The following is a 53,964-nucleotide window of genomic DNA, read 5'->3' as shown; positions in this document are numbered from 1 at the left end:
GTCCACCACGATGACCCGTTCGATCTTGCGGGTCTTCAGCAGGTCGCGCGCCTCTTCACGGCTCGCGCCCTCGCGCACCGTGATCAGGTCGCCGGTCGTCATCAGCGAGGCGGCCGTCAGGTTCAGGTCGTTCTCGAACCGCATGTCGCGGTGGGTCAGCATGCCGACCAGCTTGCCCGTGGCCGGATCGACCACCGGGAAGCCGGTGATCTTCTTGCGGGCCACGATCTCACGCACTTCGCCCAGGGTCGTCTGCGGGCCGACGGTGACCGGATTGACCACCATGCCGCTCTCATAACGCTTGACGGCGCGGACCTGATCGGCCTGCTCCTCGATGGTCATGTTGCGGTGAAGCACGCCCAGGCCGCCGGACTGGGCCATGGCGATGGCCAGGCGGCTTTCCGTCACCGTGTCCATGGCGGACGACAGCAGCGGGATGTTCAGTTTGATGTCGCGTGTCAGCTGGGTCGAGACATCGACCATCGCCGGCATGAACTCGGACGGGCCGGGTTCGAGCAAAACATCGTCGAAGGTCAGTCCTTCGCGTATCTCCATAGGGAGTCTCCGTTTTGCGGGCCGCGTATAACGGTGCGGAGGGGGCCACGGCAAGGGTCTTGCGGCTTATGGACCCGATAGATTTTATTGGTTTGCAACCGAGGGGGCCAATGACCATTCTTGCAACATGGTCGGCGTCCTCCTCAGCACCGCGCGCAAACTGGCTCTGAAGATCGCCAGCTACGGCGTCATGCACCTTGTGGTGGCCATTCTGGTGGCCTTCGCCATCACGCGCGACTGGCGTATCGCCCTGGCCGTCGGCATGGTCGAACCCTTCTTCCAGACCATCGCCTATTCGATCCACGACCGGGTCTGGCACCGGGTCGAACGCCGCCGCATGGCCTCCAACATCGAAGAGGCGGCCGAGGCCTTCACCGCCCGGCTCGACATCATGTCGCCGGACGAACAGACCCGCGTCCACGACCACCATGGCCACAGCCACGCCCTGCCCCGCTCGTTCAAACAGGTGGCGGTCAAGACCGTGACCTATGGCGTCATGCATTTCGCTGTCGCGGTGGCCGTGGCCTACGCCCTGACCCAGGACATCCGCACAGCCCTGGCCATCGGCACCATCGAACCCCTGGTCCAGACGGTCTTCTTCACCGTCCACGACCGCATCTGGTCGCGCATCGAACAGCGCCGCGCCGGCCGGCAGCCGGCGACGGCCTGAGCCTCGGCGGCGCCGATTCCGCCGCCTACCGCTTGTTCAACGCCACCAGAAACACCTCGGCGCTGTCTTTCCGGCTCGACGCAGGCTTGACGTATTTGACCGTCTCGAACTCCTCGCGCAGTCGCGCCAGAACCCCTCCGGCGTCGCCGCCCTGGAAATTCTTGGACACGAAATTCCCGCCCGGCCGAAGGGTGCGGATGGCGAAGTCGGCGGCGATCTCGATCAGGGCGATGATCTTCAGGTGGTCGGTCTGGCGGTGGCCGACCGTATTGTGCGCCATATCCGACAGCACCAGGTCGGGCGCCCCGCCGATGGCGTCGATCAGTTGCTGGTCCACGCCCGGATGGGTGAAGTCGGCCTGCAACAGGGTCGAACCCGGGATCGGCTCGATCATCAGCAGGTCCACGCCCGCCACCGCGCCGGCCCCGCGATTGACCGCCACCTGGATCCAGCCGCCCGGCGCCGCACCCAGGTCGATGACCTTCGAGCCGCGCTTGATCAGGTGGAATTTGTCGTCGATCTCGATCAGCTTGAAGGCCGCGCGCGAACGCCAGCCCTCGGCCCGCGCCTTCTCGGACCATTTGTCGGCCAGCTGGCGTTTGATCCATTGCTGGCTCGACATCGACTTGGTGTCGGCCGTCTTCATTTTGGTGCCCATGCCGCGCCCGGCGGCGGTGCCGCCCGTGGGCGGTTTGACCATCCGGCGGCGTTCTTGGGGCTTTTCGTCTTCACTCATCGTTCCCACATAGCCCCGACCGGCGTTGCGGGCTATGTCCCGCCTCAAATCAACCCCAAGAGGACGACCGAAATGGCCGACACCCTGACCTTCACCCTGGACACCGGCGACGGCGAAGCCCGCGACGTGGTCATCAAGCTGCGCCCCGATCTGGCCCCCGGCCACGTCGAACGCATCACCGAACTGGCCTCGGAAGGCTTCTACGACGGCGTGGTCTTCCACCGCGTGATCGCCGGCTTCATGGCCCAGGGCGGCGACCCCACCGGCACCGGCACCTCCGGCTCCAAGAAGCCGAACCTGAAGGCCGAGTTCTCGGCCGAGCCGCACGTGCGCGGCGTCTGCTCGATGGCCCGCACCGCCGATCCCAACAGCGCCAATTCGCAGTTCTTCATCTGCCTGGACGACGCCACCTTCCTGGACCGCCAGTACACGGTCTGGGGTGAAGTCGAATCCGGCATGGAACACGTCGACGCCCTGCCCAAGGGCGAGCCGCCGCGCGCGCCGGGCAAGATCGTCAAAGCGACGGTCAACTAAGACTCGTCCCACCCTCGAAACCGTATCGGCTCGGCCGATGCGGTTTCGAGGCCTGCGGTCTAGGAGCGATCCTCGGCCGCGCCGTCGAACTGAACCGCCTGGCCGTCGCGCCAAGCGTCACGCAAGCCGTCCACCGGCAGGTTCGCGCCCAGCAGGGCCAGTTGATCGACCCACACCGTCGCCAGTTTGTCGACTGTGGACTGGCCCCAGCCCGGCGGCTGCTGACGCGCCCAGTTCTGCAAAGACTCCGCATTGAAGATCATCAGGAAGGCGCAGGCCACGAACAGGGTCTGGCTGGTCCATCGCCGCGCCCGCGACGCCTCGCCTTCTTCGTCCAGAGCCGGCGCCGGGGGAAAGGCGAACCGGCCCAGGGCGACCAGGGCGTTCTCGCGCGTCGGCAGGTCGTGGGCGTCGGCGGCGCCGATCCAGTCGCTGGACGGATCAGCCGCCACCGGTTCGTCCAGCGGCGGAAACGGCGACACCGGCGGGTGCGCCTGTGTCGGGAAGGGATCGACCGGGTCCGTGGGATCGCTCATCGTCGGTTCAACGCCTCAGAACTGGAAATAGATGAAGGGCGCCACGCCCTCGGGCCGCATCGCCTCGACCAGCAGGATGGCCGCCCCGATCAGCACCCCGAGCGTCGGCGACGGCGCCGTCTTCAGCCGCTCGGCCAGCCCCTCGACCGCGCGCGGCGGCAGCCCGTGCATCGCCAGCCCGCCGACGATCAGAACCAGCACGAAGGGCGTCACCAGGCTGAACGCCTCGAACCGTCCCAGCCCGGCCAGCATCTGCATCGCCAGGTCAAAGGTCTCGGCCCGGAACAGGATCCATCCCAGGCAGACGACATGGAAGGTGATCAGAATCCCCAGCCAGGTCGGGATGACCTTGCGGTCCTTCACCACTGCCCGGCCCAGCCGTTCCACCACCTGCGCCCCGCCGTGCAGCGCGCCCCAGGCCACGAAGGTCCAGGCCGCCCCGTGCCACAGCCCGCCCAGCAGCATGGTGATCATCACATTGAGGCATGACGACCACAGCCCTTTGCGCCCCCCGCCCAGCGGCACATACAGATAGTCGCGCAGCCAGCTGGACAGGCTAATATGCCACCGCCGCCAGAAGGCCTGCATCGAGGCGGCCCGATAAGGCTGGTCGAAGTTGCGCGGGAAGGAATAGCCCAGCAGGGCTGCGATCCCGATGGCCATGTCCGAATAGGCCGAGAAGTCGCAGTAGATCTGGACCGCATAGGCATAGACCGCCGCCGCTATGTCGATCGCCCCATAGGCCGACGGATCGAAGAAGACCGGATCGACCAGCCGCGTCGCCAGCTCGGACGCGATCACCGTCTTCTTGAACAGGCCCCAGACGATCAGCAGCAGCCCATGGGTCGCCATCTCGCGCGTCAGCCGGGGCACACGCGCGAACTGCGGCAACAGGTCCGACGCCCGCACGATGGGCCCCGCCACCAGATGGGGGAAGAAGCTCATCAGCAGCATGACGTCCAGCAGGCTCTCGGCCGGCGCCGTCTTGCCGCGATAGACGTCGACCACATAGCTGACGCCCTGGAAGGTGAAGAAGCTGATCCCCACCGGCAGCACCACCTGCAACAGGGGGAGGTCCCGTTCCCAACCGAATTGGGCAAGCAGATCAACAGCCTGTTCGACGAAGAAGCCGTAATACTTGAAGAAGCCCAGGATGGTCAGATTGGCGGCCACGCCCAGGCCGACCCACAGTTTGCGCCGACCCGCCTGGTCGCTGCGCACGATCAGGGCCGCCACGCCCCAGTTCAGCACGGCCGAGGCGATCAGCAGCCCCACGAACCGCCAGTCCCACTGGGCGTAGAAGAACCAGCTGGCCAGCAGCAGGAACAGTTTGCGCCGCCCGTTCTCCCGATCCAGGCTCCAGCTGACCAGATAGACGAACAGGAAGAAGACCGCGAAGGCCAGGGTCGGAAACAGCATCAGTCCGTCTCCCCCTTGGCCGCCGTCCAGCGGTCATAGGCCCCAATCAGATCCTCGCTCAGCACCCCGCCGATCCATTCCGTCCCGATGGAGGTGAAATGCACCCGGTCGGGCCGCATATAGGGTTCGGGCAGCGTCGCAAGCCGCTCCGCCGAACAGTCGCCCCCCATACGTCCGTACCAGTCCCAGAAGGCGACGCCCGTCTCGCCCGCGACTCGCCGCTGCACATCCCGGACCACCGCCAGCGACGCCGGGGCCGCCCGCGATCCGTCCGCCCCACAACCGCCCGCCATGCCTGACTTGAGCCCCTCCGGCGCCCCCAGGATCAGCAGCGACGCTCCCGGCGCCAGCCGCCGCAGCCGCTCGATCTGGCCCCGCAGCATGCCAGCGTAGGCCTCGGACTCCACCCCTTCAAATCCATCATTGACGCCAAAGGCCAGAATGATCAGCGACGGCCGCCACGCCTCCAGCTCCGCCGCGACCACGGCCTGATCCCGCGCCGCCAGATCCCGCAACTTCGCCCCGATCACACCCAGGTTCGACACCACCACGCCCGGCCCGCGCCGCTCGATCCAGACATCGTGCACGGTCACGGCCCCCGTCGGACTCAGCCTGACGGAAGTCGTCGCAGCGCCCAGCCGCAGGCTCCGACACAGGGGGGCCGCCTCGGTCGCGCGGAACTCCGCCTCGACCGTCTCTTCCGGCGTCGTCACCGTGATCCGTCCCGCCTGCGGCCCGCTGTCGCCGCACAGCCCCACAATGTCGAAGGCCGCGCCCGGCTCGGCGGTCAGGCTCAGCACCGCTCCCTCGACCGCCTCCGACCGCGCCCCGCTCAACCCCGCCCTCAGCGTCGCCGCCCCGTCCGGCCCGGTCAGGGGCGCGACCGATATGGGCCAGTTGTTGGCCGTCACCTCGACCTGCATCGGTCCATAGCCGGCATAGGGAACCCCTGGCGGCAACACCCCGCGCCCGCCCGCTCCGAACCGGGCCTGCAACCGTGCGCGCAGGGCGCCGGTGATCCGATCCCCGGCCGTATGGCTGTCGCCCATCTGAAGAATATGGACCGGCCGCTCGCCCTGGCCGATCTCCGCCGCCCGCAAGGCCTCGAATACCCCCTCCAGCGCCTCGACGCCGCAGATGCCTTCAGGACAGACCGACACCCCCGGCCCCGGCGCGGGCATGGGCGCATAGGGGACCTCGGTCCCGCTCTGCATCCCCAGCATCAGCACCGCCGCCCCCACGGCCCCCAGGCTCATGGTCAGCCGGTCGTCTGCAGCCGGGCCGCCGCCGCATCCAGGCCCGCGTCGCGCTTCAGCCGCTCCGCCACCGGCGCACCGATGCGGCGATAGCCGGCCATGGTCATGTGGATCCCGTCATTGGCCCGCATCAGCTGCGGCCGCCCGCTCGCGCCGGGCAGATAGGCCGCATATTCGCCCGCCGCATCGGCGGTGACGCCGGTCGTCTCGATCAGGGGCACGCCCAGGGCCGTCATCCGTTCACGCACCACGGCGTTGATCACCGCCATCTTCGCGTCGAACCCGGCCCGTTTCATCTTCGGCAGCCCAACCCAATAGACGGCCACGTCATTGGCCCGCAGCAGGCCGACCAGATCGTCGATCCGTTTCCCATAGGCCGCCTTCCAGCCGGGCGTGCCGAAGTCATGGATCACCCCGTCCAGGCTGATGCCCTGGGCGTCATTGGTCCCGAACATCACCACCGCCGCATCGACCGGCGTCTCGCTCAATTGCCGCGCCGTCTTGGCCTGGATGTCCACATAGTCATAGCGGGACAGGCCGGTGGAGACCGCGCTGAACTGGGTCACAGTGACCCCCTTCTCGCCATGCAGATCACGGTACAGGGCGGCCCAGAGGCCGTCCGCCATCGAATCGCCGAACACGCCGATCCTCAGTTCGCCCTGCGCGAGCCGCGCCTTCAACGGCGTCGCTGCGGCCTTCGCGACCGGCGCCGGCGCCGGGCTCTCGACCGGACTGGCGACCGCCGGCGGACTGGCCGAGGCGTTGGCGGTTCCGCCCAGCATCAGGGTCGGATGGCGCAGCCAACCGCGCCCGTCCGGCGTCAGCATCAGGCCGATCACGACCCCGACGACCAGGGCCGCCGTCAATCCGTTGATGCCTGCGCGCAAGACCGCCCCCGTCGAAAACAGGGTTAGCTATAGCTTAACGACCCCGCCCTGCGCCATGCCGGTCCCGTGTCAGGCGAAACGACAGCGACCTCAGCCGAACCGCCCCTCGGCCCAGCGCGCGGCGAAATAGCCGCCGGTCGCCGAGATCGTGGTCAGAACCGTCCCCCAGATCAGGTCGATCACCGTCAGCTTGGTCTGCCAGATCTCCAGCGTCGCCTGATTGGTCAGGTCATAGGTGGCGTAGGCGACGAAGCCCAGCGCCGCCCCGTTGATCGCCGCCCGCGTCCAGCTTCCGTCCTTCAGGGCCGGGGCGATGGCCAGGAAGACCGTCCCGGCGATGGAGATCAGATAGAACAGCACCGCCGCCCTCATGTCCGGCTTGTCCGCCAGGATCGGCCCCAGCACCGGCTTGTAGAACCGGTCGGTCATGGTGGTCAGCCAGACGGCGTCGATCACCGCAAAGGTGATCCCGGCGCCCAGATAGGCGAAGACATATTTGATCACGACAAACTCCTCAGGTGGGTTTCAGGCGATAGTGGCTGACCGCCCAGGTGCGGCCCCGGTCGTTGCCGAACAGACCGGCGGTCGCCAGGTAGAAGCGCCGCCAGCGCCGGGTCCACAGCTTGGCGTCGTCGCCATAGGTCTCGCGCATCAGCACAGCGATCCGCACAGCGTTGCGATCCATATTGGCCAGCCAGTCATTGGCGGTGCGGGCGTAGTGGCCGCCGTTCCAGGTCCACTCCTGCTCGACCGCGAAAAGGTCAGGGAACTGCCGGATCAGACCGTGGCTGGGCATGATGCCGCCGGTGAAGAAATGCTGGGCGATGAAGTCGCCGCTGTCGGTGTGATCGAACCGATAGGGGGCGTCGCGGTGGGTGAAGACATGGATGAACATCCGCCCTTCCGGCTTCAGCCAGGACCGGGCCTTGGTCAGCAGGGCCCGCCAGTTGGCCATATGCTCGAACATCTCGACCGAGACGATCCGGTCGAACCTATGGTCGGTGTCGAACAGGTTCATATCCTGGGTCACGACCGTCAGATTGCTCAGCCCCCGCGCCCGGGCCTGGGCCTCGATATGGCCCCGCTGCCCGTGACTGTTCGACACGGCCGTGATCCGCGCCCGGGGATAGGTCTCGGCCATCCACAGCGACAGCGAACCCCAGCCGCAGCCCATTTCCAGAATGGCCTGACCGTCCGCCAGATCGGCGTGGGTGCAGGTCGCCAGCAGGGCCGCGACCTCGGCCTGGTCCAGCGTCTCCGTCCCCGTCGGATACAGGCAGCACGAATATTTCAGCCGCTCGCCCAGGCACAGGCGGAAGAACTCGGGCGGCAGTTCGTAATGCTGCCGGTTCGCCGCATCCGCATGTTCGGCGATGACCCGCTCGGCCATCTCGCGCGCGAACGCCGCCGGGTCATGCGGCCCGTCGCGATCCAGGCGCCGACGCGCCTCCGTGACCAGACTGTCGATCGCCGGGCGGGTGACGAAGTCCGGAAAGGGCGCGTCCTGCAGCTGGCGAATGGCGACATTGGTCAGGTTCATGCAGGCGCTCCCGTCAGATCACGAGGGATACGCTTTGGGGCGACATTCGGATGCGGCGCGATTGCCGCCGCGACCGCTTGCCCGCAAGATCGCTTCCGGACTATGAGCGGAAGACGCCGCGATATTCATCAGACGGTGAAAAGGGAGAGCGATGGAAAAGATCTATGCTGACGTCACGTCCGCGCTGGAGGGCCTGACCTTCGACGGCATGACGGTCATGTCCGGCGGCTTCGGCCTGTGCGGCATCCCCGAGAACCTGATCGCCGCCCTGCGCGACAGCGGCGTCAAGGGGCTGACGGTCATCTCCAACAACGCCGGGGTCGACGGCTTCGGCCTGGGCCAGCTGCTCGGCACCCGCCAGATCGCCAAGATGATCTCGTCCTACGTCGGCGAGAACAAGGAGTTCGAGCGCCAGTATCTGGCCGGCGAACTGGAGCTGGAGTTCAACCCGCAAGGGACCCTGGCCGAACGCATCCGTGCCGGCGGCGCCGGCATCCCCGCCTTCTTCACCGCCACCGGCGTCGGCACCCTCGTCGCCGAAGGCAAGGAGGTTCGCGAGTTCGACGGCCGCAAATACGTGATGGAGACCGGCCTGATCGCCGACCTGTCCATCGTCAAGGCGTGGAAGGCCGACGAGCGCGGCAACCTAGTGTTCCGCAAGACCGCCCGCAACTTCAACCCGATGATGGCCACCGCCGGCAAGGTCACCGTCGTCGAGGTCGAGGAGATCGTCCCCGTCGGCTCGCTCGATCCCGACCACATCCACACGCCGGGCGTCTATGTCGACCGCCTGATCCAGACCGTGTCCGAGAAGCGCATCGAACAGCGGACGGTGCGTCATAGGGAGCCGGGCTCAAGTAGCGAAGCGGTAGCCCAAGGAGGGCATGTCTGATGCCCCGTACCCGCGAACAACTGGCCGAACGCGCCGCCCAGGAGCTTCAGGACGGCTTCTACGTCAACCTGGGCATCGGCATCCCGACCCTGGTGGCCAACTACATCCCCGCCGGCATGACCGTGACCCTGCAATCCGAGAACGGCATGCTGGGCATGGGCCCCTTCCCCTATGAGGGCGACGAGGATCCCGACCTGATCAACGCCGGGAAACAGACGATCACCGAGATCCCCGAGTCGTCCTACTTCAGCAGCGCAGACAGCTTCGCCATGATCCGCGGCGGCCACATCAACCTGTCCATCCTGGGCGCCATGGAGGTGGCCCAGAACGGCGATATCGCCAACTGGATGATCCCCGGCAAGCTGGTGAAGGGCATGGGCGGGGCCATGGACCTAGTCGCCGGCGTCAAGCGCGTGGTCGTGGTGATGGAGCACGCCAACAAGCACGGCCAGTCCAAGGTGCTGAAGGCTTGCACCCTTCCCCTGACCGGCACGGGCGTGGTCAGCCGCATCATCACCGACCTGGCAACCTTCGACGTCAAGCCTGACGGCGCTGGCCTTGAACTGATCGAACTCGCCGACGGCGTCACCCTGGACGAGGTCGCCGCCAAGACCGAGGCCGCCTACACAGTGGCGGCCGGGTTGAAGGCGACCTGAAGCGCCCGTTCGGGGTCGCCTAATCGAACCTTGTTGGGTGATGACGCGCCCGCTAGTGTCGATGACCCGGAGGTCCTGCGTGACCTTCGGATGCGACCCCAGGGCGCCCGCTCCCCGGCATCCAACGCCTCTCAAGGCGAGAACAGGCGACCTCCGTCACATGGCGACTTCGCTCCAGGCGCGGCCCGCAGCCTCCGACGGCCCCGCCTTGCCGGAAGCGGCCGATCTCGGCGCCCGTCTGATGGCGCGCCAGGCGGGCGACCGCCGCTTCGGCGCCCCGATCCACGCCTGGTATCCGGTGCGCGCCGCTCGGACCCGCACCGCCACGCGGGCTCAGCTTCACGGCGAATGGATCGACCTGCCGGCCACGGTGGCCCCGGACGCCGTCCAGACGACGGCCTGCGGCGGTTGGCGACTGATCAACCGCCTGGGACTGATCTGGGCCTGCCCCGCCGGCTCCGTCGCCCCGCCCGACCTGCCTCCGACGCCCGAGGCGCCCCTCGCCCTGATCGCCTACTCCAAGGCTCCCGCGCGCGCCGACTACGACCAGGCAGTCCTGGGCCTGCTGGACCCGGCCCATGTGCCGATGATCCATAACGCCTGGTGGTGGCGCAGCCAGGCGCGACGCACCAAGACCAAGAGCTACAGCCCCTCGCCCTTCGGTTTCACCGCCATCGCGGCGGACGCCTTCGCCTCCACCCCCGCCTATGATCTGGTGTCCGAGGACCGCAAGGTCAGTATCGAGTTCCGCCTGCCGTCGATCCGTCTGGAACGCGTCACGGCCCGCGGGTTCGAGCTGATCAATCTGACCACCGTCACGCCCCAGGCGGAAGGCGACGTCGTGATCCGCAACCTGATCCTCTGCTCGGTCGCCGCCCTGCGGTTCGGCAGCCCGCTGCTGTCGGCCTGGGGCCGGACCTTCCTGCGTCAGGACGTGGCCATACTGGAGCGGCTCGAGGGCCGCAGCCCGCATCTGCCGCTGGTCTTCGCCGGCGACCCGGATCGCCCGTCCGCCTTCTATTTCGCGTCGAAGGCCGCCCTGCTCCGCGCCCAGCGCGACGACGCCCCCTACAGGAACCCGGTCGGCGCCGAGTCCCTCCAGTGGGTCACCTGAGCCGGGCCCCAGCCCTCACTTCGCCGACTGAATCGTCCAGTCGGCGATCTGGGTGTTGATGTCGCGCGTCGCCGTGTCGAAGGCGGCGACGATGGCCGAGATCCGGTTCTCGCCCGCCGGCTGGGTCACATTGAAGACCCGCTCCACCGATCGCCCCTGTTCAGGACGGATCGCCGCATCCCCGCCGGTGCGACGCTCGGGCGTCGAACGCAGCTGGGCGCGAGCGGTGATCACCACGTCCGGCGTCGCCCCCGGCGCGTCGTAGCGCGCTTCGAAGCGCGTCACCGTGACCTGCAGCACCAGCGGCGGCGTGCCGGGTTCGCGTCGGCCCAGAACGCGGATCTGGTCGGCCCGATTGGCGAAGGCCGCCTTCAGGCTGTCGTCGAACAGGGTCGCGGCGGGCGACACCCAGCGCGCGCCGCCGATATAGGCGGTTTCCGTCCCCGTGACGCCCAGGATCCGGTCGTCGCCGGTCGCTTCCGGAAACTCGATCCGGCGGATCGACACCGACAGGGGGGCGGGCGTGTCGCCCTCTGCCGAAGGAGCGTCCAGCGGCAGGCCGAACCGGTAGTTCTGCACCGGGTCCGGCGTGGACAGCAGAGAACAGCCGCCCAGCGAGACGACGACGCCGGCGACGGCGCCCAGTTGCACCAGGGAACGGATCACGGCTGCACCTCCAGCTCTTTCGATTGCGGTTTGCCGATGAAGTCGCGCGGGCTGGCGCGGACGTCGTCGATCAGGGCCTGCAGCGACCGGGTCGCCTCCTGCAGTTCCTCGATGGTTCCACTCAGTTGCGGCAGGCTGGACGTCGCGAAGTCGCCCAGCGGTCGTTCCAGCCCGGTGATCGAGCGGTTGGCCGAGGCGATGGCCGTGCGGGCCTCCGCCGTCGCCTGGTTGATGTTGGCGATGGCTTCGCGGCCGTCGGTATTGACGACGGCGCGCATGTCGGCCGCCAGCCCCTGATACTCAAGGATGGTGGCGTTGGCGTTCTTCACCGCCGCCTCCAGCTCGGCGAAGATGGCCTTGCGGGCCTCCAGCTCGGTCGTCAGGGCCTCGACGTTCTTCACACTGGTCGAGAAACTGCGGATATTGTCGTCGGACATGACGCGGTTGATGCGGTTCAGCGCATCAACCGTCTGGGCCAGCACCGTGCCCGAGCCGCTCAGAAGCTCGGCGATCGGCGACGGCTGGCTTTGCAGCACCGGCACCACATTGTCCGGATACTGGTCCTTCAACAGGGCGCTGTTGGGCGAGCCGGCGGTGATCTGGATATAGTTCAGGCCTGTGATGCCCTGCGGCTCCAGCTGGGCGCGGGAGGTCACGCGCACCGGTGTCGTACCGTCCACGCGAACCCGCGCGATGACCTGGTCGCCGCGCTTGGTGTCGATGTTCAGGTCGGTCACCTCGCCGACGCGGATGCCATTGAAATGCACCTCGCCGCCTTCCGACAGGCCATTGACCGGCCCATAGAAGACGATGTCGTAAATGTCGTAGTCGCTGTTGAACTGCAGTCGGGCCAGCCAGATGGTGAACACCGCCAGCGCCGCCATAAGGCAGACGGTGGCGATCCCGACGGCGGCGTAGTGTGCGTCTCGTTCCATACTCGGCTCTCCTCAGGCCGCGGTCTCGAGCGCGCAGCAGGCGAAAGTAGTCGCCGGTTTCGCCGCCCGCTGCGCGCTCATTTTGACATTTCCGGTTCCGACCGCGCCGAGGCGCGGTCGGAACCGTGGGCGGCGCGACCGCGCGGCCCCAGGAAGTATTCCTTGATCCACGGATGGTCGGAGCGTTCCAGCTCCTGCACCGTGGCCTTTTCGACGACCCGTTTGTCCGCCAGCACCGCCACCTCGTCGCAGATGGCGTACAGGCTATCGAGGTCGTGTGTAATCATGAAGACGGACAGGCCCAGATCGTCGGCCAACTGCCGGATCAATTCGTCGAAGGCCGCCGCCCCGATGGGGTCCAGGCCCGCCGTCGGTTCGTCCAGGAAGACCAGTTCGGGATCCAGCGCCAGGGCCCGCGCCAGACCGGCCCGCTTCTTCATCCCGCCCGACAGCTCCGCCGGCTTCAGATGATGATGCTCCGGTTTCAGACCGACCATGGCGATCTTCAGCTCGGCCAGTTCGTACATCACCGACTTGGGCAGTTTGGTATGTTCGACCAGGGGCGCCGCCACGTTCTCGAGAACGGTCAGGGATGAGAACAACGCCCCCTGCTGGAACAGGATGCCGGTGCGCTTCTCGATATCCGCCGCCTGATCGTCCGTCAGGGTGGCGCGGTCGTAGCCCAGCACCTTGACCGACCCGCCCTCGGGCTCCTTAAGGCCGATGATGGTGTTCAGCAGCACGGTCTTGCCCGCGCCCGATCCCCCGACCACCCCCAGGACCTCGCCCCGTTTCAGGTCCAGGTCCAGGTTCTCGTGAATGGTCCGGTCGCCGAACTGGCTCAGCAGGCCGCGCACCTCGATCAGGTTCTCGGTCTTGTCCTCCGGGGCGGCGGCCGACATCGTCGCATCGGTCATATGTCCAGCTCCAGGAACATCAGGGCGAAGACCGCGTCCAGCAGGATGATGGCGAAGATCGCCTGCACCACCGCCGCCGTCACCCGCCGGCCCAGGCTCTCGACATCCCCGGCCACCGACATCCCCTGACGACAGCCGATGGCGGCGATCACCAGGGCGAAGACCGGCGCCTTCACCAAGCCGACCATCATGTGCTGGGCCATGCTCCCGTCTTCGACCAACCGCTGGAAGAAGAAGGCCGGCCCCAGGTTCAGGGAGCTCCAGCACACGATCAGACCGCCCAGCAGGCCGCCGATCATGCCCATGAAGGTCAACAACGGCAGCATCAGCACCAGGGCCGCCAAGCGCGGCACCACCAGGGCCTGGAACGGATTGACGCCCATCACCTGCATGGCGTCGACCTCCTGGTTCATCCGCATGGACCCGATCTCGGCTGCAAAGGCCGAGGCCGACCGCCCCGCCAGCAGGACCGAGGCGATCACCACCGCGAACTCGCGGAACATGGCCACGCCGATCAGCTGGACCGCGAAGACCTGGGCGCCGAAGTCGGTCAGCAGGTCCACGCCGATGAAGGCCACGACCGCGCCGATGAAGAAGTTCGTCACCATCACGATGGGGATGGCGTCCAGACCCGCGCGCTCGGCCTGGCTGACCCAGGCGGGCCAGCGGATGCCGCCTGGATTTTTGGCGGCCTCGACCACGGCCTCCATCAGACGTCCCAGGAAGGCCAGGGACAGCATGGCCTCGGCCCCGAAATCATAGACGCCCCGCCCGATCTTGGCGAAGGCGCGGGTAAAGGCGCCTGGCTGCTTCGGCGGAGGCGAGCTCTTGCGCTCCAGGGCCTCGATCATCGTGTAGATGCGGCCCGCCTCAGGCCGCTCCGTCCACGCCGACTTGGGCACGCCGCAATGCGACGCCTGCACCAGGGCCAGGGCGCCGGCCGTGTCGAAACGGCCCAGGTCGCGGGTGTCCACGCTTTCGATCTTGCGGCCGTCAAGATCCTTGCCGAGCCGTTGCGGCAAACGGCCCAGGGCCGTCGTCGTCCAGTCGCCGACCAGGCGCAGCTTCGCCGTCCCGTCGCCGGCGTCCGTGATTTCGTAATCGGTCTGGCTCATCGCGCCCCGGAAGTCAGAACGGGCATCAAGCGACTTCCCAACCTATGAAGGGGACCGCCGAAAACCCGACACGCCTCATGGTCAAGCCCAAGAGGGAAGTCAACGCGCGATGACATTTGCACGGCGCTTTCCTTTCGCACTGTGTCGGACCTGCGTCCCCCATAGGATATTCCCCACCGCCACGCTGGCGCTACAACGGCAACGCCGCCAGAGCGGATTCGTTCGTTCTTCAACCGATAAGGCGTCGCGCGGCGGTCAGATCCTCGACGAAGGCCCGTTGCGTCTCGGCCTTGGCGGCCCTGTCCGGCAGTCGCAGCAAATAGGCCGGGTGGACCGTCAGCATTCCGACTGATCCTTCGTCCAGGCCAGGGCCGCCCCCTTTCCCTGGTCACCGCCGGCTCATGCAGAATGGAACGCCTCGGGAATCAGGGAGGCTGGAGCTCGGACTATCGCAGCAGATCCAGCAGCGACGTGCTGCGCAGCGAATTGATCACCTGCGCCGAGGCCTGGATCGCCACCTGCGCCATCTGCAGGTCGGTCACGGCCTGGGCCGGGTCATAGCCCGTCTTTTTCAGCATCATCTTGTCGAGCGCGATCTTCTGGGATTCGTGCGCTTCGAGGGCGGATTCGACGTGGTTCTGCACCAGACCATTCTTGGCGTTCTGGTTGGTCACGCCCTGATTGGCCTTGTCGAGCTGGGTCATCTGGGCGTTCAGGAAGGCCGTGACGCCCGCCCCCGGCTGGCCCGTCAGGGTGCCGACGCCCGTGGGCGTATAGGTCACGCCGTCGATGATCACCGGCGTGCCGTTCTGATAGGCCTGCATGTTGCGGAACACCTCGGTCAGGGGGCCGCCGATTTCGTCCGCGAGGAAGCCGGTCTCGACCATGGTGTTCTCGTCGATGCGCGACTTCTGCTTCAGGCTGTCGTTCGCAAAGGTCGAGGCGGTCGAGGGGGCGGCGGCCAGATCGGCCATGGTCTTGGCCGTCGCCGGCGCGACGTCGCCACGCCCGCCGGAGAACAGATAGGAGCCCTGATGCTCGGCGTTCAACCCGCCCTGGACGTTCTGGTAGTGCAGACCCAGTTCGGTCATCAGATTGGTGATGCTGCCGGCGGCCAGCCCATTGGCGATGGCCTCGCGGGCGCCCGTGCCGGCTTCGTAGATCCGGCCCATGGCCAGGTCCTGGGCGCTCAGTCGCGCCGCCGCGCTCTCGCCGGCGCCGATGAACCCTTCCAGCCGGGCCTGGGTCGAGGTCAGACTGGTCAGCTGTTCCGCGCCCCGGCCATAGCCGGCCATGTCGGTGGCGATCTTTTCGCTGCCCATTCGCTCCTGCGCCAATTCGGCGCGACTCTGGGCCGTCATCAGATTCAGGAGGGCGGACTGATAGTTTCCGGCGGTGGCGACACGCGTCATTTCAGCATCCCGATCAGGGTGTCGTACATGTCCTTGCTCGCCTGGATCAGGCGGGCAGAGGCGTTATAGGCTTGCTGGAAGGTGGTCATATTGACCAGTTCCTCGTCCATGTTGACGCCTTCGGCCGAGGCGCGACGACTGTCGGCCTCCTGCGATAGGGCCGTCGCCGTCTCGCTGCGCGTCTTGGCCGCCGAGGCCTTGCCGCCGATGTCGCCGGCGAAGTCCGCCGCATAGGACGACAGGGTCTTGCTCCCGCCGCTGTTGCCGCCGGCGGAGGCGAAATTGACGTTCTTCTTGCCCGCGTCCGCCAGCAGAAGTCCGCCGCGACCGTCGTTCTTGCTCAAGGCCGGCGTTCCGGCGGCGGCCGACAGGTTCAACTGGGCCAGCGCCAGCTTGGCCGGGTCCTGCTGGATGTCGCTGCGGACGCTGTAGCCCCCCGCCCGCGTCGCGCCCGTACCGCCCAGACCGAACAGCTGCGACATGGAAACGCCGGACGGATCCTGGGTCGTGCCGTCCTTGACCACGCTCATAGTGGTGGCGCTGGCGTCATAGGCCTTGAAACTCAATACGCCCGAGGCGTTCAGGCTGAAGGCGCCGAACCGCCCCACGCCCGCGACCGGATCGTTCAGCGCGGACAGCAGTTCGCCCATGGTCCCGGTCCCGGCGGGGACCGCCACCGTGACGTCCCGCAGTCTCGCGCCGGACTCGCTGCCGATGCGGAAGGTCAGACTCTCGCCCGCATCGAAGCCGTGCTGCGACGTCAGGCTCAGACCGGTTTCATAAAAGGTCGGCGTCTTGGTGCTGACCAGGTCGTTCAGCCCGAACCAGTGCGAGAAGCCTCGGCCGCCCTTGCTGCTCGGCGTCGCCGCATCGTCGGCGATGGCGATTCCGTTTCCGGCCTGGCCCTCGATCCGCAATTGTCCATCGGAGAAGCCGACCGTCGCCGTCCCCCCCAGTTGGGCGTTGACCGTCGCCAGGAAGGTCGTCGGATCGGCGGCCACCCCGTTGACCGTCATGGTCGCGCCGGAGAAGACGATCTCGGCCGAACCCTGGATCACGCCGGCGCTGTTCACCGTCGTGATCGTGGTCTTGCCGGTAAAGCCGGTCAGGGCGTTCGTCAGTGACTGGCCGGTGTTTCGTCCGGTCAGACTGGTCGGCGCGGGCACGGCGCTGTTGGCGTTGTGGGCCCGGTTCAGTTCGTCGGCCATCTTGGCCGTCAGTTCGCCCAGACGGGCGGCGGCGGCCGGGGCGTCGATGTCGCGCAGTTCGACCAGCCCGCGGATCTCGCCCGACGAGACCCCGTCCAGCAGCGGCCAGCGCGTGCCGTTCGGTTCGGTGATCATGATGTCGGAGAAGGCCGTCGTCGCGTCCACCGTCCCCGCCGCCTTGTAGGACAGGGTCGCATTCCCTTCGCCGACCAGGGTCGTGCCCGTCCCGGTCCGCAAGGTGACGCCCCCATTGGCCCGGGCCTCCACCTTGACGTCCATATATTTGGACAGTTGGTCGATCAGCGTCTGTTGGGCGTTCTGTGCGCCCGTCACGTCCTGATTGATGACCGTTCCGGCGGCGATCGTCTTGTTGAGCTTGGCGATCTGTTCCAGCAGCGGATTGATCGTCTCGACCGCGTTCTGAAGCCGCCCGTCGGCTTCCTGGCGCGCCGCCTGGATCTGGGTGGCGATGCCTGCGGCCTCATTGAACAAGGCCTGGGTCTTGTAGATCGTGTCCTGGCGCGCGGCGGAAGAGGTGGGGCTTTCGCCCAGGGTCGCATAGCTGGCGAACAGCTTGTCTATGTCCGCGAAGAAACCGCCGTCGCCGCTGGGATCGCCGAACCGGGTCTGGATCTGGTCGTACAGTTCATACCGCACGGTCTCGCGCGCCGCGTCCGCATTGGCGCTCATCCCCGCAGCCTGCAGGAACCGATCGGTCGCCAGCCGAACCCGCGCGATATCGACGCCGGCGCCATAGCCCTGGGTTACGGCCGCCGTCTGATCGACGGTCTTGCGCACATAGCCCGGCGTATGGACGTTGGCGATATTGTCCGACGTCACGCGCAACTGGGCCTGGGCCGTCTGGAGGCCCGAGGTCGCGATATTCATGATCGACGTCAGCGACATGGACCGGCTCCCCTCGCCCCACCCGGCAAGCCCTGCCCTGCCATGCGCAGATCTTGCCCGGCCACGCGCCGCCGCCGCTCAACCAGAGCGTTGTTTTTAAACGACATCGCGGATCGCGCAGTCTTCATGGTCCGCAAGGTGCGCAAGCGTCGGGCCAACATGTCCGTCGCGACATGACGAAGGCCTGAGGACTTCGATTTCGATCCAGACGCGACGCATTCCAAGCCGGGCAAAAAAGGGGCGAACGCACGGCAAGAAAGGCCCACGCCCGATGGCCGGCTTTTGGCAGAATCCTATTTTTCCCTTTTAAATCAATGAATATGCAACTGGCCCGCCCCTTGCGACGGGCTGTTGGAAGAACCAGGCGCAGCAGGCGCCGCCCACTCCTGAAGGTCGCCTGCCTCTCATGCCGTCCGCATTCGCCCTGTTCGCCTCCGCGCCTCCGGCCTCCGCCGGATCGGCCGCTGCTGCGCCGGGCGCCACAGACAGCGAGACCGCCAGCCTGTTCTCCTCGAACCTGGCCGACGCCATCCAGGGCGTAAAAGCAGACGCCGCAAAGGCCGAAACTGCACATCGGACGCCGGGCCGCCTCTCGCTCCCGGTGATCTCCAGCCCGGAGATGGAAGCGGCCGAGACGTCCGATGCTTCTCCCACCCTGGCGGAAGCGGTGGACGTCGCACCTGACGCCTTGATCGCCGTTGAAGCGCCGACCTCAGACGCCGCCCCCGACGCCGCGCCCGACACCGAACAGACGGATACGCCCGTCGCACCTTCCGACCTCGCGGCTGCGGCTCAACCTCCTCTCCCGCAGCCGGCTCCTGTGACCGCCCCCATTGTTGCGCCGACCACAGCGTCCGAACCCTCGCTTGAAACAGCGGCTGCCGAGGACGCAAGCTTTGGCCAGACGACAGCGGTCCTTGAACAGGGCGCCGCGGCAGGCGTGACCGTTGAGCCCTCCGCTCAGCAGAACGCGACGGCCGCGACCGAAACCGCGTTGGTCGAGGCAAGGCCTGCCCCATCGCCGATCCCGGACGCCCCCACGCAGACTCCGATCAACGGCTCGGCAGAGACCTCCCCGCACGAACAGAGCCTGGCCCAGAATCACGAAACGGCTGCGGCGGCGCCCGTCGCCCCTGATGTCGACCAGACACTCGCCGCTCTGGCCGTGCAGCAAGTCCACGCCGCCGAGTCATCTCCGCCCGTCGCCAAAGACGACGTGACGACAAAGGCGCCTTTGCCGGAATCGGGGATGACGGGACAGGCTTCGGCTGGCGTGAAGAACGCCCCACCCTCGGCCCCCGACAAATCAGCCGTGGCGGCCGACGCCTCTATCGTGAAGCCGGCCGAAAAGGCGGCGACAAAGCCGGTCTCGGAACCCGTTCAATCCGCCGGCGCCAGCGCCGTTTCTCCCAAAGGCGAGACCGCCGCGCCGAAGATGGACGTGAAGGTCTCGATCCAATCGGCCAACCTCGCGGCGCAGCCCGTCCAGACGGTCGCGGTAATCTCGAGCCTGGCGGTCGCCGAAGCGGTTCAGGCCATAGACGCCAAAGTCGAAGTCCCGACTGAACCGTCTGACGCAGAGCCCGCGCCGGTCATCGCGACATCGCAACCGGCTGAAAGCGCGCCTCCCAAGGCGGCGACGACGCCCATGACGAACGCCGCCCAACCCAACCCGGCCTCGACCAAGCCCGCGCCCGCCGAGGCGAGCCCAAGTCAGAACGTGGCGCAACCGGCGCTCGGCGACCACATCGCCATGGCGGACGCAACGCCGCTCCCGGCCCAGAACGCCGCCTCGACCGAAGCCGCGCCGACCGGGACCGTTCCGGTCCTCGATGCGGCCATGACGTCGCTTGACCCGGCCACGCCTGTCGATGGCGCCACGGAAGCCCGCGCGCTCGATGCGGCGACGACCACGACCCAAACGACCAGCGCCTCATCCCTGTCGCGCGCCACCATCGAAACGACGGCCCATCTCGCCGCCCAGATCGCCCGCAAGCTCGAGGGACGCTCCACCCGCTTCGACATGGTGCTGACGCCAGAGGATCTGGGTCGGGTGGACGTGAGCCTGGAGATCGGCGCCGACGGCCGGCTCGCCGCACGCCTAGCCTTCGACAATCCGGCCGCCGCCGCCGAATTGCGCGGCCGCGCCGACGAACTGCGTCGCCAGCTTCAGGACGCCGGTTTCCAACTCGCCAGCGACTCGCTCGACTTCACCCAACGCGACACCTCGTCCGGCGGCGGTTTCGACCGCCAGCAGCAGCAGCACCAGAGCCTGTTCGCACGCGGCGCGCGCCTGACCGCCCAAGCCGACCTTTCCATTGCGCCGCCCCAGGGCGCCTGGACCAACCATTCCCAGACGCGCGACCGCGTCGATGTGAGGGTCTGACCCCATGGCCACCGCCGTTTCCTCCGTCGACGCCTCCGGCCGCCTGAACAGCGGCACGACGATGCTGGCCTCGAACTTCGAGACCTTCCTGACCCTGCTGACCACGCAGATGAAGAACCAGGATCCGTTGTCGCCGCTCGATTCCAACGAGTTCACCGCCCAACTGACCCAGATGGCCGGTGTGGAGCAGCAACTGCTGACCAACGACCTGCTGACCAGCCTAGTCGCGGCTCAGTCGGGCAATCTGAACAACGCCGCCGCCTATATCGGCAAGGAAGTGACCGCGGCCTGGTCGGCCACGACACTGAAGGACGGCAAGGCGGACTGGAACTACGAACTGGCGTCCGACGCCGCCGCCGTCACGCTGAAGGTCCTGGACAGCAAGGGCAAGATCGTCTGGGAAGGTCCGGCGCCCGACAAGTCCCAAGGACTTCACTCCTTCACCTGGGACGGCAAGACGAGCGGCGGCGAAGTCCTGACGGAAGGCGTCTATACGCTGAAGGTCTCGGCGATGGACTCCAAGAACGCCAACGTCGCCAGCCAGGCGCTGACCCAGGGCCGGGTCAAGGGCGTCGAAATGTATAATGGCGAACCGTACCTAGTGGTCGGCGAGACCATACTCCCCCTCTCGACCGTGATCTCGCTGAACGAGATCGCCGACAAACCGAGCAACGACGATACGGAGAATCCGGACGTCCCGACCGAGGAGGCGGCCGCATGATGCGCTCCGCCGCCTTCCCGATGAATTCCATTCAAGGAGCGTCTTCATGAGCTTGAACAGCGCAATGCTGGCCGGCGTGTCCGGCCTGGCCGCCAACTCCGCCGCCCTGGCGGCGATCTCGCAGAACATCGCCAACGTCAACACCGTCGGCTACAAACGCTCGCAGGGCGAATTCCAGACCCTGGTCAACAGCCAGACCCGCGCCGGCGGTTCCTATTCGGCGGGCGGCGTGATGGCCAACACCCGGGCCTTCGTCAGCCAGGAAGGCCAGCTCCAGCGCACGACCGCCAGCACGGATCTCGCCGTGAGTGGACAGGGCTTTTTCGTCACCACGACCCAGGCCGAAAACGTCGGCGCCACGGACACCCGCCTGTTCACCCGCGCAGGCGCCTTCCGCGTCGACAACCTGGGCTATCTGAAGAACAGCGCCGGCCTTTACCTGCAGGGCTGGCCGGTGGATTCCAACGGGGAGATCGCGACCGACCCGTCCGACCTGTCGCGCTTGCGCTCGGTGAATATCGGCTCGGTCGGCGGCACGGCCGAGCCGACCACCCGCGTCCAGATCAACGCCAACCTGCGCTCGACCCAGGCCGTATCCAGCCCCGCTGCTCCCACCAGCTACAACGGCGTCGAAGACGCCGCTGTTCCGCCAGTCAAGCACGACGTCACCGTCGGCTATAAGCGAACCGGGGCCAATACGTTTGAAGTCACTTTGAAGTCAGGCATCACCAAGATCGTCGGCACGGCCACCTACGACGCGACCGGCGCCCTGACCGGCTTCGTCCCCAGCGCCGCTTCCAGCGCCAATGGATCGGCGACGGCGAACGCCACCACTCTGACCATCACCCCGACCAGCGGCACGCCGCCCGTCAACGGCACCCCCTATGAGATTGACTTCTCGGAAATCGGCATGGCGACGAACGGCGTCGCCCAGACGAAATACGATCCCTCCGTCAACTCCATGGCGATGTACAACGCAGACGACGACACGCCGGCGGGCGTCAAGCCGGACTTCAAGATGAACATCCCGGTGTCTGACTCCAAGGGCGGCCAGCGCAATCTTGAGATTCGTTTCCTGAAAAGCGCCGAACCGAACCAGTGGTATGCTGAAATCGTCTCGGCGCCGGCCGATGACGTCGTGACCGGCGCCCCCTACTCGAACGGCCAGATCAAGACCGGCCTGATCGCCTTCACACCCTCGGGCCGCCTCGATGTCGAGACCATGCAGAGCTGGCCCGCCGGCACGGGTCTGTTCGACGACCCGACCCAGGCGAGCCTCTCCTTCCTGGAGTCAGACCCCAATAACACGATCGATCCCGCCGACCCGTCGGACAACGGCAAGGTCAAATGGGCCGACGGCCTGGGCATCGCCGCCCAGACGGTGACGCTGGACCTCAACACCTCCGCCGGCGGCCTCAGCCAGTTGAACACCGCGTCCGTGGTGCAGTCGACCGTCACCAACGGCACGGCCTTCGGCAATCTGAGCGAGATCACCATTGATGAAAGCGGCTTCGTCACCGCGATCTTCGACAACGGCGTCATGCGCCGCATCGCCCAGGTCGCCATCGCCACCTTCCCGAGCCCCGACAGCTTGAAAGAGGTTTCCGGCAACGCCTATGCGGTCAGCCTGGAAAGCGGCACCTTCAACCTGAAGGCGGCCGGAACCGGCGGCGCCGGCACGATCGCAGCCCAGCAGCTGGAATCCTCCACCGTCGATCTGTCGGCCGAATTCACCGGCCTGATCACCACCCAGCGGGCCTATTCCGCCTCGTCAAAGATCATCACCACGGCGGACGAAATGCTCGCCGAACTGATCAACATCAAACGCTGATCGGCGAGTAAGTAAGCGTTAGTCTCAATGAATCGTCGTTCAAGCAAGGTTTACAAAATGGTTTGGGGAGGGACGGGTTTTATCAGTTCCTTCACCACGACCCTTAAACCGACCTTAGCGGGGGTGGCCTACATTCATGACACTACGGTGTTGGTGAAAGAGGCATAAGCCCATGTTGCAAGAGCGACGCCTGAATAGCAAAGGCGAACAATACGTGGTCGGACCGACTGGCACGCCCCTGACCCTGAACGATCTGCCGCCGTCCAATACGGACCGGTGGGTGATCCGCCGCAAGGCCGAGGTCGTCGCCGCCGTTCGCGGCGGTCTGCTGAGTCTTGACGACGCCCTGGCGAAGTACCGCCTGACGGCGGAAGAATTCCTCGCCTGGCAGAAGGCCATCGACAAATGGGGCATGCAGGGTCTGCGCACGACGCGGATCCAGAGCTACCGCTCCTAAGGCTTCTCCCCGAAGACGAAGAGGGCCGCATCCGGCGACGGGTGCGGCCCTTGTCGTTGGAAGCGCCTGTGTTAAATTCCAAGCATGACCATTTTCGCCGTACAACTCAGCGAACAACTTGAGGCCTTCGTCGATAGGCAGGTCGGCTCAGGCGCGTTTAGTGACCGATCAGCGGTCATCCAAAGCGCTCTGTCAGATATGTTGCAGCAAGACACGCAGTTGACCGCGCTCAAGTCCAAAATCCAGGAAGGCCTGGACGAGTTGGACGCGGGTCTCGGCATCGAGGTCGAGGATATCGAAGCCTGGCTCGACGGCCTCGGCCGCTGACCCTTGCCACTGCATCTCGTCGTGGCCCCTCTGGCGCAAAGCCAGATCGATGCGATCCTTCGAACAGGCGCCGTTGAGTTCGGCGATGTCGCCAGCGCCCGCTACAGAGTGCTTTTTACCGCCGCTTTTCGGCTTCTGGCTCAACATCCAAACCATGCTGTGTCCAAATCGCTCTCGCTGGACCACGAAACGGTGAGATTGTTTCATCTTCGCCATGCGCGTCATCTGGCGACGCCAAGCGAGCGGGTCAGTTCGCCCAGACATGTCATCGCCTATCGTCACGACGATCTTCGCATCGAGATCGCTCAGGTGTTGCATGATCGCATGGATATTCCGGCACGCTTGCGCTGAGGCCTCGAAATCGCGCGGGTTCCGCACTAAATGGCGGCCATGATCCTGGTCGAAGACATCTGCCCCGTTCCCGACATTCGCCGCACCGACATGGATGCGGCGGTCGAGAGCGCGCGGGCGGCGGTCGGCCTGCCGGTCGGGGCGCGCGTCGTCGCGGCCATGTCGGGCGGGGTGGATTCCACCGTCGTCGCCGCCCTGCTGCACAAGGCGGGCTATGACGTCGTCGGCGTCACGCTGCAGCTTTACGACCACGGCGCGGCGCTGAAGAAGAAGGGCGCCTGCTGCGCGGGCCAGGACATCCATGACGCCCGCCTGGCGGCCGAGATGATCGGCATCCCCCACTATGTCCTGGACTACGAGAGCCGGTTCAAGGACGCGGTGATCGATCAGTTCGCCGACTCCTATCTGAAGGGCCAGACCCCGGTCCCCTGCATCCGCTGCAATCAGACGGTCAAGTTCCGCGACCTGCTGGACGTCGCCCGCGACCTGGGGGCCGAGGCCATGGCGACCGGCCACTATGTCAGCCGCGCCGCGGTCGGCAATCGCTCGCAGATGCGCAAGGCGATCGACCATTCGCGCGACCAGTCCTATTTCCTGTTCGCCACCACCCAGGACCAGCTCGACTATCTGCGCTTCCCCCTGGCCGATCTGGAAAAGCCCCAGGTGCGCGGCGTCGCCGCCGAACTGGGGCTGAAGATCGCGGCCAAGCCGGACAGCCAGGATATCTGTTTTGTCCCGTCCGGCGACTATCGCACCCTGATCGACCGCCTGCGCCCGCAGGGGCGTGAAGCCGGCGAGATCGTGCATATGGACGGCCGGGTGCTGGGAACCCACGCCGGCATCACCGACTACACCATCGGCCAGCGCCGGGGCCTGAACGTCGCCGTGGGCGAGCCCCTGTTCGTCGTCAAGCTGGAACCCGAAACCCGCCGCGTCATCGTCGGCCCGCGCGAAGCCCTGCTGACCGCCAGCCTGACCTTGGAAGAGACCAACTGGCTGGGCGACGAAGCCACGATCCTTGAGGCCGCAGAAGCCGGCCTCCCCGTCCTGGCCCGCGTCCGCTCCACCCGCCAGCCCTCGCCCGCCCGCCTGGCCCTGGTCGACGGCGACGTCCGCATCGTCTTCGACGAGGGCGAGGAAGGCGTCGCCCCCGGCCAGGCCTGCGCCCTGTACGACCCGGCCGACCCCGACCGCGTTCTGGGCGGCGGCTTCATCCGCGACACGACGGCGGTCGCGGTCTGAGCCTCACCGGGCGTCTCGCCCGCCTTCGCGCGGGCGATAGTCCAGCCGCACGCGGAACTCGCGCGTCCGCCAGGTCGTGCCGGCAGGGGGCCGTGGAAACGGCTCTGCGGCCCTGATCTGACTCAGGGTCGCGGCGTCCAGCGCCGCTCGACCGCTGCTCGACAAGATGCGCGCGTCGCTGACACGCCCCCGGCGATCCAGGGTGAAGGCCACCGTCACCAGGCCCGTGACGCCCCCGGGGTGCCGCTTGTGCGTCTCCACCCAGTGCAGAACCTGGGCGTAGTAGTCGTCGACCTGGGCGCCCCCGTTGGCGCCGGACGTCGCCGCCCCGCCGCCCCCGGTCAGGCCCCGCCGCAGGTCCTGCGTCCCATCGGGTCCCGGTTCAGCTTCCGATCCGCCCTCCGCCTGAAACGAAACCAGCGGCTCCGAAACGGCGGACGTCAGGGCTATGGGCGTCGTTTGAAGTGTTGGAAACAGGGTCTGCGACGGCCTGGGCGCCGGTCGGACGGGCGCGGTCTGGACCTCGGGTTCATGCGCCGCCTTGGGATGGTCGCCGCCTTTGGAGGCCACCGCCTCTGTCGATCCATCGACACTGTCGAAGGCCGCGCGCGGCGACAGCGTCAGTTCGATCACCGGCGCGCCGCCCTGATCCGGCGTCGGCGGGTGAACAGACCCGACCGCCAGCATCGCCAACAGACCCAATTGGACGACCGCAACGACCACCCCGGTCGCTGCCTTGGCGAGCGGAGAAACATACTCAGGCGGCATGAGGGGCGCATAAAACCGGATTGCTGAGAACGCAACTGATAATGAGTTGCAATTCAATTTAGCCAGGCGTACCCCGCCTCCGCTCAGTGGGTTTGGGGATCATCACCATGCGTATCGCACTCGTTTCATCCGCCAGCGCAGCGGCTTTGCTGCTTGCAGGCGCTGCACAGGCTCAGACCGCCCAAGCGGGGGATGACGCCATCCCCACCGTCGTCGTCACAGACGAATCAAAAGCCTCCACCGCCTATAGTTTCGGTTCGGCCGTCGATTCCGGCACGACGGTCTTCAGCGGCGAGTCGGTCCTGGACCGCGCGCCCGGCTCGGGCGACGCCAATCAGTTGCTCAAGCTGGCGCCGACTGTCCAGTTCAGCGCCAACGAGGGCATGGCCGACGACGAGAGCCTTCAGGACCTCCGCCCCTCGCGCATTTCGATCGCCGGATCCAGCTATCTGGACAACCTCTTCGTCTTGGACGGCGTAGGCGTGAACTCGCGTCTCGACACCTTCAACACCAAAGCCCAGCACTATGGCGAAGTCGCCGGCGCGGCCTCCGCGCAGTCCATTTGGGTCGACTCCAGCCTGATCGGCGAGATCAAGCTGATCGATTCGAACATCCCGGCGGAATACGGCGGTTTCCTGGGCGGGGTGGTCGATATCAAGACCCGCGCCCCGGCCTATGCCTATGGGGCGACGGCCTATTATGGCTTCACCCAGACGGACATGGCCAGCTATCGAATGACCAACGCCGTGCGCGCCGAGTTGGAAGGCGTCTATCCTGATAAGCCGGGCTACGAAAAGTCGCGCTACGGCTTCACCATCGATCTGCCGGTAAATGATCGCCTGCGTCTGATGGGCGGCTACAGCTATTCCGACGCCACGGTCACCTACTACCGCGGCTCCGCCTATGGCGGCGGCCCTTTCGGCCAGACCAGCAAGAGCGAGAACTTCCTGCTGAAGGGCGAGTATGATCTGGCGACGGACCTGACGCTGGAAGGCCAGATCACCTGGAGCCCCTATGAGAGCATGAACGCCTCGGGCAACGGCATCGACAACCAGATGTACCAGCACGGCGGCGGCCTGGCCTCCAACCTGCGCCTGCGCGGTAAGCATGGAGCCGCCGACTGGAACGTCCAACTGACCTACGCCGACTCCGACAACGACCGTGACGCGCCCGCTGTGAATCTCAGCCTTCCGTCGTCCGTCGCCAACTGGTGCGACAGCAGCAACTGCACCATGGGCAGTTTCGGCGATCTGGAACAGTCACAGCAGGACTATGGCCTCAAGACCACGTGGTCACAGCCCTTGGCCGGCGGCAAGCTGATCGCAGGCTTCGACTTCACCCATACGACGGCGGAAAAGAACCGGCCTCAAGACAACTACGCCTACTCGCGCAGCACCGTCAGTTCAGCAGTCAGATGCCTTTACCCCGAAGAGGCGGCGGCTCTCACCTGCGTGCCCGGCTCCTATGCTCTGACCCAGTATTCTATCTACAGGGCCTACCAGACCCAGGTGGACCTGCAGACCTACAGCCTCTGGGGCAGTTACGACTTCGACTGGCGGGGTTTCGAGGTTCGGGCCGGTCTCCGCTACGGCCATGAGACCTTCCTCGGCAATCATGATGTCTCGCCGCGCCTGTCGATCGCCCATGACCTGCCGTGGTTCGGCATGACCGCAACGGTCGGTCTGAACCGCTATTACAGCCGCGGTTTCCTAGGTTACGCCCTGCGGGAAGACGCACCGGACAACTACATTTATCGCCGCACGCCCGCCAGAGGCGTCTACGGCGACTGGACCTTATACTCCCATACGTCCACGGCCCGGTATTCAGACTCCGACCTGAAGACGCCCTATTCCGACGAACTGACGGCGGCGGTGGCCGGCGGTCTGCTGGGTGGCGAGTATCGGGTCAAAGGCATACTGCGCGAAGGCAAGGATCAGTTCTCTCTAACCAAAACGACCGAGACCTATATCAGCGAAACCCTCGGCACGCGCTCCCGCACCGTCTCGACGGTCGATAACGACGGCTCATCCAGCTATCGCGGCCTGTCGGTCGAATGGATGCGAAAATTCGGCCGCCACACGATCTCGTTCAACAGCAACGTCTCCCACACCAAGACGTCGGCGATGGAGTACTATGACGAGCTCGAGGATACAGAGGCCGAGCTGGTCTATTACAAGGGCGAGGTCGTCTCCATGTGGAAGGCCCTGGCCGACAATCAACGCCCGGACTACGCCTCCCCCATCATCATCAACGCCGACCTGGGATCGACCTGGCTGAACGGCCGGATCCGCACCAACCTCAACGCCCGCTTCAAGGACGAATTCACCCAGGTCGAGGACACGGGCGAGAACATCACCGTCGATGGGTCGGCCTACGACGTCTACGGCGAAGTTCAGTACGACGCCTCCATCGACGCCAATCTGTCGCTTCAGGCCGAGATCGCCCGCACCCAGTTCGGCACGACGACCCTGGACCTGCGGGTCAACAACCTCTTCGACACGATCCGGAACAACAACTCGACCTCGACCAGCCAGCCCTACCAGCTGGGCCGCAACCTCTGGGTCTCGCTGAGATACAAGTACTGAAGACCTTGAAACCCGCCCGCGACATCACCGCCCTCGTCGTCGCCGTCCTCGCGCTCCATCTGGGCGTGGGGGCGGCGGTCTCGCGCGTCCAGACGCCGTCCAGCGACGCCGAGCTTCGTCTGGCCTACGCCGGCGGCCCCGAAACCTGGCCCCGCCCGCTCCTGCAAGAGGGCGCGACCTTCGCCGAGTTCGCCCCCCTGCCCCCGGCGCCCGAGCCGGCCGACAATCCGACCACCCCGGAAAAGGCCGCCCTGGGCCAGCGCCTGTTCGACGATCCGAAACTGTCCGCCTCGGGCCAGATCGCCTGCGCCTCCTGCCATGCGCGGGAGCTGGGTTTCGCCGACGGCGTGCGCACCTCCTTCGGTCATGACCGCCAGAGGGGACGGCGCAACGCTCCCTCGGTCGCCACCGCCGCCTGGGCGACCAGCCTGTTCTGGGACGGCCGGGTCACGACACTGGAGGAGCAGAGCCTGCACCCCATCGTCGACGCCAGGGAGATGGCCGCCGACCTGCCGGCGGTCACGGCCCGCATCGCCGCCGACCCGACCTACGCCGCCCCCTTCGCCCAGGCCTTCGGCTCGCCCGAGGTCACGACCGACCGGATCGCCAAGGCCCTGGCCGCCTTCCAGCGCACCCTGAAGCCCCGCCCCAGCCCCTACGCCCGCTTCCTGGCCGGCCGGAGCGACGCCCTGAACGATCAACAGCTGCGCGGCCTGCACCTGTTCCGCACCAAGGCCGGCTGCGCCAATTGCCACTCCGCCCCCCTGCTCAGCGACCAGAAATTCCACAATCTGGGCCTCAGCTTCTACGGCCGCGCCCGCCAGGATCTGGGCCGCTACGAAGTCACCGGCGCCCCCGCCGACGTCGGCGCCTTCCGGACCCCGTCCCTGTTGAACGTGAACCGCACCGGCCCCTGGATGCACAACGGCCTGTTCCCGACGCTGGAGGGCGTGGTCGCCTTCTACGACGCCGGCGGCGCCCGCCCCCGTCCCGCCCTGGACCAGAAGGATGATCCCCTATTCCCGACCACCGATCCCTTACTGGTCAAACGGAACCTGACGCCACAGGAGCGCGCCGACCTCGTCGCCTTCCTGGAAGCGCTTTAGGGCCGCCGGATTAAATCGGAGACAGGCTGCATCCGCCGTGATCTTCTGGCGCCTCTTACGGTCATCATCCCTGACGAGAGGTTCCGATGCGCACCGCCGCCTGCCTGGTTTCCGTACTGGCCCTGATGGCCGTCCTTCCCGCCTCGGCGCTCGCCGCCGAGGCTGCGGCCCAACCCGCCGCCGTCCAGCCGGCCACGCCGACCTATACGGCGGCGCAATTCTTCGACACGACCAGCTATGGCCTGGCCTACAGCGGGGCCAAGGCCTTTTCGCCCGACGGCCAGTCGGTGCTGATCCGCTCGGACAAGACGGGGGTGTTCAACGCCTACGCCCTGCCCATCGCGGGCGGCGAGCCCGTCGCCCTGACGACCTCGACCACCAGCGCGGCCAATCCCGTCAGCTATTTCCCGAGCGACGCGCGTATCCTGTTCAGCCAGGACGGCGGCGGAGATGAGCTGAGCCATCTGTTCGTTCGCGCCGTCGATGGAACCGTCACCGACCTGACGCCGGGGGACAAGGTCAAGGCCGACTTCCTCGGCTGGAGCCGCGACGGCAAGACCTTCTATGTCATGTCCAACGGTCGCGACCCCGCCGCCTTCGACGTCATCGCCTACGACGCCGCCACCTATGAGCATCGGATGGTGTTCGAGAACACCGGCGGCTTCTCGCCCGCCGCCCTGTCGCCGGACGGCCGCTGGCTGGTGCTGGACAAGGCCCTGACCAGCGCCAACAACGACCTCTATCTGGCAGACCTGACCCAGCCAGGCGAGCCCAAGCTGCTGACCCCGCATGAAGGCGATGTCGCCTACGCCGCCTACGACTTCACCCCTGACTCAAAAGCTGTCCTGATTGGCACCGACCAGAACGGGGAGTTTCAGCAGGCCTTCCGCCACGATCTGGCGACCGGCGCCGTTGCGCCCCTGATTCAAGCCGGCTGGGATGTCAGCTTCGTCTTCTATTCGCCCAGCGGTCGTTACCGGGTCTCGGGCCTGAACGCCGACGCCAAGACCGAACTGACCCTGCTGGACACCACCATGAGCCGGCCCGTGGCCCTGACCGGCCTGCCCGACGGCGACATCGGCAATGTGCGCTTCAGCGAAGACGAGAAGACCATCGCCTTCACCGTCTCCTCCGACACTTCGCCGTCCGACATCTTCGTGGCCGACCTGACCACCGGCCAGGCGCGCCGCCTGACCCACGCCCTGAACCCCGCGATCAATGAGGATGTCCTGGTCGAGGCGACCATCGTCCGCTACCCCGGCGAAGGCGGCGTGATGATCCCGGCCGTCCTCTACAAACCCAAGGGAGCCTCGGCCGCCCATCCGGCCCCGGCCATCGTCCTGGTCCACGGCGGCCCCGGCGGCCAGACCCGGCGCGGCTATTCGGCCATGGTCCAGCATCTGGTGAACCACGGCTATGCGGTCCTGGGCGCCAACAACCGGGGCAGCTCCGGCTATGGCAAGACCTTCTTCCACATGGACGACAAGAAGCACGGCGAGGCCGACCTGCGCGACATCGTCGCCGGCGGCGAATGGCTGCGTCAGCAGGACTGGGTCGCCGACGACCAGGTGGCGGTTATGGGCGGATCCTACGGCGGCTACATGACCGCCGCCGCCCTGGCCTTCCATCCGGACGCCTTCGCCGCAGGGGTCAATATCTTCGGCGTGACCAACTGGGTGCGCACCCTGGAGTCCATCCCCGCCTGGTGGGGCGCCAACCGCATCGCCCTGTATGACGAGATGGGCGACCCCGCGACTGACGCCGAACGCCACCGCCGCATCTCGCCCCTGTTCCATACCGAGGGGATCACCAAGCCCCTGCTGGTCGTCCAGGGCGCCAACGACCCCCGCGTGCTTCAGGTCGAGAGCGACGAACTGGTCGCCGCCGTCCGCGCCAACGGCGTGCCGGTGGAATACGTCCTCTTCCCCAACGAGGGTCACGGCTTCACCCGCCGCGACAACCGCATCACCGCCCAGGACGCCTATCTGGCCTTCCTCGACAAGTACGTGCGCAAATGACCGCTGGGCGGCGCGTGTTGGAACACGCGCCGCCTCACGCCGCCGCGAACACCCTCAGCCGGTTTCCGTCCGGGTCGCGCGCCACAAAGCCGCGCCCCGGATCCATCTCCGTCGGCGGAATCAGGATGCGCGCGCCCCGGTCCCAGCAGTCGATATGGGCCTGTTCGACGGCGGCCGGGTCGTCGAGCGGAAACTCCAGCTCGCGCCCCTCGCCCGCATCGGCATGGGCCCGCCGCATCAGACCCAGAGCCCGGCCCGAGCGCATCATGAACAGGGCGCGGTCCGGTCCGGCCATCAAGGGCCGGCGCCCCAGAAGGCCCGAATAGAAGCGGGTGCTGGCCTCGGGGTCGGCCACCGCCAGCAGGATATCGTCGATGTCAGTCATGTTCGCCCTCCGCCTTCTACGAGAACAAACCTAGACCGGACTACTGCCAGTTCCTGTCAGCATGATCCCGCCTCACCCCGTTTTTCCTGCGCCTCGCGCCAGGTCTTCAGCAGGGCTTGGCGCGAGGTGGGATAGCGCGCCTCCATAACCTCGGCCTCGACGATCCGGTCGGTGCGGAAACTGCGGAAATCCTGCCGCAGTTCGCACCAGGCCAGCAGCAGCCGGACCCGGTCGAAGAAGACCAGGGCGAAGGGCCAGACCACTCGTTCCGACGCCGCCCCCGCCTCGTCGCGATAACACAGCCTTAGCCGCCGCTCGGTGCGGATCGCCTTCCTCAGCAGGGCGGGATCGACCAGATCGGTCGGAAAGGGCGCGCCCGGCACGACCAGCAGGGCCGAGGTCTCCATCTCGTCGCGCAGATCCGGCGGCACCACCGCCGCGATCCGCGCCAGCGCGCCCAGAGCCGCCTCGCGCATCCGCGCATCGGCCCGGTCGGCCACCCAGCGCGAGCCCAGCACCAGGGCCTCCACCTCCTCCGGCGTGAACATCAGCGGCGGCAGCAGAAAGCCCGGCTTCAGCACATAGCCGACCCCCGGCTCCCCCTCGATCGTCGCCCCCTGGGCCTGCAGGCTGGCGATGTCGCGATACAGGGTGCGCAGACTGACCCCCGTCTCCTCGGCCAGGGCACGCCCGCTGACCGGCCGGCGACGCCGCCGCAGGGCGTTCAGAAGATCGAGCAGGCGTTCGGACCGGGACACGACGCGATCCTAACAGACCTGCTGCCAGAAAGCGGCAGCATCCATCCCCCTCAACCCCGCCCTGGACGCCATCTGTCGCACCCGCTTTTCGTAAGTCTGTCATACGGAGCCGTTAGGCGGGGTCGAACCCTGCCGGAACCCGTCGCATGACCCTTCGCCCTCACGCCGCGATCCTGATCGCCCTGACCGTCGTCGCCGCGCCGGCCTTTGCGCACGAGGGGCACGATCACCACCATCCGGCCCGCCTCCAGCCGGTCGCGCCCGCCGCAGCCGTCGCCACGGACGAAGCGCGCACCTGGCTGGCCGGCGACCACCATGTCCACAGCCGCTACAGCGTCGGCTATACGCCAGACCCGATGGACCCCACGGCCCCGCCCACGGCGGTCATCGCCGGCGACGCCGTCTATCCGATCCCCCAGAACGCCCGCATGGCCCATCGTTTCGGCCTGGCCTGGATGGTCTCCACCGATCACGGCGGCCCCAACCATTCGAAGCTGAACGCCGAGCAGGCCTATCCCGAACTGCTGATGGCCCGGCGGGAAATCCCCGACCTGCTGCTCTTCTACGGCATGGAGTTCGACACCCCCGGCGGCGACCACTCCAGCCTGATCCTGCCCCGCACCGAGGCCGAGCGCGACACCCTGCGCGACTTGGAAAGCCGCTTCGCCAAGCGCGAGCCCTGGCCCGCCGACCCCGCCCGCGATCAGGAGCCGCGCATGATCGAGGCCCTGCGGGTTATGGACGGGCTGAACGACCGACCCGTGGTGATCGCCAACCACCCGTCCCGCTCGGCGACGGGCCTGGGCGAATACGGCCAGTACGACCCCGCCGAGTTGCGCGACTGGAACGACACCGCACCGCGCGTCGCGGTCGGCATGGAGGGGGCTCCGGGCCACCAGGCCTCGACCCTGAACCCCGACGGCTCGATCAAGCCCGACGGCGTACGCGGCATCTATGGCCGCGCCCCCACCATGGGCGGCTTCGACCAGATGACGGCGCGCCTGGGCGGTTTCTGGGATTCCATGCTGGGCGAGGGGCGCCGCTGGTGGATCACCTCGACCTCGGATTCGCACCGCCACTACAGCGAGGGCGGCGCCGACTTCTGGCCCGGCGAATATTCCAAGACCTATGTCCTGGCCCGCCGCGACCACGCCGATGTGCTGGACGGCCTGCGCGAGGGCCGCATCTTCGTCACCACCGGCGACCTGATTTCCGAGTTGGACGTGACGGCCCAGTCCGGCGGCCGCTCGGCGGATATCGGCGGCGAACTGAAGGCTCCGGCGAACCAGCCCGTCGTGGTCACCATCCGCCTGCGCGACCCCGCCGGCCCCAATGTCTCGGGCAAGGACAGCGCCGTCACCCGCATCGACCTGATCGTGGGCGAGGTCGCCGGCCCCCGCCCCGACCGCGACGCCGACCACAACCCCTCCACCCAGGTCGAACGCCGCTTCACTGCCGCCGACTGGACCCGCGACGGCGAGGTCATCACCATCCGCCACACCCTCCCCGCCTCGTCCACGCCCCGCTACATCCGCGTGCGCGGCACCAACGGCGCCGAGTTGGAGCCCACGCCCGACCCCGCCGGCGAAGACCCCTGGAGCGACCTGTGGTTCTACGCCAACCCGGTGTTCATCACGCCGGGGGAGTGAGGCTTCTCAAAAGTCCTAGTCGGTCTGCTCCGTCCGGGACTGATGCCCCAGGAAGACTTCGACCTGGGGATGGGCGGCGGCGAAGCGGCGCAGACGGTCCGCGGACGCTTCAGCGTCGGCGCGGGCCGAGGCCGGCAGCGGCTGTCGCATGGCCTGTTCCCAGCCCAGTCGTATCGACACCGCGTCGCCGACCACCAGCTTCGGGCCGTCCACCGCATTGATCAGATAGCCGGTCGAGCCTGGCGAATGTCCCGGCAGGCTCAAGGCCCAGACCGATCCGTCGCCGAAGATGTCTATGATCCCGGCGAATGCCCCATCAGGATCGGGCGAAAACGCCCATTCGTGCAACGGCCCCTTTCCCTCCAGCGCCGTATCCGCCGGCCGTCCGATCACGCGATACGCCCAGCTCCGCTCCTCGGCGTCCCCGCGACCGACATAGACTGGGGTATCGTCCGGCACGTCCAACAGCCCGCCCACATGGTCGAAATGCAGATGGGTCAGGAAGACCGCGCGCGGCGACGCCCGCTCTTGCAGCCATTCGGCCGTAGTCTGCTCGACCCTTACGTTCAGATCGCGCAGGGCGCGCCGCATCAGCGGATTCAGCCGCGGCGCCAGATCAGCCGAAACGCCGCTGTCGATCAGATATCGACCGAACCGGGGATGGTCGATGACATAGGCGTAGATCACCGCCTCCTCCATCCCCTTGGGCACGCCGGCGGTGCGGGAGTCGTTGCGGTCGATGAACGCCCCGCGTCCTGCCGTCCATCGCGCGAAGACAATCCGCTCGAAGGTCACAACGCCACGCTGGGACAGGCTGGCTTCCAGGGCGGAGGCGCGCGAGGGCGCGCCCAGTTCAGAGACGACGACAGGGTGGACCGCCGCCACGGTGGCGCATCCGCCGGACGCAAACAGGACGACGGGCATGACAAGCCCGATCCATCGTGAAATCCTCGGCGATCCCATGCGGCGTCTCCCCTGCTTGCTTAACGTCACATATCGAAATACATAAAAATATATCTGTCAATCAAAGAGACCGTGGTTATGGCCACCATCGTGGAACTCCCGCCCCCGGTTCCGGGCGAGGCCGCCTCCTTGACGAGGATCCGAGGTCTCAGCCGCCCGCTGGAATGGCTGTTCGCCGCCCTCTTCGTCATCGGCGCCGTGATCCTGGCCACGGCCGTCGTCGGCGTTCTGGCCTATGAAGGACCGAGACTTCAGGTCCGGCCGGGCGGGATGCAGATCATGCTGGGCCGCGACGTGCCGCCCCTGCCCCCCGGCTGGACCACGGTCGGAGTTCTGCCCTTCACCCGTAAGCTGGCCCTGGCGTGTTCGGCCACCTTGATGATCGGTCCAGCCCTGGCCGTTCTGTGGGAGTTGCGGCGGCTGTTCGGCCTCTACCACGCGGGAATCGTGCTTGGGGCGGAGAACGCCCGCTGCATCGGCCGGATCGCCCTCTGGCTCCTGGCCTACGCCGTGGCGCCGACGCTGGGACATATCCTGGTCAGCGCCAGCGGCTTCGACGACGACGGCTGGCTCAGGCTCGACAGCGCCAAGGCCCTCTGCCTGGGCCTGGTGCTGCTGGTCATCGCCCGCGTGATGCAGTTGGGCGCCGAGGTCCACGAAGACGCTTCGAGGTTTGTCTTATGCCCATCATCCTGCGCCTCGACGTGGTCATGGCCCGACGCAAGGTGCGCTCCAACGTCCTGGCGCGCGCCATCGGCATTTCGGAGACCAATCTGTCCCTGCTGAAATCCGGCAAGGTGCGGGGGCTGAGGTTCGACACCCTCGACGCCCTCTGCCGCTATCTGGACTGCGCGCCGGGCGATATTCTCGAATATGCGCCTGATGAGGACGAGAATGAGGATCAGACCCTCGTCCCGACTTCCACGGCCCGTCGGGCATCCAGACCTGGCTAGGCTTGTTCCCTAAGCCGCCTCGTCCCTCGGCATGACATCCCCCACCGTCGGCCGGTTCTCCGCGCGCGTCAGCAGGATCTCCCTCGGCTTGACGATCTCGCCGCAGCAGCCGCAGGCGATGCGCGGCGTCAGGGTCTGGCCGCAGGTCGAATGGACCATTTCGATGCCGCAGTCGGTCTCGCCATAGACGTGTTTGGCGCCCCAGCCGTGCAGGGTCACCAGCACCCCGTACAGATCCTTGCCCTTGGCCGTCAGCACATATTCATTGCGCGGCGGACGCTCGGAATAGGGGCGCGGTTCCAGCACCCCATGCTGGACCAGGCTTTTCAGACGCGCGGCCAGGACGTTGCGCGCCACGCCCAGATTGTCCTGCCACTGTTCGAACCGGCGCACCCCGTTGAAGGCGTCGCGGATGACCAGCAGGGTCCACGGATCACCGATCACCTCCAGCGTGGCGGCGATGGAGCAGCTTTGGCGGCTGTAGTCTGCGGTGCGTCCCATGCGACAAAAGTGACCCCGCGTCAGCCGCTTGGCAAGAGGGTTGCCAAACCGAACCCGCTAAGTCAGTCTTGTTTGGCAACGGACTGACGGACCTCCCGGTTCGCCGACCTTGTTCCTTTGACTGGCGGAGGGCTCTGCGCTCAAGTCGCGAAGCGTAGCGCAACTTGAGAACTAGCCTTCCGCCTCTTCTTCGCCTGACGCAGGATCGCGCCCATGGCCCATATGACGACTCCCATCTCCCTCGACGCCGCCCTGGCCTTCCACACCCTGGACGACGGCGGCCTGTCGGCGCCCGTGCCGGGTCATTTCTCCAACGGCCCTTCCGGCATGGCGCCGGAGAAGGGCTTCCCCTTCGGCGGTCTGTTGGCGGCCCTGTGCGCCCAGTCGATGCGTCGGGGCCTGTCCCTGACCGCGCCGCTGCGCACCCTGTCGGTCCAGTATCTGTCGGCGGCCCGGTTCGGTGAACAGGTCGCCTTTCGTCCGCGCCTGCTGCGCGGCGGCCGCAACGTCGTCTATGCGGCGGTCGAGGCCGAGCAGGACGGCCGCATGACCCACCACGCCACCGGCACCTATGGCCTGGACGGCGACACGCCGTCCCTGACCCCGCTTCATCTGCCGCCGCCCCCGCTGGACAGCCTGAACCCCGCCGCCACCATCCAGGGCCCTATGTCGCCCCACTTCGCCCAGCACGTCGAATACCGGTTCGACGGCGGCCCCAACATCCTGGGCGGCAATAGGGGCAAGCCGGTGATCGAGCGCACCTGGATGCGGATGGCCGATCGCCGCCCGCTGGACGAGGTCGGGCTCTGCTATCTGCTGGACGCCCTCTATCCCCCGGCCTGGACAGCCTCGTCCACGCCTGCGCCCATGACCACCGTCGATCTGCGCATCGACATCCTGACCGACCCGACGCCTGAAACCGCGCCCGAGGGCTGGGCCTTCTTCGAGTTCCGGATGCTGGACCTGGGCCTGGGCTGGACGGTGGACGAGGCGACCGCCTGGGGCGCGGACGGAACCCCGCTGGCCATCGCGCGACAGCGGCGCAAACTGCTCCCGCAACGCACGGCCTGACCCGGCGACGGTCAGGCCCTGTTCACCATTCGGCTGTAGTCTCCACATCTCACGAGAGACTCCTCCGATGACCGACCGCCGCCCCCTGCGCGCCGCCGCACTCCCCGTCCTGCTGGGGGCAGCCCTGCTACTCCAGGGCTGCGTCGTCGGCGCCGTGGTCGGCGGAACCGCCGCCGTCGTGGGCGGCACGGCCAAGGCCACCGGCGCGGTCGTCGGCGCCGGCTTCGACGCCGTCACCACCTCCGACGAGGAAACCCGCGCCCGCCGCGAACGCGAACAGCGCGAGTACGAGCGCGACCAACGTCGCTGCGAACAACGCCAGCGCCAGGGCAAGGCCTGCTGAGCAGTCCGACACGCCGCCTTTCGCCCCCTTGCAGAGCCGCCTGCGGTTTCGTGATACGGTCCCGAGATGACCCCGACCGTCCTGATCCCCGGCCTCGCCTGCACGGCCGAGATGTTCGCTTCCCAGACCGTCGCCCTGTGGCCCCACGGACCCGTCACCGTCGCCTCGACGCTTGAGGGCGACAGCATCGCCGTCATGGCCGCCGCCATCCTGCGCGACGCCCCGCCGCGCTTCGCGCTCGGCGGCATCTCCATGGGCGGCTATATCGCCATGGAGATCCTGCGCCAGGCGCCGGAACGGGTCATCAAACTGGCCCTGCTCAACACCTCGGCCCGTGCAGACACCCCTGAACAGATCGAGGCGCGACGCCTGCTTATCGAACGGGTCGGGAACGGCGAACTGGAAGCGGTCCTCGCCCAGGTCACTCCCAACCTGCTTCACCCCGCCCATCGCGACCGTCAGGACCTGATCGACATCCAGATCCGCATGGGCCGCGACGTCGGCCCGGACGGTTTCATCCGCCAGGAAGCCGCGATCACCAAGCGCATCGACTCGCGTCCACACCTCGCCCAAATCGCGGTTCCTACCCTGGTCCTGGTCGGCGACCGTGACCCGCTGACCCCGCCGGAGCGCGCCCAGGAAATCGCCGACGCCATCCCTGACGCGAACCTCGCCATCATCCCCGACTGCGGCCACGCCTCGACGCTGGAGCAGCCCAAGGCGGTCAATGCGGCGCTGGCGGAGTGGGCCTCCGCCTGAGGCGCTCCGTCGGCTGCAGCCCTGGCGATGGCGCCCGCTTTCGATTTAATCGATTGCACCCTCGCGTTGTCTGCGGATATCCAGAACAGGGGACATTGTAGGGGGACAGTTTGACCGACATCACCGAAGACGCGCCGACGCCGGCGCGTCCGCTTCATGACGCCCTGGGTCCGATCTCCGATCCCGACGAAGGCGCCGAGACCCTGGTCTTCTCCACCACGCTCCAGCCGTCGAAATTCCTGGGCCTCAGCCTGAAGAACGGCCTGCTGAACATCGTGACCCTGACCCTCTGGCGGTTCTGGGGCAAGACCGAGGTGCGTCGCCGCGTCTGGGGCGGCGTCCGGCTGAACGACGAGGCCTTCGAATACACCGGTCGCGGGGTCGAACTGTTCGTCGGCTTCCTGCTGGCCCTGGTCGTCCTGGGCGCGCCCTTGTTGCTGGTGGTCTTCGCCGGACAGTTCCTTCACCCAGCCCTATTTGGGCTGATGCTCATGCCCCTCTATCTGTTCATCTACTGGCTCTGGGGCTTCGGCGTCTTCAGCGCCTTCCGCTATATGGCCAGCCGCACCACCTGGCGCGGCATCCGATTCCGGCTGACGGGGTCCGCCGCCATCTACGGCGTCAACTTCCTTGGCTATCTGCTGCTTTCCAGCATCACCCTGGGCTGGTTCTGGCCGACCGCCGAGCGCAAGCTGTCGGAATCCCTTTGGGACGGACTGCGCTTCGGCGACCGCCGCCTGGCCTTCCGCATTGGTCGCGCCGAAAAGAAGGGCGTCTACGGCGCCTACGCCATCGGCTGGTTCGGCACGGCAGTGAGCTATATCCTGTTGGTTGTCGTCGTAAGCGGAGTGGCGTTCGCCCATCTCCAGGCTGAACCCGCTCCGACGCCCGATACGCCCGTACCGCCCGATGTTGTGGTCTTGCTCGGCGTCTATGCCGCCATGGCGGTTCTGGCGCCGATCTTCCTGCTGGTCTGGGCGCCCTACAAAGCCGCCATGCTGCGTTCGGTCGCCCATGGCGTGACGATGGACAGCGCCGGCTTCGTGCTGAACGTGAAGGCTCTGCCCCTGTGGTGGCTGACGGTCAGCAACATGTTCCTGATAATCGTCACCCTGGGCTTCCTCATGCCCTGGGCCCAGGCGCGGACGGCGCGTTTCTTGGTCAAGCGGCTGACGTCCGCCGGCAAGGCAAAGGTCGGGCTGGCGCACCAGACCACCCGCGGCCCCGGCTCGGGCGAAGGCCTGGCCGACGCCTTCGGCTTCTCGGCCATCTGAGATGGACGGCCGCTTCTACGACGGCGAGAGCGCCCGATCTCTTCCGGTCGTCGTCTCCGTGGACGCGGAGGCCGTCATCCTGTCGGTCGACGGCCAGGAGCGCCGCTGGCCGGCCAAGGGCCTGTCGGTGGCGTTCGAGGCGAACGAGGCCCGCCTGTCGCACAGCGCCGAACCGGACGCCCGGCTGGTCGTGTCCCGATCCGACTGGACCCTGGCGGGCGGTCTGCTGGCCAAACAGACCGCCCGCCGCGACCGCTCGCGCGAGCGGAGCCTGGCCGTGGCCCTCGCCGTCGTGGCGGCGGCCGTGACCGGCTTCGTCTTCATCGGCATACCGGCCCTGTCGGGTCCGCTCGCCCGGGCGACGCCGGTCGAATACGAGCGCAACATGGGTCGAAACTTCGACCTGCAGATGAACGCCCTCTTCCCCAACTGCGAAGGCGAGGCGGGCCAGGCCGCCCTTCAATCCATGACCGACCGGCTGGCCTCCAACGCCGACACCGTGTTCGACATCCGCATCCGCGCCGTCCAGGCGCCGATGATCAACGCCTTCGCCCTGCCCGGCGGCTCCATCATCGTCACCGACGACCTGATCCGCGCGGCCGACACCCCCGACGAGGTCGCGGCCGTGGTCGCCCACGAGATCGCCCATGTCGAGAAGCGACACGTCATGCAGGCGGTGTGGCGCAGCCTGGGCTTCGGCCTGATCCTCGACGCCGTGGTCGGCGGCGGCTCCGGCGCGGGCCAGCAGGCGGTGATCCTGGCCGGTCAGGCCACCGACCTCAGCTACGGCCGCGCGGCCGAACACGAAGCCGACGAACGGGGCCGCGCCCTGCTGCACGACGCCGGTTTCAGCTCGAAGGGCATGGCCGCCTTCTTCGACCGACTGTCGAAGATGGAGGATCAGAAGCTGGCCGAGGCGGCCGAGTTCGCCGCCACCCACCCCGCCTCCGGCCGTCGCGCCCGCGAGGCGCGCGAGGCGGAACGCCCCGGCGCCCCCGCCCTGTCCGCCGAGGGCTGGCGTAAGGTCAAATCGGCCTGCAAGGCGGAAGACCCGACGCTTCGCGTGATCCGCCGCAATCTGGGCCTATAGGCTCAGCACGCACCGCTCATTGATCGTCGGCCGCGCCACCTGCACCCGGCACAGGCCAGGCCAGGCCGGCTTCAGGGTCTTGGCGAACCACAGGCACAGGTTCTCCAGGCTGGGCAGTTCCAGCCCCTCGTGCTCGTTCAGCATGCCGTGGTCCAGCTGTTCCGCCGCCGCCCTCAGCGCCCGGTCCAGCGCGCCCAGGTCCGCGACCCAGTTGTGCTCGGCGTCCAGGGTCTCGGAACGGATCGTCGCCTCGACCGTGAAGGAATGGCCGTGGACGCGGCGATAGATGCTGCCCTCGGGTTCGTTGGGGAAGTGGTGGGCGGCGTCGAAGGTCGCCTGTTTGGTGATTTCGAAGAGGGGCATTAGCGGACGCCGATGTACTTGTGGGTCTGGACGCTCAGGCGCCACTGGGGATGGGTCAGGCAGTATTCGATGGCGGCGGCGGTGTTTTCCGCCTGGTCGGGGCCGTCCATGGGCTGGAGCCAGAACCGTTCGAACGCCAGGTGTTCGAACCGCTCAGGCAGGGCCTTGGGCTGCGGATAGACCAGCTTCAGCTCCTGGCCCTTGATCTGGATCAGGCCTGCATCCGCCTTGGGACTGACGCAGATCCAGTCGATCCCGTCCGGCGCCGCCAGGGTGCCGTTGCTCTCGATGGCGATCTCGAAACCGCGCGCGTGCAGGGCCTCGACCAGCGGCGGGTCCAGCTGCAACAGAGGTTCGCCGCCGGTGCAGACCACCAGTTTCGGATCCCCCGCCCGCCCCCGCCACATCGCCGCGACATGATCGGCCAGCCGATCCGCCGTCGCGAACTTGCCGCCGCCATCCCCGTCCACGCCGACGAAGTCCGTATCGCAGAAGCTGCAGACGGCGCTCGCCCGATCCTGCTCGCGCCCGCTCCACAGATTGCAGCCGGCGAAGCGCAGGAAGACGGCCGGCCGGCCCGCCTGCCCGCCCTCGCCCTGAACCGTCAGAAAGACTTCCTTGGCCGAATAGGTCACGCCTTGGCGCCTTGGGATGCGACCCAGTCTTCATAGCCCGCCGCGCGCAGTTCACAGGCCGGGCATTCGCCGCAGCCATAGCCCCAGGCGTGACGGTGCGTCCGGTCGCCCAGATAACAGGTGTGGCTGTCCTCGATGATCAGCTCGACCAGAGCCTCGCCCCCGATCCGGTCGGCCAGTTCCCAGGTCTGCCCCTTGGTCAGCCACATCAGCGGGGTGTCGACTACCACCGGCTTGTCCAGCCCCAGCGACAGGGCGCGCGCCATGGCCTCCATCGTCTCGTGGCGACAGTCCGGATAGCCGGAATAGTCGGTCTCGCACATGCCGCCGACCAGCACCTCCAGCCCGCGCCGATCCGCCAGGGCCGCCGCCGCCACCAGGAAGATCAGATTGCGCCCCGGCACGAAGGTGGTCGGCAGGCCGCGCGCATCCATCTCGATCTTGCGATCCGCGGTCAGGGCGCTCTCGGCGATCCGGCCATAGCCGGTCAGGTCCACCACATGGTCGTCGCCCAGCCGGTCGGCCCATTGCGGCAGGGCCGTCTTCATCCCGGCGCGCACCGCCTGGCGCGCCTCCATCTCGACCCGATGGCGCTGGCCATAGTCGAAGCCGACCGTCTCCACCCGCTCGAACCGCTCCAGCGCCCAGGCCAGACAGGTCGCGCTGTCCTGCCCGCCGGAGAACAGGACCAGGGCCGATGTCGGAGACTTTTCCAGGATGACGCTCATGACGAATCTGCGGTCGGCCGGTCGGCCGCGCGCATGCACAAAGGGATGGGGACCCATATGGGTCGGGGCGGCCTTCTACACCAGAGGGGCGGCCGGCGCAAAATCCGGGTCGCCGGTCCGCACCTGACGCCGCATTTCATCCACGAAACTTTTTGATCCGGCTTAACTAATCCGCAAGCGCTTCCGGTCAAGGTTGGCAGGGAGTAAGGAGTTCCAGGCAGTATGCCGATCATTGAGACCCTTTCAGAGCGGCCCGAGCCCATCGCCCCGTCCACGCTCGGCTGCGCGGTGCTTGCGCGTTTCGAGCGCGAACCCGACACCCTGGTCATCCCGGTTGTCGAGAATGGCCGTCCCGTGGGTCTGGTCGAACGCACCGCCTTCCTTCAGAAAATCGCCGGCCGCTTCGGCCACGCCCTTTACGACACGCGCCCCATCAGTTTCGCCATGGACGCCGAGCCTGCGGTCGTCGAAGGCGACACCCGGATCGACGCCTTCTCCGACATCATGTTGCGCGGCGGTCCCGCCGCCCTGCTGCGCGGCTTCATCGTCACCAAGAACGGCCGGTATCATGGGGTCGGCACAGCGGCGACCCTGCTCAAGGTCGCCACCGACCGCCAGCGCGAACACGACGCCCAGATGGCCGATCAGGCCGCCATCCTCAACGACACCCGCGCCCAGGCCATCGCCGCCGCCCGCGCCAAGAGCCAGTTCCTGGCCATCATGAGCCATGAGCTGCGCACCCCGATGAACGGCGTGCTGGCCGTGGCCGAACTGCTGCGCCGCCAACCTCTGAACGAGGCGGCCCAGGCCCACGTCCAGACCATCGTCGATTCCTCCGAAAGCCTGCTGCGCATCCTTCAGGACGCGGTCGACCTGTCCAAGGCCGAGGCGGGCGAGCTTGAGCTGAACCCCGTCCCCACCCCGCTCCGCGCCGTCATGGACGACGTCCAGTCCCTGTGGGAGCCGCGCGCGTCCCAGGACGGCGTGACCCTGATGGTCGGTTACGAGGGCGACACCGAACTGGCGGCCGTCATCGACGGCGTGCGGCTGAAACAGGTGTTCAACAACCTGATCGGCAACGCCCTGAAATTCGCGCGCAACGGCATGGTCGAGGCCCGGCTCAAGGCCTGGGTCGAGGGCGACCAGATCCGCATGCAGGCCCGCGTCCGCGACGACGGCCCCGGCCTGGACGCAGACCGCGTCGATTCCGTCTTCGAACCCTTTGTGCACGGCTCGGGGCCTGACGGCGCCGGCCTGGGCCTGTCGATCTGCCGTCAGGTGGTCGACCGCATGGGCGGGCGCATCTGGGCCGAGAACAACCAGGGCCGCGGCGCCACCTTCGCCTTCGACCTGACCGCGCGCCGCGCCGTGGTCGAGGTCGAGACCCCGTCGAACGTGTCGGACCTGTCCGAGCTGAACCTCCAGTCCGCGCCGCACATCCTGATCGTCGACGACAATGCGACCAACCGCGTCGTGGCTCAGGCCCTGTGCGAAATGTTCGGCTGCAGCTCGGAACTGGCCGAAGACGGGATCGAGGCGCTTCAGGCCGTTCAGGAAAACCGCTACGACCTGATCCTGATGGATATCAAGATGCCGCGCATGGACGGCGTCCAGGCCACCCAGGCCATTCGCGCCCTGAACGGTCCGGTCAGCCGCATTCCCATCGTCGCCCTCACCGCCAACGCCGATCCGGAAGACGCCAAACACTATCTGTCCATCGGCATGGCCGCCGTGGTCGAGAAGCCGATCAAGCCCGAACGCTTGCGCATGGCGATGAACGCCGCCCTCTCGACGACCCAGGCCGCCGCCGATGACAGTGGCGAGGGCGATGGTGAGAGCGCCCAGGCTCCAAAGCGCCGCGCCGCCCGTCGCGCCTGACGCGCTTCAGGCCCTGGCTCAGTCTGGCCGGACCTCCAGCGCCTCCTCATCCTCCTCGTCGTAGCCCACGAGGCGCAACGCCCGCGCCTTCTGGCCGTTCAGCTCGGCCCATCGCAGCAGCCCCTCCTCGCGGCCGTGGGTGATCCAGATCTCGTCGGGCTTCAGTTCTTCGAAGGTGGCGACCAGTTCGCCCCAGTCGGCGTGATCCGACACCACCAGCGGCAGCTCCACGCCCCTCTGGCGCGCCCGCGCCCGCACCCCCATCCAGCCGGACGCAAAGGCCGTCACCGGATCGGCGAAACTGCGGGCCCAGCGATCCTGGATCGCCGACGGCGGCGCGATCACCACCTCGCCGCCCAAGGCGCCCTTGCCCAGACCCCGCGCCGGCAGGACCGGCCCCAGGTCGATCCCCTCGCGTTCATACAGGGCGTTCAGCCGCTCCATCGCCCCGTGGACATAGATCGGCCGCTCCCACCCCGCCTCGCGCAGGCTCATGATGATCCGCTGCGCCTTGCCCAGGGCGTAGGCGCCGACCAGATGGGCGCGTTCCGGGAACTGACCCAGCGACCGGACCAGCCGTCCGATCTCCTCCTCGGTCGGCGGATGGCGGAACACCGGCAGGCCGAAGGTCGCCTCCGAGATGAAGACATGACAGGGCGTGGGCTCGAACGCCGGGCAGGTCGGGTCGCGTCGGCGCTTGTAGTCGCCCGACACCACCATGGTCAGGCCCTTCCACCTCGCCTCGACCTGGGCCGAGCCCAGCACATGGCCGGCCGGGATCAGCCGCAGGTCCACGCCGTTGACGGCGGCGGCCTCGCCATACTCCACAGCCCGCATCTGCCCCGCGAACTCGGCGCCATAGCGTTCGGCCATGATGGCCAGGGTCTGGCGTGTCGCCAGCACCACGCCGTGCCCGGCCCGCGCATGATCCGAATGGCCGTGGGTGATCACCGCCCGATCCACCGGCCGCACCGGATCGACGTAGAAGTCGCCCGGCGGGCAATACAGGCCGGCGGGCGTGGGGTGCAGCAGGTCTTCGGGGCGGATCATGGGACCGTAACGCTCTCGACGCCGTCGGGTCCCCCCTCCATACAGGAGACGATCATCGGCTTCACGGGCGTTCCTTTCGCATGCAAGACAGTTTCGTCGACACCATCCTGCCCCAGCTGGCGACGGGGTCCGCCCACACCAGCGCGCTGGGCTTCGTCTTCGACGGCCTGCACGAGGGCGATCCCCGTATTCGCGTGCCCTGGCGGCCCGATCTGGTCGGCGATCCCGACACCGGCGTCCTGGCCGGCGGCCTCGTCACCACCCTGCTGGACCACATCGGCGGCCTGGCGGTCTGGACGGCCATGGCCGAGTTTCAGCCCATCGCCACCCTGGATCTGCGGGTGGACTATATGCGCGCCGCCCATCCGCGCGTGGACCTGCTGGCCCAGGGGAAATGCTACCGGCTGACGCCGACCATCGCCTTCGTCCGGGCCTGGGCCTTCGAAGAAGACCCATCCGACCCGGTCGCGGCGGCCCAGTCCGCCTATGTGCTGAACCGCGCCCGCCCGCACCGGGAAAAGACGGCCGCCAGCCGTGAGACCACGGCATGAGCGACCTTCTCGAACGCATCCCCTACGCCCGTTTCCTGAACCTTCAGACCCTGGTCAGCGGCGACGAGATCACCGTCATCCTGCCCTTCGCCGACCGGCTGATCGGCAATCCCATGCTGCCGGCCCTGCACGGTGGTTCGACGGCGGCCCTGCTGGAAATGACGGCCATGGCCCAGGTCGCCTTGGCCTTCCCCAGCCCGCGCCTGCCCCGCCCGATCAATGTCACCGTCGCCTATCTGCGCACCGGCCGCCCGGTCGACGTCTTCGCCCGCGCCAGCATCAGCCGCGCCGGCCGCCGCGTCGCCCATGTCCAGGCCGAGGCCTGGCAGGAAGCCCGCAGCCAGCCCATCGCCTCCCTGACCGCCCATTTCCTGCTGGACAATCCCTAAGCCTTTCAGCGGCTTCGGCCGGGCGAAAACAGAAACGACACCCCGTTCGTCGAACAATCGGCGCTGAACACCCGCAACGACCATCACGGTTAACAGGACCCTACCAAGCAAGGTTAATCCATGTTAAGCTTACATCTCTTGTAAACCTTGTTTTAGGGGCTTTCTATGGAACGGACCGAAGTCATCGCCAGCGTCGCCGGCGATCTCCACGCGACCGAACACGCGATCGACGCCGCCATCACCCAGGCGACGACGCTGGTTCAGTCCTTCATCGGCGCCCGCGCCGCCCTGTCCCTTTCGCCCGTCGCCGCCACGGCGTCGCAGGCCAAGGCCATGGAAACCATCGCCGCCCTCGCCGCCGCCCGCGAGTCCATCGTCGCCTGCCACGCGGAACTCCAGAAGGATCACCGTCGTATGGGTTACGGCACCTACGCCATCGGTCCGGTTGGCAAGCCCGACGACTGGCTTGATCCCAAGCCTGTCAAGCAGACCGGCCACCTTCGCTCGGTCGGGTGAATTTTTGGTAAGCTTAGCGGACTGACATTATCGTTTAACCAGCAATGGTTCATTATCGCCCCCGTGCACTCAGTGCGGGGGCGATTTGCATGGTGAACATGGGTTATGCGGTCGTCGGCGCGATCTTCATGGTCGGCATGGTCCTTTTCGCCTTCATCAAGGGCGGACCGCGAGAACGAGTCGGTGCCGGTTATCTTCTTGCCGCTTGGTTCGCCTCACTGCTCGTTCAGGAGAACAACGGCTTTCGCGGATTGCCTATTGGGATGTTTCTCATTGATGCGATGTCCCTAGTGGTATTCGCCGCTTTAGCCTGGCGGGCGCATCAATCCTGGCCCGTATGGGTAGCCGGCCTACAGCTGATTACTGTCATGGCTCACATCATGATCCTGACGACGAAGACGATCCCCATAGCGTCGCTCTACACAGTGATGAACTTGATCGGCTATCTCATCATCATCTGCATCGGCGTCGGCACCTTCTGGGCCTGGCAGGAGCGCAAGGCTGAGGCCGAGTTTGCGTCTAGGTAGAAATTCCTAATCCCATCTCCTAAACTTCCCCGACTCAGTCGCGGGAACCCCATGCCCCTGTCGCACGCGAAACTCTGGAAGGCCGTGGACGCCCTGGCGCGGCGCGAGGGGTTGTCGCCGTCGGGGCTGGCCCGGCGGGCAGGGCTGGATGCGACCAGTTTCAATCCGTCCAAACGGTTCGGCGCCGGCGATCCGCCCCGTCCCCGCTGGCCCTCGACCGAGAGCATGACCCTGATGCTTCAGGCGACCGGCGTCTCCCTGGCCGAGTTCGCGGCCCTGGCCGACGACGCGCCGCCGACGTCCACGACCGTGCCCCTGCTGGGCCTGGCCCGCGCCGGCCTGGACGGTTTCTTCGACGATGCCGGCCTGCCGGTCGGCGACGGCTGGGATCAGACCGAACTGCCCCGGGTCAACGCCACCACCTTCAGCCTGCGGATCAGCGGGGATTCGATGGCGCCCCTGTATCGCGAGGGCGACCGTGTCATCGTCGACCGCGGCGACCCCGCCGTGCGGCGCGGCGACCGGGTCGTGGCGCGCCTGACCTCGGGCGAGGTGGTGGCCAAGGAGCTGACCGGCCTGACCGCCCGCGCCGCCACCCTGTCCTCGATCAACCCCGACTATCCGCCCCGGATCGTGCCCCGGCGCGAGATCGAATGGATGGCCCGCATCCTGTGGGTCAGCCAATAGAAAGCCCCGCCCGGCGAACCGGACGGGGCCAGGCTCAAACGGCGAACCGTGAGCCTTCGACTGTCCCGGCGGCGGAACCGGACGGGGCGTAAGCAGCCCGCCGCCGAAAACAGTCTTTCCGCAAGCGACCCTTAGCGGGTCACGTAATTCGCATTGACCCAACCGCCGCCGGCGATCTGGATCCAGTCGCCTTGCGAGGCGACGGCCGTGAACTGTTGGCCGGCCGACAGGCTGCCCGCCTGGCGGAAGCCGGTGCCGGGGCCGCTGCGGATGCGCAGGTTCGTGCCGGCGCGATAGGTGTTGGCGTTGGCCTGGGCCGCAGCACGGGTGCGTTGCTGGTTGCAGCCGATATAGGACCCGGCCGCCGCGCCGGCGCCGGCGCCGACCACGGTCCCGGCCGTGCGCTCATTGCGCGCCAGGTTCGAGCCGACCACGCCGCCGACGACCGCGCCGATCAGGGCGCCCACGCGTTGACGACCGCCGGGGGCGTCGCAGTTGGTCACGCCATTGGCCTGGGCCTGGGCGGCCATGGGGGCGGCGGTCACCAGGGCGGCCAGCGCCGCAGCCGTGGCCAGACCCGTCTTCAGAAACTTGCTCGACATAACTCTATCTCCTGTCATCGGGCTTGCCGATGAGGAGACAATGCCCGGCCGAACCTGAAGGCTCCCGGAGCTTCGCCGTTATTTTCCGTTCATCTTCATCGACGCCGCCCCCCGAGAGCGGCTCGCGCCAAGGCCGATCTGGTTAGTCCGCCAGACGCCCGTTCGCCCCCGCCTCGATCAGGGCGATGGTCTGCGGCAGGCCGTAGATGGCCGCGAACGAGCCGAAGCGCGGCCCCTGGCTTGCGCCCAGCAGCACTTCGTACAGCGCCCCGAACCAGGCCCTCAGCGGCTCGAACGCATGCGCCTTACCGACCGCATAGACCTCGTTCTGGATCAGCTCGCCATCGGTCGTATCCGCCGGCAGGGCCTTCAGCCGTTCCGCCAGATCCAGCAGCGCCGCCTTCTCCTTGTCGTCCGGCAACCGGTACGCCTTCGAGGGCTTCACGAAGTCCTCGTAATAGTTCAGCGCCCGGTCCATCAGCTGGTCCAGCAGCGGCTCGTTCTGCGGCGTCGCCTCGGGCAGATATTTGGCGAAATAGGCCCACAGCTGGTCCTTGGTCGAGGCGTTGGCCACCCCCACCAGGTTCAGCAGCAGGGCGAACGACACCGGCGAGGTATGGGTCGGCGGGTTCCCGGCATGGATCGACCAGACGGCGTTGTCGATCCGCTTGGCCGGCTCCTGGGTCTTGTAGCTTTCGATGAAGGCCAGATAGTCGTCGATGGCGCGCGGAATGACGTTGAAGTGCAGGCTCTTGGCCGACTTCGGCGACTGGAACATGTACCAGCTCAGGCTCTCCGGCGTGCCGTAGCGCAGCCATTCGTCCATCGTCAGGCCGTTGCCCTTGGACTTGGAGATCTTCTTGCCTTCGATATCCAGGAACAGTTCATAGTTGAACCCTTCCGGCGGCGTGCCCCCCAGGGCGCGACAGATCTTGCCGCTCTCGCGCACGCTCTCGATCAGGTCCTTGCCCGACATCTCGTAATCGACGTCCAGCGCGACCCAGCGCATGGCCCAGTCCGGCTTCCATTGCAGCTTCACATGACCGCCCGTGACCGGCAGTTCGGTGCGCCCGCCCGCCGGATCGTCGAAGACGATGGTGCCCTTCTCGACATTCCGCTCCAGCGTCGGGACCTGCAGCACATGGCCGGTGATCGGGCTGACCGGCAGGAAGGGCGAATAGGTCGCCCGCCGCTCTTCGCCCAGGGTCGGCAGCATGATGGCCATGACCGCGTCGAACCGCTCCAGCAGGGTCAACAGCGTCGCGTCGAATGCGCCGGACTTGTAGGTCTCGGTCGAGCTCATGAACTCGTAGTCGAAGCCGAACGAGTCCAGAAACGCCCGCAGCCGCGCATTATTGTGCGCCCCGAAACTGTCATGCGTGCCGAACGGATCGCGCACCCGGGTCAGCGACAGGTTCAGGTCCTCGCGCAGCATCTCCGGGTTCGGCACGCCTTCCGGCACCTTCCTCAACCCGTCCATGTCGTCGCTGAAGGCGATCAGTCGCGTGCGCCAGTGGTCGCCGGTCAGGGCCCGGAAGGCGTTGCGCACCATGGTGGTCCGCGCCACCTCGCCGAAGGTGCCCATGTGCGGCAGGCCCGACGGCCCGTATCCGGTCTCCAGCACCACCGGCCGGCGCAGGGCCTCGAACTTGGCCAGGGCCTCGTCGGCCTTGCCCGCATCGATCAACGCCCGCGCCTCAGCCCGCTCGCTCTCGCCCAGCCGCTTTTTCAGAACATGGGCCAGCAGATTGCGGACTTGTTCGAACGGCCAGGACTTGGCCTCACGGGCGAGGATTTCGAGGTTCTGAAGCATGGCGGCGGTTTGCAGTCTGCAAACCGCCGGGTCAACCGCCTTATCCCCCGCCCCGTCAGCCCCTGGCGGCGATGACGATCACCTCGACCTTGTAGTCCGGCGAGGCCAGTCGGCTCTCGCCTGTGGCGCGGGCCGGCGGATTAGCCGTATCGACCCAGGCGTCCCAGACGCTGTTCATCGCGTCGAAATCGGCGATGTCGGCCAGCCAGATCTGGACCATCAGGATCTTCGACTTGTCGCTGCCCGCCTGGGCCAACAGGGCGTCCACCTCGGCCAGCGCCGTCTTCGTCTGGGCGATCACATCATCGCCGGGCTCCCCGACCTGCCCGGCCAGATAGACGGTGTCGCCGTGAACCACGGCTTCGCTCATACGGACGCCGGGCTGGATGCGGGTGATCATGGGGAGGCTCCTGATTATTTGGCCCCTATCATACCCGTTCAGCGCGGTCGGGCGAACGCTCCGACCGCCCAGCTCACCACCGCCGCCCCCGCCGCCACGATGATCGCATCCTCGATCAGACCGCTCTTCGTCTGCCCGATCCGCACCATCGCCTTCTTGCGTCCCGCCAGCCCCAGATAAGCCAACGGCACGGCCGTCCCAACCGCCAGGGCCGCGCCCAGTTTCTCACGCCCGCGCGGCGCCAGCGCAGACCCGGCGATCCCCGCGCTCATCACCCGCGCCAGCAGGCCCAGGAACACCGTCCGGTCCGGCGCCGACTTCATCTTGTCGCCGAACAGCTCGCCGACCCCCATGGCCAGACCGCCGAACTTGAACAGCGGATGGTCCAGCAGCAGCAACCGCCCCGGCGTGTTCCGATGCGCCAGCCGGGCCCCGGCTATGGCGGCCATGGGCGTCATGGACCGGGCGCTTGCGACGGCGCCGATGAGGACGCACGGGAGGAGTGCGAGGGTTTTCATGTCCGCTGAACACGCATCGGGTCGGAAGGTTCAGCCGGATCATTCCCGGCGCACTCGCATTGTCCCTCCGACCGATCCCTGCACAGGCCCTCCACGAGGTTCCCATGAGCTATCGCCGCTTCGCCGCCATGATCGCGGTCTCCACCGTCGTCATGTACGGCCTGATGTATCTGAACAACTATCAGATCGAACACGTCCGTTTGAGTGAGACGCGGCTCTACATGGCCCTGCTGATGGGCGCCGTCATGGCCGCCATCATGATCGGCTTCATGTGGTCGATGTATGAGAAGCCGCGCGTCAAACAGATGATCGTCGCGGGCGCCGTGGTCGTCTTCGCCGGTTCCCTGTGGCTGGTCCGCAGCCAGGCCACCGTCGGCGACCTCGCCTATATGAAGGCCATGATTCCGCACCACTCCATCGCCATCATGACCAGCGAGCGTGCTCATATCCGCGATCCTCGCGTCCGCGAACTGGCGGACGAGATCATCGAGGCCCAGGTGCGCGAGATCGGCGAAATGAACGACCTGATCGCCGACCTGTCCCGGAATCCCCCGCCCCGCGGCGCGCCTGACCTGCCGGCCCGCTCTCCCGCCCCTTGACCCCCCGCGCGCGGCGTGGCCTGTGCCCCGCCTGATGAAGACCGCCGATTTCGACTTCGATCTGCCCGAGGACCGCATCGCCCTGCGGCCCGCCGATCCGCGCGATTCCGCCCGGCTGCTGGTGGTCAAGGACGGCGCCCTGGACGACCGCATCATCCGCGACCTGCCCGACTTCCTGCGGCCCGGCGACGCCCTGGTCTTCAATGACACCCGCGTCATCCCCGCCCGCCTGTCGGGCGTCCGCACCCGCCCCGGCCCCGAAGGAGAGACCCTGACGGTCGCCGTCGAGGCCACCCTTCACCACCGCGACGCCCCCGACGTCTGGTCCGCCTTCATGAAGCCCGGCAAACGCATCAAGCTCGGCGACCGCATCCGCTTCGGACAGGAAGCCGACGCCGCCTGCGATCTGGGCCGCCTCGACGCCACCGTCACAGCCAAGGGCGAAGACGGCCTGATCACCCTGAAGTTCGACCTGTCCGGCCCGGCGCTGGACGACGCGATCCGCGACGTCGGGGTCATGCCCCTGCCCCCCTATATCGCCGCCAAACGGCCCGAGGACGACCGCGACCGGTCGGACTATCAGACCGTCTTCGCCGAGCACGACGGCTCGGTCGCCGCCCCCACGGCGGGCCTGCACTTCACCCCCGCCCTGCTCGACGCCATCCGGGCCAGGGGCGTCTCGACCCACGCCGTCACCCTGCACGTCGGCGCCGGCACCTTCCTGCCGGTCAAGGCCGATGACCTAGCCGACCACAAGATGCACAGCGAATGGGGCGAGGTCTCGCCCGAGACCGCCGCCGCCCTGAACGCCGTCCACGCCGCCGGCGGCCGCATCGTCTGCGTCGGCACCACCTCGCTGCGCCTGCTGGAATCCGCTGCGACCGAGGCCGGCGAGATCCGCCCCTTCCACGGCGACACCGCCATCTTCATCACCCCCGGCTACCGCTTCCGCGCCGTCGATGTGCTGATGACCAATTTCCACCTGCCCAAATCCACCCTCTTCATGCTGGTCAGCGCCTTCGCCGGCCAAGCCACGATGAAGACCGCCTACGCCCACGCCATCGCCGACGGGTACCGCTTCTACTCCTACGGCGACGGGTCCTTGCTGTTCCGGGGGGCCGAAAACCACGCCTGACGCGCTCACCTCCCCGTTCGCGCAGGCGAACGGGGAGCAACCATGTCAGTTGATCACGGGCGTCCAGGGCTGATCACGCTT

58 protein-coding genes (1 of these 58 only partly in view) are annotated in these 53,964 nt (G+C 67.2%); 31 read left to right on the top strand and 27 right to left on the bottom strand.

Annotated elements, in window-relative coordinates; genetic code table 11:
* Positions 1 to 555: the beginning of an IMP dehydrogenase gene (guaB, locus tag AC07NC_RS00290; RefSeq protein WP_008259075.1), read on the bottom strand. Its footprint begins 903 nt before the window's first position; the window shows 555 of its 1,458 coding nt (coding positions 1–555); the start codon lies at positions 553 to 555; the stop codon falls past the left edge of the window.
* A gap of 127 nt (positions 556 to 682) precedes the next feature.
* Between guaB and AC07NC_RS00285 the strand changes: the two genes are divergently transcribed.
* A complete protein-coding gene (locus tag AC07NC_RS00285; protein WP_494568215.1) occupies positions 683 to 1,225 on the top strand; it encodes a DUF2061 domain-containing protein in 543 nt (180 codons plus the stop codon).
* Positions 1,226 to 1,250: 25 nt separating this feature from the next.
* Here AC07NC_RS00285 and AC07NC_RS00280 read toward each other — a convergent pair whose 3' ends face one another.
* Complete coding sequence (locus AC07NC_RS00280) at positions 1,251 to 1,961, bottom strand: RlmE family RNA methyltransferase (RefSeq protein ID WP_035305198.1); 711 nt, start codon at positions 1,959 to 1,961, stop codon at positions 1,251 to 1,253.
* A gap of 72 nt (positions 1,962 to 2,033) precedes the next feature.
* Between AC07NC_RS00280 and AC07NC_RS00275 the strand changes: the two genes are divergently transcribed.
* On the top strand, positions 2,034 to 2,495 hold the full coding sequence (locus tag AC07NC_RS00275) for a peptidylprolyl isomerase (RefSeq protein ID WP_008263882.1): 462 nt from the start codon (positions 2,034 to 2,036) through the stop codon (positions 2,493 to 2,495).
* A 59-nt stretch (positions 2,496 to 2,554) separates the two neighbouring features.
* Here the strand turns inward: AC07NC_RS00275 and AC07NC_RS00270 are convergent, their stop codons facing one another.
* The 6 genes from AC07NC_RS00270 to AC07NC_RS00245 form a co-directional block, all read right to left on the bottom strand.
* The gene (locus tag AC07NC_RS00270) at positions 2,555 to 3,031 is read right to left on the bottom strand and encodes a hypothetical protein (protein ID WP_494568214.1); all 477 of its coding nucleotides are present in this window, start codon (positions 3,029 to 3,031) and stop codon (positions 2,555 to 2,557) included.
* Positions 3,032 to 3,046: 15 nt separating this feature from the next.
* On the bottom strand, positions 3,047 to 4,450 hold the full coding sequence (locus AC07NC_RS00265; protein ID WP_494568213.1) for an MBOAT family O-acyltransferase: 1,404 nt from the start codon (positions 4,448 to 4,450) through the stop codon (positions 3,047 to 3,049).
* Complete coding sequence (locus AC07NC_RS00260; protein WP_292101069.1) at positions 4,450 to 5,706, bottom strand: GDSL-type esterase/lipase family protein; 1,257 nt, start codon at positions 5,704 to 5,706, stop codon at positions 4,450 to 4,452. The genes AC07NC_RS00265 and AC07NC_RS00260 overlap by 1 nt, the downstream gene beginning before the upstream one ends.
* 2 nt (positions 5,707 to 5,708) lie before the next feature.
* A complete protein-coding gene (locus tag AC07NC_RS00255; RefSeq protein ID WP_494568212.1) occupies positions 5,709 to 6,593 on the bottom strand; it encodes an SGNH/GDSL hydrolase family protein in 885 nt (294 codons plus the stop codon).
* A gap of 90 nt (positions 6,594 to 6,683) precedes the next feature.
* Positions 6,684 to 7,097, bottom strand: a complete 414-nt coding sequence (locus AC07NC_RS00250; protein ID WP_008260687.1) for a DUF2177 family protein — start codon at positions 7,095 to 7,097, stop codon at positions 6,684 to 6,686.
* Positions 7,098 to 7,107: 10 nt separating this feature from the next.
* On the bottom strand, positions 7,108 to 8,133 hold the full coding sequence (locus tag AC07NC_RS00245) for an SAM-dependent methyltransferase (protein WP_494568211.1): 1,026 nt from the start codon (positions 8,131 to 8,133) through the stop codon (positions 7,108 to 7,110).
* Between the two features lie 151 nt (positions 8,134 to 8,284).
* On the opposite strand from AC07NC_RS00245, the gene AC07NC_RS00240 reads away from it, so the two are divergent.
* The 3 genes from AC07NC_RS00240 (at position 8,285) to AC07NC_RS00230 (ending at position 10,795) form a co-directional block, all read left to right on the top strand.
* On the top strand, positions 8,285 to 9,025 hold the full coding sequence (locus AC07NC_RS00240; protein ID WP_494568210.1) for a CoA transferase subunit A: 741 nt from the start codon (positions 8,285 to 8,287) through the stop codon (positions 9,023 to 9,025).
* Entirely contained in the window at positions 9,025 to 9,681 is a 657-nt protein-coding gene (locus AC07NC_RS00235; protein ID WP_035305214.1) for a 3-oxoacid CoA-transferase subunit B, read from the top strand. The genes AC07NC_RS00240 and AC07NC_RS00235 overlap by 1 nt, the downstream gene beginning before the upstream one ends.
* Positions 9,682 to 9,841: 160 nt before the next feature.
* A complete protein-coding gene (locus AC07NC_RS00230) occupies positions 9,842 to 10,795 on the top strand; it encodes a hypothetical protein (protein WP_494568209.1) in 954 nt (317 codons plus the stop codon).
* Between the two features lie 15 nt (positions 10,796 to 10,810).
* On the opposite strand, the gene AC07NC_RS00225 is transcribed toward AC07NC_RS00230, so the two are convergent.
* The 6 genes from AC07NC_RS00225 to flgK form a co-directional block, all read right to left on the bottom strand.
* Positions 10,811 to 11,461 (bottom strand): ABC-type transport auxiliary lipoprotein family protein, encoded by a 651-nt coding sequence (locus tag AC07NC_RS00225; RefSeq protein ID WP_494568208.1) that lies wholly within the window; start codon positions 11,459 to 11,461, stop codon positions 10,811 to 10,813.
* Positions 11,458 to 12,396 carry an MlaD family protein gene (locus AC07NC_RS00220; RefSeq protein ID WP_292147979.1) on the bottom strand — a complete coding sequence of 313 codons (939 nt, stop codon included), beginning with the start codon at positions 12,394 to 12,396 and terminating at the stop codon, positions 11,458 to 11,460. Before AC07NC_RS00220 ends, AC07NC_RS00225 begins: the two co-directional genes overlap by 4 nt.
* 77 nt (positions 12,397 to 12,473) lie before the next feature.
* Positions 12,474 to 13,313 carry an ABC transporter ATP-binding protein gene (locus tag AC07NC_RS00215; protein WP_035305223.1) on the bottom strand — a complete coding sequence of 280 codons (840 nt, stop codon included), beginning with the start codon at positions 13,311 to 13,313 and terminating at the stop codon, positions 12,474 to 12,476.
* A complete protein-coding gene (locus tag AC07NC_RS00210) occupies positions 13,310 to 14,428 on the bottom strand; it encodes an MlaE family ABC transporter permease (protein ID WP_035305225.1) in 1,119 nt (372 codons plus the stop codon). The genes AC07NC_RS00215 and AC07NC_RS00210 overlap by 4 nt, the downstream gene beginning before the upstream one ends.
* A 446-nt stretch (positions 14,429 to 14,874) precedes the next feature.
* On the bottom strand, positions 14,875 to 15,840 hold the full coding sequence (locus tag AC07NC_RS00205; RefSeq protein WP_008261892.1) for a flagellin: 966 nt from the start codon (positions 15,838 to 15,840) through the stop codon (positions 14,875 to 14,877).
* Entirely contained in the window at positions 15,837 to 17,954 is a 2,118-nt protein-coding gene (gene flgK, locus AC07NC_RS00200; protein WP_494568207.1) for a flagellar hook-associated protein FlgK, read from the bottom strand. Before flgK ends, AC07NC_RS00205 begins: the two co-directional genes overlap by 4 nt.
* Before the next feature lie 406 nt (positions 17,955 to 18,360).
* Between flgK and AC07NC_RS00195 the strand changes: the two genes are divergently transcribed.
* The 7 genes from AC07NC_RS00195 to mnmA all read left to right on the top strand — a co-directional run bounded on the left by AC07NC_RS00195 (position 18,361) and on the right by mnmA (position 25,269).
* Positions 18,361 to 20,340, top strand: a complete 1,980-nt coding sequence (locus tag AC07NC_RS00195; protein ID WP_494568206.1) for a flagellar hook-length control protein FliK — start codon at positions 18,361 to 18,363, stop codon at positions 20,338 to 20,340.
* 4 nt (positions 20,341 to 20,344) lie between these two features.
* Entirely contained in the window at positions 20,345 to 21,061 is a 717-nt protein-coding gene (locus tag AC07NC_RS00190) for a flagellar hook assembly protein FlgD (RefSeq protein ID WP_492073238.1), read from the top strand.
* A gap of 46 nt (positions 21,062 to 21,107) precedes the next feature.
* Positions 21,108 to 22,892 (top strand): flagellar hook protein FlgE, encoded by a 1,785-nt coding sequence (flgE, locus tag AC07NC_RS00185; protein ID WP_494568205.1) that lies wholly within the window; start codon positions 21,108 to 21,110, stop codon positions 22,890 to 22,892.
* 172 nt (positions 22,893 to 23,064) lie between these two features.
* Positions 23,065 to 23,349 (top strand): CtrA inhibitor SciP, encoded by a 285-nt coding sequence (sciP, locus tag AC07NC_RS00180; protein ID WP_026108337.1) that lies wholly within the window; start codon positions 23,065 to 23,067, stop codon positions 23,347 to 23,349.
* An 84-nt stretch (positions 23,350 to 23,433) separates the two neighbouring features.
* Positions 23,434 to 23,676 (top strand): type II toxin-antitoxin system ParD family antitoxin, encoded by a 243-nt coding sequence (locus tag AC07NC_RS00175; RefSeq protein ID WP_426025028.1) that lies wholly within the window; start codon positions 23,434 to 23,436, stop codon positions 23,674 to 23,676.
* A 3-nt stretch (positions 23,677 to 23,679) separates the two neighbouring features.
* A complete protein-coding gene (locus AC07NC_RS00170) occupies positions 23,680 to 24,027 on the top strand; it encodes a type II toxin-antitoxin system RelE/ParE family toxin (protein ID WP_426025027.1) in 348 nt (115 codons plus the stop codon).
* 30 nt (positions 24,028 to 24,057) lie between these two features.
* Positions 24,058 to 25,269, top strand: coding sequence for a tRNA 2-thiouridine(34) synthase MnmA (gene mnmA, locus AC07NC_RS00165; RefSeq protein WP_494568204.1), 1,212 nt, complete (start codon positions 24,058 to 24,060; stop codon positions 25,267 to 25,269).
* A gap of 3 nt (positions 25,270 to 25,272) precedes the next feature.
* Here the strand turns inward: mnmA and AC07NC_RS00160 are convergent, their stop codons facing one another.
* Complete coding sequence (locus AC07NC_RS00160; RefSeq protein ID WP_494568203.1) at positions 25,273 to 26,037, bottom strand: energy transducer TonB family protein; 765 nt, start codon at positions 26,035 to 26,037, stop codon at positions 25,273 to 25,275.
* Between the two features lie 107 nt (positions 26,038 to 26,144).
* Between AC07NC_RS00160 and AC07NC_RS00155 the strand changes: the two genes are divergently transcribed.
* The 3 genes from AC07NC_RS00155 to AC07NC_RS00145 all read left to right on the top strand — a co-directional run bounded on the left by AC07NC_RS00155 (position 26,145) and on the right by AC07NC_RS00145 (position 31,746).
* Positions 26,145 to 28,622: a TonB-dependent receptor gene (locus AC07NC_RS00155; protein ID WP_494568202.1), complete on the top strand. Its 2,478-nt coding sequence runs from the start codon at positions 26,145 to 26,147 to the stop codon at positions 28,620 to 28,622.
* A 5-nt stretch (positions 28,623 to 28,627) separates the two neighbouring features.
* Entirely contained in the window at positions 28,628 to 29,728 is a 1,101-nt protein-coding gene (locus AC07NC_RS00150; RefSeq protein ID WP_494568201.1) for a cytochrome-c peroxidase, read from the top strand.
* Between the two features lie 86 nt (positions 29,729 to 29,814).
* Positions 29,815 to 31,746 carry a S9 family peptidase gene (locus tag AC07NC_RS00145; RefSeq protein WP_494568200.1) on the top strand — a complete coding sequence of 644 codons (1,932 nt, stop codon included), beginning with the start codon at positions 29,815 to 29,817 and terminating at the stop codon, positions 31,744 to 31,746.
* A gap of 34 nt (positions 31,747 to 31,780) precedes the next feature.
* On the opposite strand, the gene AC07NC_RS00140 is transcribed toward AC07NC_RS00145, so the two are convergent.
* Together AC07NC_RS00140 and AC07NC_RS00135 are read right to left on the bottom strand one after the other, a co-directional pair.
* The gene (locus AC07NC_RS00140; protein ID WP_494568199.1) at positions 31,781 to 32,131 is read right to left on the bottom strand and encodes a VOC family protein; all 351 of its coding nucleotides are present in this window, start codon (positions 32,129 to 32,131) and stop codon (positions 31,781 to 31,783) included.
* Between the two features lie 56 nt (positions 32,132 to 32,187).
* Positions 32,188 to 32,889: a helix-turn-helix transcriptional regulator gene (locus tag AC07NC_RS00135; protein WP_494568198.1), complete on the bottom strand. Its 702-nt coding sequence runs from the start codon at positions 32,887 to 32,889 to the stop codon at positions 32,188 to 32,190.
* Positions 32,890 to 33,035: 146 nt separating this feature from the next.
* Between AC07NC_RS00135 and AC07NC_RS00130 the strand changes: the two genes are divergently transcribed.
* On the top strand, positions 33,036 to 34,538 hold the full coding sequence (locus tag AC07NC_RS00130; protein WP_494568197.1) for a CehA/McbA family metallohydrolase domain-containing protein: 1,503 nt from the start codon (positions 33,036 to 33,038) through the stop codon (positions 34,536 to 34,538).
* 15 nt (positions 34,539 to 34,553) lie between these two features.
* Here the strand turns inward: AC07NC_RS00130 and AC07NC_RS00125 are convergent, their stop codons facing one another.
* A complete protein-coding gene (locus AC07NC_RS00125) occupies positions 34,554 to 35,462 on the bottom strand; it encodes an MBL fold metallo-hydrolase (RefSeq protein ID WP_494568196.1) in 909 nt (302 codons plus the stop codon).
* Between the two features lie 117 nt (positions 35,463 to 35,579).
* On the opposite strand from AC07NC_RS00125, the gene AC07NC_RS00120 reads away from it, so the two are divergent.
* Positions 35,580 to 36,287, top strand: coding sequence for a DUF2975 domain-containing protein (locus AC07NC_RS00120; protein WP_494568195.1), 708 nt, complete (start codon positions 35,580 to 35,582; stop codon positions 36,285 to 36,287).
* Positions 36,182 to 36,454 (top strand): helix-turn-helix domain-containing protein, encoded by a 273-nt coding sequence (locus tag AC07NC_RS00115; RefSeq protein ID WP_492041032.1) that lies wholly within the window; start codon positions 36,182 to 36,184, stop codon positions 36,452 to 36,454. Before AC07NC_RS00120 ends, AC07NC_RS00115 begins: the two co-directional genes overlap by 106 nt.
* A gap of 9 nt (positions 36,455 to 36,463) precedes the next feature.
* Here AC07NC_RS00115 and AC07NC_RS00110 read toward each other — a convergent pair whose 3' ends face one another.
* Complete coding sequence (locus tag AC07NC_RS00110) at positions 36,464 to 36,955, bottom strand: winged helix-turn-helix transcriptional regulator (RefSeq protein ID WP_494568194.1); 492 nt, start codon at positions 36,953 to 36,955, stop codon at positions 36,464 to 36,466.
* Between the two features lie 213 nt (positions 36,956 to 37,168).
* Here AC07NC_RS00110 and AC07NC_RS00105 point away from each other — a divergent pair, with 213 nt between their 5' ends.
* The 5 genes from AC07NC_RS00105 to AC07NC_RS00085 all read left to right on the top strand — a co-directional run bounded on the left by AC07NC_RS00105 (position 37,169) and on the right by AC07NC_RS00085 (position 41,492).
* Complete coding sequence (locus tag AC07NC_RS00105; protein ID WP_494568193.1) at positions 37,169 to 38,026, top strand: acyl-CoA thioesterase; 858 nt, start codon at positions 37,169 to 37,171, stop codon at positions 38,024 to 38,026.
* 67 nt (positions 38,027 to 38,093) lie between these two features.
* Positions 38,094 to 38,369, top strand: coding sequence for a hypothetical protein (locus AC07NC_RS00100; RefSeq protein WP_426025017.1), 276 nt, complete (start codon positions 38,094 to 38,096; stop codon positions 38,367 to 38,369).
* Between the two features lie 66 nt (positions 38,370 to 38,435).
* Positions 38,436 to 39,128, top strand: coding sequence for an alpha/beta fold hydrolase (locus tag AC07NC_RS00095; RefSeq protein WP_494568192.1), 693 nt, complete (start codon positions 38,436 to 38,438; stop codon positions 39,126 to 39,128).
* 110 nt (positions 39,129 to 39,238) lie between these two features.
* On the top strand, positions 39,239 to 40,402 hold the full coding sequence (locus AC07NC_RS00090) for a YjgN family protein (RefSeq protein ID WP_494568191.1): 1,164 nt from the start codon (positions 39,239 to 39,241) through the stop codon (positions 40,400 to 40,402).
* A gap of 1 nt (position 40,403) precedes the next feature.
* Entirely contained in the window at positions 40,404 to 41,492 is a 1,089-nt protein-coding gene (locus tag AC07NC_RS00085; protein ID WP_494568190.1) for a M48 family metallopeptidase, read from the top strand.
* Here AC07NC_RS00085 and AC07NC_RS00080 read toward each other — a convergent pair.
* Genes AC07NC_RS00080 through queC form a run of 3 tightly spaced genes read right to left on the bottom strand, consistent with a single transcriptional unit; the run spans position 41,487 to position 43,218 of the window.
* Positions 41,487 to 41,855: a 6-pyruvoyl trahydropterin synthase family protein gene (locus tag AC07NC_RS00080; RefSeq protein ID WP_494568189.1), complete on the bottom strand. Its 369-nt coding sequence runs from the start codon at positions 41,853 to 41,855 to the stop codon at positions 41,487 to 41,489. The genes AC07NC_RS00085 and AC07NC_RS00080 overlap by 6 nt on opposite strands.
* Entirely contained in the window at positions 41,855 to 42,490 is a 636-nt protein-coding gene (queE, locus tag AC07NC_RS00075) for a 7-carboxy-7-deazaguanine synthase (protein ID WP_494568188.1), read from the bottom strand. Before queE ends, AC07NC_RS00080 begins: the two co-directional genes overlap by 1 nt.
* Entirely contained in the window at positions 42,487 to 43,218 is a 732-nt protein-coding gene (gene queC / locus AC07NC_RS00070; RefSeq protein ID WP_035309257.1) for a 7-cyano-7-deazaguanine synthase QueC, read from the bottom strand. Before queC ends, queE begins: the two co-directional genes overlap by 4 nt.
* A gap of 222 nt (positions 43,219 to 43,440) precedes the next feature.
* On the opposite strand from queC, the gene AC07NC_RS00065 reads away from it, so the two are divergent.
* Positions 43,441 to 45,096, top strand: coding sequence for a response regulator (locus tag AC07NC_RS00065; protein WP_494568187.1), 1,656 nt, complete (start codon positions 43,441 to 43,443; stop codon positions 45,094 to 45,096).
* An 18-nt stretch (positions 45,097 to 45,114) separates the two neighbouring features.
* Here the strand turns inward: AC07NC_RS00065 and AC07NC_RS00060 are convergent, their stop codons facing one another.
* The gene (locus AC07NC_RS00060) at positions 45,115 to 46,146 is read right to left on the bottom strand and encodes a ligase-associated DNA damage response exonuclease (RefSeq protein ID WP_494568186.1); all 1,032 of its coding nucleotides are present in this window, start codon (positions 46,144 to 46,146) and stop codon (positions 45,115 to 45,117) included.
* A gap of 80 nt (positions 46,147 to 46,226) precedes the next feature.
* Between AC07NC_RS00060 and AC07NC_RS00055 the strand changes: the two genes are divergently transcribed.
* From AC07NC_RS00055 to AC07NC_RS00035, 5 genes are all read left to right on the top strand, one after another.
* The gene (locus AC07NC_RS00055) at positions 46,227 to 46,697 is read left to right on the top strand and encodes a PaaI family thioesterase (RefSeq protein WP_494568185.1); all 471 of its coding nucleotides are present in this window, start codon (positions 46,227 to 46,229) and stop codon (positions 46,695 to 46,697) included.
* On the top strand, positions 46,694 to 47,086 hold the full coding sequence (locus AC07NC_RS00050; protein WP_008260356.1) for a PaaI family thioesterase: 393 nt from the start codon (positions 46,694 to 46,696) through the stop codon (positions 47,084 to 47,086). Before AC07NC_RS00055 ends, AC07NC_RS00050 begins: the two co-directional genes overlap by 4 nt.
* 165 nt (positions 47,087 to 47,251) lie before the next feature.
* On the top strand, positions 47,252 to 47,602 hold the full coding sequence (locus AC07NC_RS00045; protein ID WP_008263080.1) for a hypothetical protein: 351 nt from the start codon (positions 47,252 to 47,254) through the stop codon (positions 47,600 to 47,602).
* Positions 47,603 to 47,691: 89 nt separating this feature from the next.
* Positions 47,692 to 48,129 carry a hypothetical protein gene (locus AC07NC_RS00040; protein ID WP_008259595.1) on the top strand — a complete coding sequence of 146 codons (438 nt, stop codon included), beginning with the start codon at positions 47,692 to 47,694 and terminating at the stop codon, positions 48,127 to 48,129.
* A gap of 51 nt (positions 48,130 to 48,180) precedes the next feature.
* The gene (locus tag AC07NC_RS00035) at positions 48,181 to 48,816 is read left to right on the top strand and encodes a S24 family peptidase (RefSeq protein WP_008263968.1); all 636 of its coding nucleotides are present in this window, start codon (positions 48,181 to 48,183) and stop codon (positions 48,814 to 48,816) included.
* 131 nt (positions 48,817 to 48,947) lie between these two features.
* On the opposite strand, the gene AC07NC_RS00030 is transcribed toward AC07NC_RS00035, so the two are convergent.
* The 4 genes from AC07NC_RS00030 to AC07NC_RS00015 all read right to left on the bottom strand — a co-directional run bounded on the left by AC07NC_RS00030 (position 48,948) and on the right by AC07NC_RS00015 (position 52,089).
* Positions 48,948 to 49,418 carry an SH3 domain-containing protein gene (locus tag AC07NC_RS00030; RefSeq protein ID WP_008260398.1) on the bottom strand — a complete coding sequence of 157 codons (471 nt, stop codon included), beginning with the start codon at positions 49,416 to 49,418 and terminating at the stop codon, positions 48,948 to 48,950.
* A gap of 142 nt (positions 49,419 to 49,560) precedes the next feature.
* Positions 49,561 to 51,231 carry a lysine--tRNA ligase gene (locus AC07NC_RS00025; RefSeq protein ID WP_494568184.1) on the bottom strand — a complete coding sequence of 557 codons (1,671 nt, stop codon included), beginning with the start codon at positions 51,229 to 51,231 and terminating at the stop codon, positions 49,561 to 49,563.
* Positions 51,232 to 51,286: 55 nt separating this feature from the next.
* A complete protein-coding gene (locus AC07NC_RS00020) occupies positions 51,287 to 51,631 on the bottom strand; it encodes a RidA family protein (protein WP_494568183.1) in 345 nt (114 codons plus the stop codon).
* Between the two features lie 38 nt (positions 51,632 to 51,669).
* Positions 51,670 to 52,089, bottom strand: coding sequence for a hypothetical protein (locus AC07NC_RS00015; RefSeq protein ID WP_494568182.1), 420 nt, complete (start codon positions 52,087 to 52,089; stop codon positions 51,670 to 51,672).
* Between the two features lie 164 nt (positions 52,090 to 52,253).
* Here AC07NC_RS00015 and AC07NC_RS00010 point away from each other — a divergent pair, with 164 nt between their 5' ends.
* Positions 52,254 to 52,748: a DUF305 domain-containing protein gene (locus tag AC07NC_RS00010; RefSeq protein WP_494568181.1), complete on the top strand. Its 495-nt coding sequence runs from the start codon at positions 52,254 to 52,256 to the stop codon at positions 52,746 to 52,748.
* Positions 52,749 to 52,782: 34 nt separating this feature from the next.
* A complete protein-coding gene (gene queA, locus AC07NC_RS00005) occupies positions 52,783 to 53,883 on the top strand; it encodes a tRNA preQ1(34) S-adenosylmethionine ribosyltransferase-isomerase QueA (protein ID WP_494568180.1) in 1,101 nt (366 codons plus the stop codon).
* Positions 53,884 to 53,964 lie beyond the last annotated feature (81 nt).

The organism is Brevundimonas sp. GW821-FHT10A07, assembly GCF_059415785.1.
Note: the sequence above shows the minus strand (reverse complement) of the source record. Positions and strands in the feature narration are given on the sequence as shown.

What these genes read in the sequence shown, in the direction of transcription:
- AC07NC_RS00285 (WP_494568215.1), top strand. Translation starts at nt 683, where the DNA reads ATGGTCGGCGTCCTCCTCAGCACCGCGCGCAAACTGGCTCTGAAGATC.
- AC07NC_RS00280 (WP_035305198.1), bottom strand. Translation starts at nt 1,961, where the DNA reads ATGAGTGAAGACGAAAAGCCCCAAGAACGCCGCCGGATGGTCAAACCG.
- AC07NC_RS00275 (WP_008263882.1), top strand. Translation starts at nt 2,034, where the DNA reads ATGGCCGACACCCTGACCTTCACCCTGGACACCGGCGACGGCGAAGCC.
- AC07NC_RS00270 (WP_494568214.1), bottom strand. Translation starts at nt 3,031, where the DNA reads ATGAGCGATCCCACGGACCCGGTCGATCCCTTCCCGACACAGGCGCAC.
- AC07NC_RS00265 (WP_494568213.1), bottom strand. Translation starts at nt 4,450, where the DNA reads ATGCTGTTTCCGACCCTGGCCTTCGCGGTCTTCTTCCTGTTCGTCTAT.
- AC07NC_RS00260 (WP_292101069.1), bottom strand. Translation starts at nt 5,706, where the DNA reads ATGAGCCTGGGGGCCGTGGGGGCGGCGGTGCTGATGCTGGGGATGCAG.
- AC07NC_RS00245 (WP_494568211.1), bottom strand. Translation starts at nt 8,133, where the DNA reads ATGAACCTGACCAATGTCGCCATTCGCCAGCTGCAGGACGCGCCCTTT.
- AC07NC_RS00240 (WP_494568210.1), top strand. Translation starts at nt 8,285, where the DNA reads ATGGAAAAGATCTATGCTGACGTCACGTCCGCGCTGGAGGGCCTGACC.
- AC07NC_RS00235 (WP_035305214.1), top strand. Translation starts at nt 9,025, where the DNA reads ATGCCCCGTACCCGCGAACAACTGGCCGAACGCGCCGCCCAGGAGCTT.
- AC07NC_RS00230 (WP_494568209.1), top strand. Translation starts at nt 9,842, where the DNA reads ATGGCGACTTCGCTCCAGGCGCGGCCCGCAGCCTCCGACGGCCCCGCC.
- AC07NC_RS00220 (WP_292147979.1), bottom strand. Translation starts at nt 12,396, where the DNA reads ATGGAACGAGACGCACACTACGCCGCCGTCGGGATCGCCACCGTCTGC.
- AC07NC_RS00215 (WP_035305223.1), bottom strand. Translation starts at nt 13,313, where the DNA reads ATGACCGATGCGACGATGTCGGCCGCCGCCCCGGAGGACAAGACCGAG.
- AC07NC_RS00210 (WP_035305225.1), bottom strand. Translation starts at nt 14,428, where the DNA reads ATGAGCCAGACCGATTACGAAATCACGGACGCCGGCGACGGGACGGCG.
- AC07NC_RS00205 (WP_008261892.1), bottom strand. Translation starts at nt 15,840, where the DNA reads ATGACGCGTGTCGCCACCGCCGGAAACTATCAGTCCGCCCTCCTGAAT.
- flgK (WP_494568207.1), bottom strand. Translation starts at nt 17,954, where the DNA reads ATGTCGCTGACGTCGATCATGAATATCGCGACCTCGGGCCTCCAGACG.
- AC07NC_RS00195 (WP_494568206.1), top strand. Translation starts at nt 18,361, where the DNA reads ATGCCGTCCGCATTCGCCCTGTTCGCCTCCGCGCCTCCGGCCTCCGCC.
- AC07NC_RS00190 (WP_492073238.1), top strand. Translation starts at nt 20,345, where the DNA reads ATGGCCACCGCCGTTTCCTCCGTCGACGCCTCCGGCCGCCTGAACAGC.
- flgE (WP_494568205.1), top strand. Translation starts at nt 21,108, where the DNA reads ATGAGCTTGAACAGCGCAATGCTGGCCGGCGTGTCCGGCCTGGCCGCC.
- sciP (WP_026108337.1), top strand. Translation starts at nt 23,065, where the DNA reads ATGTTGCAAGAGCGACGCCTGAATAGCAAAGGCGAACAATACGTGGTC.
- AC07NC_RS00175 (WP_426025028.1), top strand. Translation starts at nt 23,434, where the DNA reads ATGACCATTTTCGCCGTACAACTCAGCGAACAACTTGAGGCCTTCGTC.
- mnmA (WP_494568204.1), top strand. Translation starts at nt 24,058, where the DNA reads ATGGCGGCCATGATCCTGGTCGAAGACATCTGCCCCGTTCCCGACATT.
- AC07NC_RS00160 (WP_494568203.1), bottom strand. Translation starts at nt 26,037, where the DNA reads ATGCCGCCTGAGTATGTTTCTCCGCTCGCCAAGGCAGCGACCGGGGTG.
- AC07NC_RS00155 (WP_494568202.1), top strand. Translation starts at nt 26,145, where the DNA reads ATGCGTATCGCACTCGTTTCATCCGCCAGCGCAGCGGCTTTGCTGCTT.
- AC07NC_RS00145 (WP_494568200.1), top strand. Translation starts at nt 29,815, where the DNA reads ATGCGCACCGCCGCCTGCCTGGTTTCCGTACTGGCCCTGATGGCCGTC.
- AC07NC_RS00140 (WP_494568199.1), bottom strand. Translation starts at nt 32,131, where the DNA reads ATGACTGACATCGACGATATCCTGCTGGCGGTGGCCGACCCCGAGGCC.
- AC07NC_RS00130 (WP_494568197.1), top strand. Translation starts at nt 33,036, where the DNA reads ATGACCCTTCGCCCTCACGCCGCGATCCTGATCGCCCTGACCGTCGTC.
- AC07NC_RS00125 (WP_494568196.1), bottom strand. Translation starts at nt 35,462, where the DNA reads ATGCCCGTCGTCCTGTTTGCGTCCGGCGGATGCGCCACCGTGGCGGCG.
- AC07NC_RS00120 (WP_494568195.1), top strand. Translation starts at nt 35,580, where the DNA reads ATGGCCACCATCGTGGAACTCCCGCCCCCGGTTCCGGGCGAGGCCGCC.
- AC07NC_RS00115 (WP_492041032.1), top strand. Translation starts at nt 36,182, where the DNA reads ATGCCCATCATCCTGCGCCTCGACGTGGTCATGGCCCGACGCAAGGTG.
- AC07NC_RS00110 (WP_494568194.1), bottom strand. Translation starts at nt 36,955, where the DNA reads ATGGGACGCACCGCAGACTACAGCCGCCAAAGCTGCTCCATCGCCGCC.
- AC07NC_RS00105 (WP_494568193.1), top strand. Translation starts at nt 37,169, where the DNA reads ATGGCCCATATGACGACTCCCATCTCCCTCGACGCCGCCCTGGCCTTC.
- AC07NC_RS00100 (WP_426025017.1), top strand. Translation starts at nt 38,094, where the DNA reads ATGACCGACCGCCGCCCCCTGCGCGCCGCCGCACTCCCCGTCCTGCTG.
- AC07NC_RS00095 (WP_494568192.1), top strand. Translation starts at nt 38,436, where the DNA reads ATGACCCCGACCGTCCTGATCCCCGGCCTCGCCTGCACGGCCGAGATG.
- AC07NC_RS00085 (WP_494568190.1), top strand. Translation starts at nt 40,404, where the DNA reads ATGGACGGCCGCTTCTACGACGGCGAGAGCGCCCGATCTCTTCCGGTC.
- AC07NC_RS00080 (WP_494568189.1), bottom strand. Translation starts at nt 41,855, where the DNA reads ATGCCCCTCTTCGAAATCACCAAACAGGCGACCTTCGACGCCGCCCAC.
- queC (WP_035309257.1), bottom strand. Translation starts at nt 43,218, where the DNA reads ATGAGCGTCATCCTGGAAAAGTCTCCGACATCGGCCCTGGTCCTGTTC.
- AC07NC_RS00065 (WP_494568187.1), top strand. Translation starts at nt 43,441, where the DNA reads ATGCCGATCATTGAGACCCTTTCAGAGCGGCCCGAGCCCATCGCCCCG.
- AC07NC_RS00060 (WP_494568186.1), bottom strand. Translation starts at nt 46,146, where the DNA reads ATGATCCGCCCCGAAGACCTGCTGCACCCCACGCCCGCCGGCCTGTAT.
- AC07NC_RS00055 (WP_494568185.1), top strand. Translation starts at nt 46,227, where the DNA reads ATGCAAGACAGTTTCGTCGACACCATCCTGCCCCAGCTGGCGACGGGG.
- AC07NC_RS00050 (WP_008260356.1), top strand. Translation starts at nt 46,694, where the DNA reads ATGAGCGACCTTCTCGAACGCATCCCCTACGCCCGTTTCCTGAACCTT.
- AC07NC_RS00045 (WP_008263080.1), top strand. Translation starts at nt 47,252, where the DNA reads ATGGAACGGACCGAAGTCATCGCCAGCGTCGCCGGCGATCTCCACGCG.
- AC07NC_RS00040 (WP_008259595.1), top strand. Translation starts at nt 47,692, where the DNA reads ATGGTGAACATGGGTTATGCGGTCGTCGGCGCGATCTTCATGGTCGGC.
- AC07NC_RS00035 (WP_008263968.1), top strand. Translation starts at nt 48,181, where the DNA reads ATGCCCCTGTCGCACGCGAAACTCTGGAAGGCCGTGGACGCCCTGGCG.
- AC07NC_RS00030 (WP_008260398.1), bottom strand. Translation starts at nt 49,418, where the DNA reads ATGTCGAGCAAGTTTCTGAAGACGGGTCTGGCCACGGCTGCGGCGCTG.
- AC07NC_RS00025 (WP_494568184.1), bottom strand. Translation starts at nt 51,231, where the DNA reads ATGCTTCAGAACCTCGAAATCCTCGCCCGTGAGGCCAAGTCCTGGCCG.
- AC07NC_RS00020 (WP_494568183.1), bottom strand. Translation starts at nt 51,631, where the DNA reads ATGATCACCCGCATCCAGCCCGGCGTCCGTATGAGCGAAGCCGTGGTT.
- AC07NC_RS00015 (WP_494568182.1), bottom strand. Translation starts at nt 52,089, where the DNA reads ATGACGCCCATGGCCGCCATAGCCGGGGCCCGGCTGGCGCATCGGAAC.
- AC07NC_RS00010 (WP_494568181.1), top strand. Translation starts at nt 52,254, where the DNA reads ATGAGCTATCGCCGCTTCGCCGCCATGATCGCGGTCTCCACCGTCGTC.
- queA (WP_494568180.1), top strand. Translation starts at nt 52,783, where the DNA reads ATGAAGACCGCCGATTTCGACTTCGATCTGCCCGAGGACCGCATCGCC.